49 protein-coding genes and 3 pseudogenes (1 of these 52 running past the window's edge) are annotated in these 55,808 nt (G+C 73.1%); 18 read left to right on the forward strand and 34 right to left on the reverse strand.

What is annotated here, in order from left to right; genetic code table 11:
• The first annotated feature begins 937 nt into the window (after positions 1-937).
• Positions 938-1,984 (forward strand): hypothetical protein, encoded by a 1,047-nt coding sequence (locus AB0N63_RS23340; RefSeq protein WP_365531070.1) that lies wholly within the window; start codon positions 938-940, stop codon positions 1,982-1,984.
• A gap of 134 nt (positions 1,985-2,118) precedes the next feature.
• Here the strand turns inward: AB0N63_RS23340 and AB0N63_RS23345 are convergent, their stop codons facing one another.
• Both AB0N63_RS23345 and AB0N63_RS23350 read right to left on the reverse strand, forming a co-directional pair.
• Positions 2,119-2,364, reverse strand: a complete 246-nt coding sequence (locus AB0N63_RS23345; RefSeq protein ID WP_365531307.1) for a helix-turn-helix transcriptional regulator — start codon at positions 2,362-2,364, stop codon at positions 2,119-2,121.
• Positions 2,337-2,854: pseudogene (locus AB0N63_RS23350) on the reverse strand (DUF2975 domain-containing protein). Before AB0N63_RS23350 ends, AB0N63_RS23345 begins: the two are co-directional and overlap by 28 nt.
• Before the next feature lie 86 nt (positions 2,855-2,940).
• Here AB0N63_RS23350 and AB0N63_RS23355 point away from each other — a divergent pair.
• Positions 2,941-3,141 (forward strand): annotated as a pseudogene (locus tag AB0N63_RS23355) (hypothetical protein); the annotation flags it as partial.
• Between the two features lie 133 nt (positions 3,142-3,274).
• Here the strand turns inward: AB0N63_RS23355 and AB0N63_RS23360 are convergent.
• Positions 3,275-4,108 (reverse strand): alpha/beta hydrolase, encoded by an 834-nt coding sequence (locus AB0N63_RS23360; RefSeq protein ID WP_365531072.1) that lies wholly within the window; start codon positions 4,106-4,108, stop codon positions 3,275-3,277.
• 177 nt (positions 4,109-4,285) lie between these two features.
• Positions 4,286-4,891 carry a class I SAM-dependent methyltransferase gene (locus AB0N63_RS23365; protein WP_365531074.1) on the reverse strand — a complete coding sequence of 202 codons (606 nt, stop codon included), beginning with the start codon at positions 4,889-4,891 and terminating at the stop codon, positions 4,286-4,288.
• 233 nt (positions 4,892-5,124) lie between these two features.
• On the opposite strand from AB0N63_RS23365, the gene AB0N63_RS23370 reads away from it, so the two are divergent.
• Complete coding sequence (locus AB0N63_RS23370) at positions 5,125-6,504, forward strand: histidine-type phosphatase (protein WP_365531076.1); 1,380 nt, start codon at positions 5,125-5,127, stop codon at positions 6,502-6,504.
• Between the two features lie 162 nt (positions 6,505-6,666).
• Positions 6,667-6,927 carry a hypothetical protein gene (locus tag AB0N63_RS23375; protein ID WP_365531078.1) on the forward strand — a complete coding sequence of 87 codons (261 nt, stop codon included), beginning with the start codon at positions 6,667-6,669 and terminating at the stop codon, positions 6,925-6,927.
• 138 nt (positions 6,928-7,065) lie between these two features.
• Here AB0N63_RS23375 and AB0N63_RS23380 read toward each other — a convergent pair whose 3' ends face one another.
• The 4 genes from AB0N63_RS23380 to AB0N63_RS23395 all read right to left on the reverse strand — a co-directional run bounded on the left by AB0N63_RS23380 (position 7,066) and on the right by AB0N63_RS23395 (position 12,002).
• Positions 7,066-8,298, reverse strand: coding sequence for a GNAT family N-acetyltransferase (locus AB0N63_RS23380; RefSeq protein ID WP_365531079.1), 1,233 nt, complete (start codon positions 8,296-8,298; stop codon positions 7,066-7,068).
• Between the two features lie 222 nt (positions 8,299-8,520).
• A complete protein-coding gene (locus AB0N63_RS23385; protein WP_365531081.1) occupies positions 8,521-10,101 on the reverse strand; it encodes a PE-PGRS family protein in 1,581 nt (526 codons plus the stop codon).
• A gap of 816 nt (positions 10,102-10,917) precedes the next feature.
• Positions 10,918-11,460, reverse strand: a complete 543-nt coding sequence (locus AB0N63_RS23390) for a GNAT family N-acetyltransferase (RefSeq protein WP_365531083.1) — start codon at positions 11,458-11,460, stop codon at positions 10,918-10,920.
• Between the two features lie 53 nt (positions 11,461-11,513).
• Positions 11,514-12,002, reverse strand: a complete 489-nt coding sequence (locus tag AB0N63_RS23395) for a MarR family winged helix-turn-helix transcriptional regulator (protein WP_365531085.1) — start codon at positions 12,000-12,002, stop codon at positions 11,514-11,516.
• Positions 12,003-12,065: 63 nt separating this feature from the next.
• Here AB0N63_RS23395 and AB0N63_RS23400 point away from each other — a divergent pair, with 63 nt between their 5' ends.
• Positions 12,066-12,815 carry an alpha/beta fold hydrolase gene (locus tag AB0N63_RS23400; RefSeq protein ID WP_365531086.1) on the forward strand — a complete coding sequence of 250 codons (750 nt, stop codon included), beginning with the start codon at positions 12,066-12,068 and terminating at the stop codon, positions 12,813-12,815.
• 64 nt (positions 12,816-12,879) lie between these two features.
• Here AB0N63_RS23400 and AB0N63_RS23405 read toward each other — a convergent pair whose 3' ends face one another.
• From AB0N63_RS23405 to AB0N63_RS23470, 14 genes are all read right to left on the reverse strand, one after another.
• Entirely contained in the window at positions 12,880-14,172 is a 1,293-nt protein-coding gene (locus tag AB0N63_RS23405) for a hypothetical protein (protein ID WP_365531088.1), read from the reverse strand.
• A 20-nt stretch (positions 14,173-14,192) separates the two neighbouring features.
• Complete coding sequence (locus AB0N63_RS23410) at positions 14,193-15,413, reverse strand: MFS transporter (protein ID WP_365531090.1); 1,221 nt, start codon at positions 15,411-15,413, stop codon at positions 14,193-14,195.
• Positions 15,414-15,492: 79 nt separating this feature from the next.
• Complete coding sequence (locus tag AB0N63_RS23415) at positions 15,493-16,758, reverse strand: radical SAM protein (RefSeq protein ID WP_365531092.1); 1,266 nt, start codon at positions 16,756-16,758, stop codon at positions 15,493-15,495.
• On the reverse strand, positions 16,755-17,876 hold the full coding sequence (locus AB0N63_RS23420; protein ID WP_365531094.1) for a Gfo/Idh/MocA family oxidoreductase: 1,122 nt from the start codon (positions 17,874-17,876) through the stop codon (positions 16,755-16,757). The genes AB0N63_RS23415 and AB0N63_RS23420 overlap by 4 nt, the downstream gene beginning before the upstream one ends.
• Positions 17,873-18,973 carry a Gfo/Idh/MocA family oxidoreductase gene (locus tag AB0N63_RS23425; protein ID WP_365531096.1) on the reverse strand — a complete coding sequence of 367 codons (1,101 nt, stop codon included), beginning with the start codon at positions 18,971-18,973 and terminating at the stop codon, positions 17,873-17,875. Before AB0N63_RS23425 ends, AB0N63_RS23420 begins: the two co-directional genes overlap by 4 nt.
• Positions 18,966-20,636 carry a hypothetical protein gene (locus AB0N63_RS23430; RefSeq protein ID WP_365531098.1) on the reverse strand — a complete coding sequence of 557 codons (1,671 nt, stop codon included), beginning with the start codon at positions 20,634-20,636 and terminating at the stop codon, positions 18,966-18,968. The genes AB0N63_RS23425 and AB0N63_RS23430 overlap by 8 nt, the downstream gene beginning before the upstream one ends.
• 754 nt (positions 20,637-21,390) lie before the next feature.
• The gene (locus tag AB0N63_RS23435; protein WP_365531100.1) at positions 21,391-22,428 is read right to left on the reverse strand and encodes a carbohydrate kinase; all 1,038 of its coding nucleotides are present in this window, start codon (positions 22,426-22,428) and stop codon (positions 21,391-21,393) included.
• Positions 22,425-23,414 (reverse strand): zinc-dependent alcohol dehydrogenase family protein, encoded by a 990-nt coding sequence (locus AB0N63_RS23440; protein WP_365531102.1) that lies wholly within the window; start codon positions 23,412-23,414, stop codon positions 22,425-22,427. The genes AB0N63_RS23435 and AB0N63_RS23440 overlap by 4 nt, the downstream gene beginning before the upstream one ends.
• Positions 23,411-24,292: a carbohydrate ABC transporter permease gene (locus AB0N63_RS23445; protein ID WP_365531104.1), complete on the reverse strand. Its 882-nt coding sequence runs from the start codon at positions 24,290-24,292 to the stop codon at positions 23,411-23,413. The genes AB0N63_RS23440 and AB0N63_RS23445 overlap by 4 nt, the downstream gene beginning before the upstream one ends.
• A complete protein-coding gene (locus AB0N63_RS23450) occupies positions 24,292-25,254 on the reverse strand; it encodes a sugar ABC transporter permease (RefSeq protein ID WP_365531106.1) in 963 nt (320 codons plus the stop codon). Before AB0N63_RS23450 ends, AB0N63_RS23445 begins: the two co-directional genes overlap by 1 nt.
• Before the next feature lie 79 nt (positions 25,255-25,333).
• A complete protein-coding gene (locus tag AB0N63_RS23455; RefSeq protein ID WP_365531108.1) occupies positions 25,334-26,698 on the reverse strand; it encodes a sugar ABC transporter substrate-binding protein in 1,365 nt (454 codons plus the stop codon).
• Positions 26,699-26,992: 294 nt separating this feature from the next.
• Positions 26,993-27,754, reverse strand: coding sequence for a DeoR/GlpR family DNA-binding transcription regulator (locus tag AB0N63_RS23460; RefSeq protein ID WP_365531110.1), 762 nt, complete (start codon positions 27,752-27,754; stop codon positions 26,993-26,995).
• A gap of 512 nt (positions 27,755-28,266) precedes the next feature.
• A complete protein-coding gene (locus tag AB0N63_RS23465) occupies positions 28,267-29,112 on the reverse strand; it encodes a DUF4097 family beta strand repeat-containing protein (RefSeq protein ID WP_365531112.1) in 846 nt (281 codons plus the stop codon).
• A 213-nt stretch (positions 29,113-29,325) separates the two neighbouring features.
• Positions 29,326-30,069, reverse strand: a complete 744-nt coding sequence (locus AB0N63_RS23470) for an alpha/beta hydrolase (RefSeq protein WP_365531114.1) — start codon at positions 30,067-30,069, stop codon at positions 29,326-29,328.
• A gap of 419 nt (positions 30,070-30,488) precedes the next feature.
• Between AB0N63_RS23470 and AB0N63_RS23475 the strand changes: the two genes are divergently transcribed.
• Positions 30,489-31,478, forward strand: a complete 990-nt coding sequence (locus AB0N63_RS23475; protein ID WP_365531116.1) for an aldo/keto reductase — start codon at positions 30,489-30,491, stop codon at positions 31,476-31,478.
• 55 nt (positions 31,479-31,533) lie between these two features.
• On the opposite strand, the gene AB0N63_RS23480 is transcribed toward AB0N63_RS23475, so the two are convergent.
• Both AB0N63_RS23480 and AB0N63_RS23485 read right to left on the reverse strand, forming a co-directional pair.
• The gene (locus AB0N63_RS23480) at positions 31,534-32,433 is read right to left on the reverse strand and encodes a hypothetical protein (RefSeq protein ID WP_365531118.1); all 900 of its coding nucleotides are present in this window, start codon (positions 32,431-32,433) and stop codon (positions 31,534-31,536) included.
• Positions 32,430-33,443, reverse strand: coding sequence for an SPFH domain-containing protein (locus AB0N63_RS23485; RefSeq protein WP_365531120.1), 1,014 nt, complete (start codon positions 33,441-33,443; stop codon positions 32,430-32,432). The genes AB0N63_RS23480 and AB0N63_RS23485 overlap by 4 nt, the downstream gene beginning before the upstream one ends.
• Positions 33,444-33,672: 229 nt before the next feature.
• Between AB0N63_RS23485 and AB0N63_RS23490 the strand changes: the two are divergent.
• A pseudogene (locus tag AB0N63_RS23490) lies at positions 33,673-33,876 on the forward strand (hypothetical protein); the annotation flags it as partial.
• 123 nt (positions 33,877-33,999) lie between these two features.
• On the opposite strand, the gene AB0N63_RS23495 reads toward AB0N63_RS23490, so the two are convergent.
• Entirely contained in the window at positions 34,000-34,668 is a 669-nt protein-coding gene (locus tag AB0N63_RS23495) for a YceI family protein (protein ID WP_365531122.1), read from the reverse strand.
• Positions 34,669-34,916: 248 nt separating this feature from the next.
• On the opposite strand from AB0N63_RS23495, the gene AB0N63_RS23500 reads away from it, so the two are divergent.
• Positions 34,917-35,465: a hypothetical protein gene (locus tag AB0N63_RS23500; protein WP_365531124.1), complete on the forward strand. Its 549-nt coding sequence runs from the start codon at positions 34,917-34,919 to the stop codon at positions 35,463-35,465.
• Positions 35,466-35,528: 63 nt separating this feature from the next.
• Here the strand turns inward: AB0N63_RS23500 and AB0N63_RS23505 are convergent, their stop codons facing one another.
• Entirely contained in the window at positions 35,529-36,050 is a 522-nt protein-coding gene (locus AB0N63_RS23505) for a DUF1203 domain-containing protein (RefSeq protein ID WP_365531126.1), read from the reverse strand.
• 187 nt (positions 36,051-36,237) lie between these two features.
• On the opposite strand from AB0N63_RS23505, the gene AB0N63_RS23510 reads away from it, so the two are divergent.
• Positions 36,238-36,798 carry a cysteine hydrolase gene (locus AB0N63_RS23510; RefSeq protein ID WP_365531128.1) on the forward strand — a complete coding sequence of 187 codons (561 nt, stop codon included), beginning with the start codon at positions 36,238-36,240 and terminating at the stop codon, positions 36,796-36,798.
• 975 nt (positions 36,799-37,773) lie between these two features.
• Entirely contained in the window at positions 37,774-38,817 is a 1,044-nt protein-coding gene (locus AB0N63_RS23515; protein ID WP_365531130.1) for a hypothetical protein, read from the forward strand.
• Between the two features lie 153 nt (positions 38,818-38,970).
• Here AB0N63_RS23515 and AB0N63_RS23520 read toward each other — a convergent pair whose 3' ends face one another.
• Complete coding sequence (locus AB0N63_RS23520) at positions 38,971-39,663, reverse strand: SDR family oxidoreductase (protein WP_365531132.1); 693 nt, start codon at positions 39,661-39,663, stop codon at positions 38,971-38,973.
• Positions 39,664-39,839: 176 nt separating this feature from the next.
• On the opposite strand from AB0N63_RS23520, the gene AB0N63_RS23525 reads away from it, so the two are divergent.
• Together AB0N63_RS23525 and AB0N63_RS23530 are read left to right on the forward strand one after the other, a co-directional pair.
• The gene (locus tag AB0N63_RS23525; protein WP_365531134.1) at positions 39,840-40,835 is read left to right on the forward strand and encodes a helix-turn-helix transcriptional regulator; all 996 of its coding nucleotides are present in this window, start codon (positions 39,840-39,842) and stop codon (positions 40,833-40,835) included.
• Positions 40,836-41,227: 392 nt separating this feature from the next.
• A complete protein-coding gene (locus tag AB0N63_RS23530; protein WP_365531135.1) occupies positions 41,228-43,084 on the forward strand; it encodes a M1 family aminopeptidase in 1,857 nt (618 codons plus the stop codon).
• Positions 43,085-43,153: 69 nt separating this feature from the next.
• On the opposite strand, the gene AB0N63_RS23535 is transcribed toward AB0N63_RS23530, so the two are convergent.
• Positions 43,154-44,017: a hypothetical protein gene (locus AB0N63_RS23535; RefSeq protein ID WP_365531137.1), complete on the reverse strand. Its 864-nt coding sequence runs from the start codon at positions 44,015-44,017 to the stop codon at positions 43,154-43,156.
• A gap of 135 nt (positions 44,018-44,152) precedes the next feature.
• On the opposite strand from AB0N63_RS23535, the gene AB0N63_RS23540 reads away from it, so the two are divergent.
• Positions 44,153-44,773 (forward strand): AAA family ATPase, encoded by a 621-nt coding sequence (locus AB0N63_RS23540; protein ID WP_365531139.1) that lies wholly within the window; start codon positions 44,153-44,155, stop codon positions 44,771-44,773.
• Here the strand turns inward: AB0N63_RS23540 and AB0N63_RS23545 are convergent.
• Both AB0N63_RS23545 and AB0N63_RS23550 read right to left on the reverse strand, forming a co-directional pair.
• Positions 44,707-44,994, reverse strand: coding sequence for a hypothetical protein (locus AB0N63_RS23545; protein ID WP_365531327.1), 288 nt, complete (start codon positions 44,992-44,994; stop codon positions 44,707-44,709). The genes AB0N63_RS23540 and AB0N63_RS23545 overlap by 67 nt on opposite strands.
• 53 nt (positions 44,995-45,047) lie before the next feature.
• Positions 45,048-45,941, reverse strand: coding sequence for an NADP-dependent oxidoreductase (locus AB0N63_RS23550; protein ID WP_365531141.1), 894 nt, complete (start codon positions 45,939-45,941; stop codon positions 45,048-45,050).
• A gap of 71 nt (positions 45,942-46,012) precedes the next feature.
• Between AB0N63_RS23550 and AB0N63_RS23555 the strand changes: the two genes are divergently transcribed.
• Together AB0N63_RS23555 and AB0N63_RS23560 are read left to right on the forward strand one after the other, a co-directional pair.
• A complete protein-coding gene (locus AB0N63_RS23555; RefSeq protein ID WP_365531143.1) occupies positions 46,013-46,597 on the forward strand; it encodes a helix-turn-helix domain-containing protein in 585 nt (194 codons plus the stop codon).
• Between the two features lie 702 nt (positions 46,598-47,299).
• Positions 47,300-48,133 carry a PIG-L family deacetylase gene (locus AB0N63_RS23560; RefSeq protein ID WP_365531145.1) on the forward strand — a complete coding sequence of 278 codons (834 nt, stop codon included), beginning with the start codon at positions 47,300-47,302 and terminating at the stop codon, positions 48,131-48,133.
• Between the two features lie 125 nt (positions 48,134-48,258).
• On the opposite strand, the gene AB0N63_RS23565 is transcribed toward AB0N63_RS23560, so the two are convergent.
• A complete protein-coding gene (locus tag AB0N63_RS23565) occupies positions 48,259-48,876 on the reverse strand; it encodes a TetR/AcrR family transcriptional regulator (protein WP_365531147.1) in 618 nt (205 codons plus the stop codon).
• Between the two features lie 109 nt (positions 48,877-48,985).
• Here AB0N63_RS23565 and AB0N63_RS23570 point away from each other — a divergent pair, with 109 nt between their 5' ends.
• Together AB0N63_RS23570 and AB0N63_RS23575 are read left to right on the forward strand one after the other, a co-directional pair.
• On the forward strand, positions 48,986-49,894 hold the full coding sequence (locus AB0N63_RS23570) for a carbon-nitrogen hydrolase family protein (protein WP_365531149.1): 909 nt from the start codon (positions 48,986-48,988) through the stop codon (positions 49,892-49,894).
• Positions 49,891-51,246: an APC family permease gene (locus tag AB0N63_RS23575; protein WP_365531150.1), complete on the forward strand. Its 1,356-nt coding sequence runs from the start codon at positions 49,891-49,893 to the stop codon at positions 51,244-51,246. The genes AB0N63_RS23570 and AB0N63_RS23575 overlap by 4 nt, the downstream gene beginning before the upstream one ends.
• A gap of 767 nt (positions 51,247-52,013) precedes the next feature.
• Here AB0N63_RS23575 and AB0N63_RS23580 read toward each other — a convergent pair.
• The 3 genes from AB0N63_RS23580 to AB0N63_RS23590 all read right to left on the reverse strand — a co-directional run bounded on the left by AB0N63_RS23580 (position 52,014) and on the right by AB0N63_RS23590 (position 55,136).
• On the reverse strand, positions 52,014-52,715 hold the full coding sequence (locus tag AB0N63_RS23580) for a gamma-glutamyl-gamma-aminobutyrate hydrolase family protein (protein ID WP_365531152.1): 702 nt from the start codon (positions 52,713-52,715) through the stop codon (positions 52,014-52,016).
• A gap of 37 nt (positions 52,716-52,752) precedes the next feature.
• Positions 52,753-54,240, reverse strand: a complete 1,488-nt coding sequence (gene eat, locus AB0N63_RS23585) for an ethanolamine permease (RefSeq protein ID WP_365531154.1) — start codon at positions 54,238-54,240, stop codon at positions 52,753-52,755.
• 152 nt (positions 54,241-54,392) lie between these two features.
• Positions 54,393-55,136: an FCD domain-containing protein gene (locus tag AB0N63_RS23590; protein ID WP_365531156.1), complete on the reverse strand. Its 744-nt coding sequence runs from the start codon at positions 55,134-55,136 to the stop codon at positions 54,393-54,395.
• Between the two features lie 119 nt (positions 55,137-55,255).
• On the opposite strand from AB0N63_RS23590, the gene AB0N63_RS23595 reads away from it, so the two are divergent.
• Positions 55,256-55,808 carry the 5' end (the start) of a glutamine synthetase family protein gene (locus tag AB0N63_RS23595; protein WP_365531158.1) on the forward strand. It continues 815 nt past the right edge of the window, so only the first 553 of its 1,368 coding nucleotides appear in the window; it begins with the start codon at positions 55,256-55,258; the stop codon falls past the right edge of the window.

Here is a 55,808-nt window from a genome sequence, read left to right on the forward strand (position 1 = left end):
GGCGTTGACTTTTGGCACGCTGTTGAGTTCTCAAGGAACGGACGCTTCCTTCGTACTCACCCTCTCGGGCTTTCCTCCGGGCGCTTCCCTTCGGTCTTGCGTTTCCGACTCTACCAGATCTTCCCGACCCGATTTCCTCGGCGCTTTCCAGGTTCCCGCTTCCGCGTTATCCTTTCCGGCGGTTCCGACTTTATCAGATCTTTTCTCGACCTGATCCCCGGTCAGCGGGGCCGTCTTCCCGGCCCGTTGGGCCGTTCCGACGAGTGAGACTTTAGCGGATTCCGTGTCCCCGAGCGAATCGGGGACTGCGTTCTCGCGAACGCGGATTCCTCATTCCGTGAATACACGCGCCCATGAACACGACGGCAGACGTATTGCACGACTGTCGCCGAAAAGGCCTGAGTACTTGCGGAATGGCTGCCCGGGGACCGACCGGAGTCGGGCTCTCACGTCGGACAACTCGAAGTACCTTACGGATCGCGGCGAGGTGTGTCAACCCCCCGCAGGGATCGTTGTGCGGCGGCGTGCTGCCGGGCGTCACGGGCAACTGGGCCGCCGGGCGCCGGGGCGAGGTCGTGCTCGGCGTTTTGGCCACCGCTCCGGGTCGATCGCCACCGCGGGCCGTCCGGCTGAACGGCACCTCAGTCGTCGGCGTGGTTCATCCCCGGCCGCGCGGCATGTGCGCCTGCTGTGAGTATGTGTAGGTACGCGTACTCATATCGCGCTAGCGCAGGTGCCCGCGCCTTCGGTGTCTGATACACCTGTCGCCGTTGTCATGTCTTCGCCGACCGGCGGGGGCGGAACCCGTGTACGCGGGCGGGCCAGGGGTGGGGACGAACCAATGACGTATCGGCGCGTGCTCGGACCGGCGCTCTTCGGATCGCTGTTGCTGGCTGGACTGCTCTGGTGGGCGGGTTCCGGCGCTCACGCACTCAGTTTGCCCGGCGCCACGCGGTTCTTCGGCCCCGACCAGGCGAACCGTCTGCTGGCGTGGACGACGCCGTGGTCGACGGACCTCCCGTCCTCGAACCGGTTCGCCGATCCCGCCGGCGCGGTCGGTCACGGCGTGGACTACGCGGCTCTGCGGCAGACCGCGATGCGGGTGCGGTACGCCGCGCTCGTCCTCCTCTTCCCGTGCGGCGCGCTGCCGCTGCTGCGCCGGCTCTCGGGCCGCGGCGCCGGGCGCGCGGCGCTCTGCGTGGCAACCCTGTGGGGATGGGGCGTCGTCGCGGCCATGCTCGCCGTCGCCGTCTCCGCGCCCTGGATGGTCGCTTCCGGCGGATCGGCGGCCTTCCGGCTGCTGCCCCACCTCGCAAGCTTCATGTCCCAGGGCCGCGAACTCCCGGTGGGCGCCGCCTTGGTGGCCGCGGCGGCGGCCACAGGTCTCATGGCACTACTGCGGCGCGAGGCGGCGTCGGAACCACGCCCCGCCGTGCCGGCCACGGCCACCGCGCGGTTCGCCGCGACCGCAGGTTCCGCCGTGGTCGCCTTCGCCCTCGTCGTGCTCTCCAACGACCGGGTGGCCGGGCACATCCAGACCGCGTTCGGAGGCGGCGGGCGGCTGTCCGAGCCCGGTGACCTGGTGCGGCAGTGGGTCCAGCTCAGTGCCTGGACCACGCCCACCGGCTCCGCCTTCGGGCACTGGCTGCTGTACCGGCTCGGCGATGTGGCGCTGCTCGTCGTGGTCTGGTGGGGGCTGCGGCTGCTGCTGGTCCGGCTCGACCGCGTGACCTACCCGGCCTGCGCGCTCGGCGGCGCCGCCCTCACCACCCTCGGCGTGGTGGTGGGCGAGCTCTGGACCTCGCTGCTCTCCTACCAGGGGAGTACCGCCGGGCCCCTGCTCTACTACGTCTCCATCGGTTCGGGTGTGTCCGCGGCGCTCGTCTTCGGCAGCCTCGCCGGCTGTGCCGGTGCGCTGACCGTACGGCTGCGCACCCGACCGCAACCGCCTGCGCCGGCCGCGGTGCAGGCCCAGCCCGTCTGACCGGTCCGGGTGGGTCCCGGGTCCGGTACCCGGGTACTGGTCCCGGCGACCTGCTGACTCGGGCTTCCGGGGTGGTGGACGGCCCGCGGCGCGTCCGGAGCCTCCACCGCTCCTGAACACCGTCTCGCCCGGGGTCAGTCGGCGGCGTCGGCGGGGCTGCTGTGGTCGACGGCCTCCTCGGCCTCCCAGCGCAGCAGGTCGCCCCGCTGGCACTCGAGCGCCTCGCAGAGCGCGGCGAGCGTCGCGAAGCGCACCGCCTTGGCGCGGCCGTTGTTGAGCACCGCGAGATTGGCCGAGGTGATCCCGACGCGTTCAGCGAGCTCACCGACGGACATCCTGCGTCTGGCCGGCATCACGTCGATGTCGACGGCGATCGGCAGCAGATCACCTCGTCCAGCTCGGCCCGCATCCGCGCCGCTTCGCCGTCGCGTGCGACGGCCTGGGCGAGCAGCGTCCGCAGTAGGAGCACGATGAGCGCGGCCCCCAGGACGGCCAGACCGATGCCGCCCATGATGGGGGTGACGCCCGGGTCGTCCCGCTGGCCGGGCGCGTTGACGGCCGTGACCGCCCACCACAGGAGGGCGGCGGCGACGATCGCGCCGATGACGCCGTCCACGTACCGGACGGCGGCGTGGGAGAACACGGTCACGCGCCGGACCATCGACGCCGGCCGCCATACGCGGGCCAGGGCGACCTGGACCGTCACCATCCCCAGGGTCGTGATCAGGGGCAGTGCGGTCAGCGGGAGCGTTCCGTCCACCGGGTCGCTCCCGCGGGCCAAGGACCACACCATCCCCGATGCGCGAACACGGTGCCGTGGAGCACGACCACGAGCACGGCGCGCAGCGCGCGCACTGTCAGCTTTCCCATCACTCGCCCTTCTCACGACCAGCGACAGAAACCTATCGACTTTCGATCGAGGGGGGCGAGGGCGGTCGCACCGGTGGGGGCCCGGTACGACTGTGGTCGGGCCCCTGTACCTGCCGCCCGTTCCCTCGACGGTCGGGTCCCTGGGCCGCACCGGGAGCCCGCACGTCGTCGCCGCGACCACTCTCGCCTTCCTCGACGCCATCCTGCGGCACTCATCCGGCGACCTGCCCCGCGCCCTGTCGGCCTACGGTGACCTCACCGTCCGCTCCCCGGGCGACAGATGCTGATCGGCGCGGAGGGCCCGGGCGATCCGGACGGTCAGGCCCGAGGCTGCGGGACGAGGTGTGGCTGAGCGAGGCGCGGTTCCCGTGGCCGGCGGACCGGCCGGTCCACTGGACGCGCCGGCGCAGGCCCTCCGGTTCAGTCCGTGGTCAGGAACGCGCGCAGGTCCGCGTTCAGCCGGTCGGCGTGGGTGGCGTACAGGCCGTGGCCGCCGTTGTCGTAGACCTTCAGGACGCTGTCGGGCAGGAGCGCGGCGCTGCGGCGGCCGGTCACCTCGATGGGGGCCGAGGTGTCGTGGGTGCCGTGCACGACGAGCACCGGAAGGTCGATGGCCGGCAGTTCGGCGGCCACGTGCACCTCGCGGACCACGGCGTTGACGGCGTCCGCGGCCCGGGCGGTGGAGGCCATGCAACAGTCGACGGCGTAGCGGAGGTAGGCCGGCGAGACCTCGTTGCCGGATGCGTGCAGGCCGAAGTACTCGTGGGCTCCGCCCTCGTAGAACGCCGCCCGGTCCCGGCGGATCACCTCGTGGGCGGCCCGCAGGGTCTCGAAGTCCACACCGTCCGGGTTGTCGGCCGAGCGGACCACGCCCGGTGCTATCCCGGCGACGAAGGCCGCCCGGCTCACCCGGTCGGTGCCGTGCCGGGTCAGACAGCGCACGATCTCCGCGCTGCCCAGCGAGTGGCCGACGAGTGCGACTTCCCGCAGGTCGAGGTGTTCCAGCAGCCCGTTCAGGTCGTCGGCCAGCGTGTCCAGGTCGAAACCGCCCCACACGTCCTCGGAACGGCCGTGCCCGCGCCGGTCCATGCCCACGCAGCGGTGTCCGCTCTCCGCCAGCGGCAGCATCTGGAACTCCCACATCTCGGTGCCGAAGTAGGCGCCGTGCACGAACACCACCACGGGGCCGTCGGCCGGTCCGTAGTCGGCGTAGTGCAGGCGGGCGCCGTCGACGGGGCTGGTGAAGTACGGCATGGAGACCTCCCGGGGTCCGGTGACGCGGCGCGTCGAGCGGGTACGTCGTCCATGGTTCCGGGGCGCGGGCCGCGGGTCGATTACCCGCCAGGTCATGCCGGAGCGGGGACGGTCGCCCACCGCCCGTGACGCGTCGGTCGCCCCTGCTCGGGGCCCGCTGCGGGCGTCCGCTCCGCCTCAGCGGCGGTGGACGCTGACGGCGTAGCCGCCGCCGTCGTACGGGTCGGCGTCCCAGGTGGCGAAGCGGTCGACGGGGGTGAGGCCGGCCGACGCGCAGCAGTCGTCGTACTCCCGCAGCGTGAGGCCGGGCGGCACGGGCAGGTGGGCCTCGTCCAGGCCGAAGCCGGCGACCAGCAGACCGCCCGGCCGCAGGGCCGCGGACAGGCGCGCGACCACCGCGGCCTCGGTGCCGGGGGCGAGCAGCGGGAAGATGTTGCCCGCCGCGACGACCAGGTCGAAGTCGCCGGGGATGCCGAGCCGGGCGGGATCGAGCTCCGCGAGATCGGCCTGGAACCAGGGCAGGTGCGGCGCCTGTTCGCGGGCCACGGCCAGCATCGACGCGTCCAGGTCGACCCCGACGCAGTCGTAGCCGAGTTCCGCGAGCCGGATCATGACCCGTCCGGTGCCGCATCCGGCGTCCAGCACGCGCGCCCCTGCCGGCGCCAGGGCCGTGCAGAACCGCGCCTCCCCGTGCACGTCCTTGCCTGTGCGGGCCAGGGCCTCGAACCGTGCGGCGTAGTCCTTCCCGCGCTTTCCCCCGGTCAACTGCGTCCAACGGCTCATGAGGCCCAGCGTAGGCCGACCGGTGGCCGCCGGAGGACGGGGCGGCCGAAGCGGCCGAACCGGCCGGACCACGCGCACCCCCCGGAACGGGGGAACCCGCCACTCACCGGGCGTTCGCCTCCGGCTCACTCGGACCACCGTGCGAGGTCGGCCGGGTGTTCCCCGGGGATGCGAGGTTGCGGAGCGCCGAAGCCGCCGACGGCGGTCGGGAGCGACGATCCGGGAGGCCCGTCTTGAAACGCACCACCCATCTGTTCACCGTCATGGCCGCCTCCCTGGCGCTCGGACTCGTGTTCGCCCCGGGGACCGCTTCCGCCCGGGACCGGCAGGACGCCGCGTCCGCCGGCCGGGATCTCTACGGTACGAAGGCCCCCTACGCACCGCGGGGGGCGCCGAGCCGGTACCAGCGAGCGCCGCGGGGCTTCGTGCCCGTCTTCACCCAAAGCGTCGCCCGTCATGGCTCCCGCGCCATGGCGGACAGCGAGGACGGCGACGCGGTGCTCGCCGTCCTGCGCAGAGCGCGGGCGAGCGACTCCCTCACCGCGCTCGGTGCGCGCCTCGGCCCGCAGGTGCGGTCGCTGCTGGCCGCCGCTTCCGCCCTCGGCTACGGGAACCTCTCGGAGCGCGGCGTGCGGGAACACCGGCAGATCGCGCTGCGCATGGAGCGGCGGCTCCCGTCGTTGTTCCGCACGATCGCCGCCGGACACGAGCCCGTGGTGGTGGAGACGTCGGGGGTGCCGCGCGCCGTGGCCAGCGCCGAGGCGTTCACCGGCGGTCTGGTGGCCGGCGAGCCCGGGCTGACCGGCCTGATCGAGGCCCCCGTCACCGACAAGGACCTGCTGTACTTCCACAAGCAGCCCCAGAACGCCGGCTACCGGGAGTATCTGGCGCACGACCCGGACCTCGCCGCGGTCCTCGCCGACATCGACGCCCGGCCCCGAACGGCCCGAACGGCCCGCCACGTGGCCACGCGTCTCTTCCGCCCCGACTTCGTCGCCACGCTGTCCCCCGCCGAGCAGATCTCGTTCGCCCGGTCGCTCCACCGGCTCTACAGCGCCGCGCCCGACCTGAGCGCGGAGGCGCCGGACGTCGATCTGCGCCCCTATCTGACTCCTCGGGACGCCCGGTGGTTCGCCTACCTCGTCGACGCCGAGGAGTTCTACGGCAAGGGACCCGCCTTCGCGGGCCGGACCATCACCTACGGCATGGCCGGTGTCCTCCTGGACGACCTCTTCGCCCAGGTCGAGGCCAAGGCCGGCGGCACCGGCGGCACCGGCGCGGTGCTCCGCTTCACCCACGCCGAGGAGATCGAACCGCTCGCCGCCCTGATGGGGCTGCCCGGCAGCACCGAGGCCGCCGCGCCGGACCGTCCGTACACCTACCGCGACAACCCGTGGCGCGGGGCCGAGGTCGCACCCATGGCCGCGAACATCCAGTGGGACCTGTACGCGAGCACACCCGCCTCGGGTCGGCCCGGGAAGCCGGCCACCTATCTGGTCCGCATGCTCTACGACGAGAAGGAGACCGCCTTCAAGCCCTCCTGCGAGCCGGTCGCGAAGGGCAGTTACTTCTACGCCCTCGATGAGCTGGAACGCTGCTTCGGCCGCGGGTGAGCGATGCGGCGGCCGCCGTCGGGCGAGGGCCTTCGGAAGCAGTTGCCTACTCCAAAACGGTACAGGCAGCCCTAAGCAGCATAAAAGCTGATGAAAGTGATCATACTTCCGGTGGCTGAAATCTTCGGCCGGCAAGCACATCTCTGTGAAAAGGGAGAGGCAATGCGCAAGTTCCAGAAGGCCGCTGTCGTCGTGGCCATGCTCGGCAGCGTCGGCTTCATCGGTGCCGGTGCGGCTCAGGCTCACGGCGGCGACGGCGGTGCGGCGTTCGACATCAAGCAGAGCCAGACCTGCACGGGTCAGGTCGACTCTCAGCAGGGCCTCATCAACGTCCAGGACCTGGGTGTCGCCGCCAACGTTCTGGGCATCGGCAACCCGGTCGGCAAGGTCACCTCGGTGGTCTGCCCCTCGTCCATCGGCTGAATCTGACGGGACGAACCGCAGAAGCCAGCGGTGTGGAGAACGGCCGAGCCCTCGCACAGCGGGGCGCGGCACCACACCGCTGCTTCTGGTGTGTGCGGGGCGGAACGCGTCCCGCGTGCGGGGCGAGCGGGCGCGTGGTCAGAACCAGTGCAGGCAGTGCGGGGCGCGGTCGCCCCGGAAGAGGGCGTCGGCCAGGGCTGCCGCGCCCGGGCGGTGGGCCCGGATGTGCCCGGCCCGCACGAGTGTGCTCGGGGCGGTGCCGCCGAGGTACACCGAGCCCAGGTCGCGCACGTCCAGGGACAGGTCGGGCTCCCGGTCCGTCGGGACGCAGTCGGCCTTGCCGTCCCGGACGCTCAGCAGATGGCGGCCGTGCTCGCCGAGGAACGGGTCCTCGACGTCCAGGACGAGTTCGCCGTCCGTGAACCAGCCGCGCGCGGTCAGCGCGCGCGGGACGTCCAGCAGCCGCACCCACAGCCAGTCCGTGTCGCCGCTCAGCTCGCCGGCGCGGAAGTCGGCGAGCTGCCAGCGCAGCGGGTGCTGGGGCGGGAAGTGCTGGAACACGACCTGGGTGACCAGGTCGTGGCCGAGCACGAACCGGGCCAGGGCCGTGAAGACGGCGTCGTCGGTGGTGATCGTCTCGTCGACCGTCAGGGTGCCGCCGTCGCCGAGCGAGTAGCTGGCGTAGCCGTCCGGGACGCCGTCGGCGTCCCGGTGGACGGCGATGTAGCGCGGTGCCGGGGATATCGGGGGCCGGCCCGCGCGCAGGGCCCACCAGCGGTGCGGCCGGGACAGCGCGCCGGGCTGGGCGCGGCGGTACCGGTCGTAGACCTCTTCCAGGATCTCGCCGCACTCGGTGCGCCGCAGCACCTCGACCGAGCCGTTGTCCTGGCCGGTCGCCGGCGGGTCGGCCGCTCCGCGCGCCCGGGGAAGGGCGAGGCCGGCCTTGTCGCGCCGCAACGTCAGCCGCTGCGTGTAGGTGGCCGGTCCGTAGCCGAATCTGCCGTAGATCGGGGCCTCCGAGGCCAGCAGCACGGAGAGGAACTCCCCGTGGGCGCGCAGTCCGGTGAGCTGATGGCGCATCATGGCGCTGAGCACGCCCCGGCGCCGGTGCGTGGGCAGGACGCCGACGGCCGTCACCCCGGCGGCCGGGACGAGGGTCCCACCGGGCAGGGTGAGCTCGAAGGCGTACGTGGCGGCGGTGCCGACGGGCCGCTCGTCGGCCGTCAGGGCGAGGACGCAGCGGTCCGCCTCGAGCGCCGACCACCAGAGCCCGCCGCCCTCGACCGGGCTCTCCGGGAAGCGCCCGAAGGCGGCGTGGACGGTGTCGACGAAGACGTCGAGGTCCTTGTCGGTCGTGGGACGGATCCGCATCGCTGCCGCTGCCTCCTCGTGCTGCCGGGCACCACGGCTCCGCTGCCCGGAGACAGTGCAACCTCACACCGTGGCCTGGTCAAATGAATTACGGCTCGGCTGCATCACGGCTCGGCGCGCGGCCGGTCATGGCACAGCCCGCTCCCGGTGCGGTGCCGGGCGTGAGCGCGGCGGTCCGAGCGGTCGGCGGCGCGGGTCTCCGGGACGGCCCGGCCGCTGCCGTCAGGGACCCGGCCGCCGCGGTCCGACAAGGCCCTGGTAGAGGGCCAGGCGTTCCTGGGACCCCTCCTCGGTCTCGGCCAGCGCGGCGTCCCACTCCTTCTTGATCTCGTCCAGGAAGGCGCGCCAGTCGCCACTGGCATGCTTCTGGCCCAACTCCCCCAGCTCGACCAGTCGTTCGTTCTTGCCCAGCCCGCCGGAGCCGACCTTGTCGCCCTTGTGGCCGTGCAGCACCGACTCCGGGTTGGCGGTGGCCTCGGTGGAGCGGAAGTCGTGCTGGTAGCCCACGGGGCTGACGGCGTGCGGTGCGAGGGTCTCGATGCCGATCTGGAGCGAACCGTCCTTCTTCGTGGTCGGCCGGTGGTGGACCAGCAGCATGTGGCCGTGCGACCCGTCCGGCAGCACCACGTCGCCGTTCCAGTCCCTGGAGCCGAGACCACCGCCGGAGATGTTCTGTCCCCACAGGTCCGGACGGTCGGCGCCGACGGACACCGCGTTGGTGAGCGACGCCAGCAGGCCGCCCTTCTCCTTGAACGTGCCCGGCTTGCCCTCCTTGTTGGGCCCGATGGAGGTGCGGTGCGTGGCGAAGCCCCGGTCGATCACGTCCCCCGCGCGGGTGTTCGTCCGGTCGTCCTGGGTCACCCCCAGGAACTGGGGCAGTGAGTAGGCCGGTGCGCTCGCGGAACTCAGCGCGGGGATGCGGATGTTGACCCGGCCGCCGTGGGCGAGGGCGCGGATGACGTCCTTCTCGTGGTCGGCCACGTGGGCGCCGGCCTCCGGGTCGTACAGCTTGAGGCCGTGCTGGAGGATGAGGAGCACTTTGGTGAGCATCTCGCGGGCCCGCATGTCCTGGCCCGCGAAGTCCACCGCGGTGCTCCCGTCCTTGCCCTTCGCGGGGGCGGTCCCGGGGATGCCGTCCGGGTGCAGGCGCTCGGGCGCGATCCCCGCCGGGTACAGGGTGTCGACGGCCGTCGCCCGGATCTGCTCGTCGCGCTCCCGCTCCAGGTCCCGCTTCTCCTCCGGCGAGGTGGCGGGCGCCTGGGTGAGCATGAACCGGCCGAGCGTGTAGTCCGGCGAGATCGGCGTGTCCCGGCCCGCCTCGCGTACGGCGGGGTGACCGGCGCGGACGGCGAGGGTGGCGGTGAGCACGCGTTTTCCCGAGGGAAGCCTGAGCCAGTCGTCGAAGCGTCCCCCGGTGTACTTCTCCGCCTGCTCGTAGGTGCCGATGCCCACCTCGTCGAGCCACTGCGCGTTCACCTCGGAGAGGTGCCTGATGTCGTCCAGCTCCTGGTCGTTGAACACCTCGCCGCGCATCACCCGCCGGTCCAGGGTCTTCCTGAGCCGGGCCGGCCCCTCTGCCATCCACTGCTCGGGCCACCAGGTGCCCGGCGCGAAGACGTTCTTCTTCATCCTGCTCTGGACCGTGTGCTGTTCGATCGACCGGCTCAGCCGGGCGATGGCCTCGGCGCCCTTGACCTGCCGGCCGGTCCGATCGGCGGTCGCGGTCTCCGGGCCGGCCACGGCCGCCGACGGGGTGGCCCCGTCGGCCACGCGCTGGAGATGCCGGACCCACGCGGTGTTCATGGTCGTCGGCGGCTGTGTCCGGCGCGTGGTGCCCGATGTCCGCTCGCCGGCCTTCGGGCGCTCCCGATCGACGGAGTGCACAGGCGGTCCTCTCTGGCGACTCGGCTTTCCTGCCCCCTCGTTGTAGGCGACGGCCGCGTGGCCGGGGAAGGCCCTAAGGGGCAGGATCCGGTGTCCCCGGAGCCTCATTCCCGGCGGCCGGCCCTCGTCCCAGCACGCGCAGCACGGCGGCGTTCCCGGCCGCGCCCTGGAGATGGGTGAGCCGGGCGGTCACGGAGACCTCCGGGGCGGACCGCGCGATCCTCCTGTGCGCACCCGGCCGTGTCCCGGTCCCGGCCGTCGGGCCCTCCATCGCCCCCACCCCCTCCGTACCGCCGTCGCAGGGCGTCACCGAGACCGTACGCCCGAACCCGCCGGCCGTCCGGCGGCAGGGCGGGAGCGCCTGCTGCCGGCAGCTGTCGCCCCCTGTGTCCCCCTCCGTCCGCTCCCGCGGCGAGTGCCGGCGGCCCGGAGTCCGGGTCGCGCGCCACCGTCGTGTCCGTGACCGGGTACGACGACCACCCGGGCCTGCGCGCGGTGACCGAGGTCCTGGCGCGCCCCGACGGCCATGTCGCCCGGGCCGCCCGCGCCACCGACCCGGAGGCCCGCCGCGCGCAGCGCCCGACGTCCCTCACGGCGTGGGCCGGACGCGCGTCATGGCGTTCCCCGGGCCGGCGGTGGGGCCCTGGCCGGCCGGCAGCCGACGGAAGACGCCCCCTCCCCGCAGGACTGTCGCCGCGTTCCGTCACGCCGCGCCCGCTGCGGGAGGTCCCGGCCTCAGACGCGGTCCAGGCCCCACGTCTGAAGGGTGTAGGGCCGCCCCTTCTCCTCGCCCGTGATCAGCGGCACGTCGAGGAGCCTGAAGCCCGCCTTGGTGGCGACGGCGACGCTGGCCGCGTTCTCCGCCTCCAGTTCCAGGATCACCTGCCGCGCGTCCAGTTCCTCGAAGGCGTACGCCGTCATGACGCGCACGGCCCGTACCGCGAGGCCCTGGCCCCGGTGCGCCGGGCCGATCGCGTAGCCGAGTTCCGTGCCCTCGGGCGCGCGCCGCAGCATCACCTCGCCGAGGGGTGCGCCGCCGTCGGCCGTGACGGCGAGCAGCAGGGCCGTGCCCTCCGCGCGCAGCCGGCGGTCCTTGTCCAGCCGGGCGCGGGCGGCCTCCTCGCCGAACGGGGAGACGACCGGGGTCCAGTAGGCGATGTCCGGGTGGTCGAACAGGGCCGGCATGGCCGGTACGTCCGTCTCCGTCCAGTCGCGCAGGACGATGCCCTCCCCCGTGAGCCGGACCCGCCGGGGGAAGGGGGACGTGGTGCCGCTCATCGTGAAGGACCTCCCTGGCCTGGTCGAGCGAGGCAGGATATCCGGGCGCGCGGTCAGGGAGTGCCGGTGCATTCCGGGACCCCGCCGTCACTTCCCGGGCGCCCCGGTCGCCGGGGTTCGGCGCCCGGCTTCGCGTCGCCGCCGATTTTCGTCAGCAGTCCCAGCAACGCCTCCCGTTCGGTCGCCGTGAGGGCCTCGAAGCACTCCGCGAGGACCGAGTCGGCGACCTCGTGGCCGGCCCTGAGGACTCGCTCCCCTTCGGGCGTGAGGTGGTGTTCGATGCGCCGGCCGTGTCCGGGGCGCCGGTCGACGAGTCGCTGGGCCACCAGTCGTCCGGCGAGCGTGCCGAAGGCCTGCTCGCTCTGGAACGTCGCCGCGGCCAGTTCCCGTGCGCTGGCGCCCGGCGTGCGGCTGATCGCGCGCAGCGCGTCCCACTGCGCGAGCGTGCTGCCGACGGAGGCGAGACGGCTGTCCAGCGCCCGGTGCTGACGGTACTGGACGGCCTTCACGGCCCTTCCGAGGATCTGCAGTTCGACGGCCATGCTCCCAGGCTAACATCCCGACTAAGCTTGCTTATATAAACATCCTTAGTTAGTGTCCTCGGCATGACACAGCCGACACTCACCGCTTCCGGCCCCGCCACCGGCCGCCCCGTCCTCGTCCTGCACGGAGGCGGCGGCCCGGCCACCGTCGCCGAGCACTTCTCCGCGACCGCCCGCGTCCTGCTCCCCACCCATCCGGGCTGGAACGGCACGCCCCGCCCCGACGGCTTCACGCGCGTCGCCGACCTGGCCGCCGCCTACCTCCGCCTCCTGCGCGACCACCGCCTGTCCGACGTCCTGGTCATCGGCTCCTCGCTCGGCGGCTGGATCGCCGCCGACCTGGCGACCGCCGACACCGAGGGGCTGATCAGCGGTATCGCCCTGATCAACGCGGTCGGCATCGAGGTCGAGGGCGCACCGGTGCGGGACTTCTTCGCCCTCGACGCGCGAGGCGTGGCCGAGTACGCGTACCACGACGCGGACCGCTTCTACGTCGACCCGGCGGCCGTCCCCGCCGGGCAACGCGCCCTCGTCCAGGCCAATATGGCCAGCCTGCGCCTCTATTCGGGCGGACCCGCCATGAGCGATCCCACCCTCCGCCCCCGCCTCGCGTCCGTCACCGTCCCCACGCTCGTGCTGTGGGGCGGGAGCGACCGCATCGTGACCCCGGCCTACGGCGAGCAGTACGCCGCGTCGTTCAAGGACGCCCGCTTCGAACTCATCGCGGAAGCAGGTCACTTGCCCCACCTCGAACAGCCGGAGCGCACCTTCGCCCTGCTCGACGACTTCGCCGCGCGCACCACGCGCCGCTAGGGTCTTTCGCCACAGGAACGGCGGCGCCGCTGGAACGGCACGGCGCGAACGGCGCCCGTCCCCGTCACCAGAACTGGCGGAGGTTGAAGCTTCTGAGGGAGACGTGGCTCGCCGGATCGGTCGAGCTTCTGGCGTACAGGAGCGGCATCGCGGTTCCGGCGGAGCCGTACGCGGCGTTCCACGCGAGCCACTGGTAGGCGTCCCAGCCCCGTTCCATGCCGATTCCCACGCCGTCCCCGCCCATGGTGGTGAGCGCCAGGCGGTGGTGGAAGGCGACGTCGTGACGGGCCCGGACCTCCAGCGACCGGCGCTGGTGGCGGTCGAACCAGTGGAGCGCCGACACGCCGCGTTCGCTGGGATGTTCCGAGTCCTTGTGGAGCCGGAGCAGCCGGTCGACGTCGAGCGGCGCGTCCCGCAGGAACCGCGCCATCTTCCCCTTCGCCTCCTCGACGGCCGTGTCCAGCGTCCCGCCGCGTCTCCACCTCGGATCGGCGGGGGCACCGGACCAGTCCGGGCCGAACACCTCTTCCATGTCCCGCTCGACCGCCTCGCTGAAGGGGTCGAGCGGAGTGAACCGGAACCGCGTCGCCGAGAGGGCGTCGTGGTGTGCCAGCACCGTCCTCATGTCGTCCGCGTGCTGGTCGAGGGTGCGGAGGAAGTGTTCCAGTCGCCCTTCGTTCGCGTAGTGCGTGAAGACGAGGGAGTTCACGGTGCTCGCCGCCCGGTCGGTCGCCGTCTGCTGGGAGACGCGGACCGTCCGCTCCACCGCCCGCGAGTTGTCCATCAGCGAGGCGACGAACGCCACCATGCGCTGTGCGCCCGTCGGGCTGACATGGTCGGGAAGGACCGGGTCGCGCACCCCGGCCCGGTGCGCGCACAGCCCGATCTCCACGTCGAGGGCGGCCCGTTCCCGCAGCAGGGCCGAGAGGAAGCGCGCGCCCTCCAGGTAGCGGTTGGCCTCCGGGTTGAACGCGCCGCTCCTTCGGCTGAAGCGGAAGCCGGCGATCACGGCGGGGACCAGCGCCAGCACGCGCGACACGGTGAGCGTGCTCCGATCGGTCCTCGGCAGCCGGTCCAGCAGCTCCCGCGCCGCGATGATCTCCTCCCGCAAGGCGATCTGGCCGCTGGCGGCGTAGATCACCGCACCGATGGCCGCCTCCCACCGGCGCGGCCGCTTGAGTGCCAGGGGGTGGATTCCCGCCATCTCGTCCGGGGAGGGCAGGGGGGCCTCGACGGCCTCCCTCTCCCTGCGCAGGCCGCACAGCGCCGCCATCTCCCGCACGTCGATCCTCGAGCCGTTGTACCGACTCAGCGTCTGCGACCTCGAGAAGTCCCAGAACGTCATCTCCTCGGCCATCCCTGGCACCTTTCCGTTCGTCAGTTCTCGCGCCGTTCGGGCCGTCCGCGCAGGACGAGGACGTACGCCCCCGCCGCCAGTGCGCCCACCGCCGCGCTCGCGCCCCACAGGGTGGCCGGGCCGACGGTCTCCAGGGCGTAGCCCGAGACCACCGGCGCGACGCACGCCGCAGCCGACCAGGCGAAGCTGTACATGCCCTGGTACCGCCCGTGCGCAGGGCCCGGCACCAGACCGGCCACGGCCGCCATGGCGGTCGGGGCCAGCAGGATCTCGCCGACCGTCCACACCACGACGGTCAGCGCGTACACGCCGACGGAGGCCGCCACGGCCGTCAGCCCCAGCCCCGCCCCCAGCAGCAGGGTCCCCACGGCCAGTGGGCCGGCCGGGCCGTGGCGTGCGAGGATCCGGCCCGCCGGGAGCTGCAACGCCACCACGAGAAGGCCGTTGAGGCTGATGACCAGGCCGTAGTCGCGTGCGCTCAGACCCGCCCGGGTCATGGTGAGCGGCAGCGCGGTGCTGACCTCCTGCATCAGCAGCCCGACCAGGAAGGTCACGGCCACAAAGGCCAGGAAGCGGCGCCGCCGCGCCCGTTCCCCCGCTGCCATGCCCGGGTCGGAGCGGTCCCCGGGCCGTGCCGGATCGGGCCGGGTCTCGGGCACGGTGCGGTGCACGGTCAGCGCGCACAGCACCGTGACGGCCGCCTCGCCGAGGAACAGCGGGGTGTAACCGTGCTGCGCCAGCACTCCGGCGAGCGCGGCGGACACCGCCACACCGATGTTGACGGCCCAGTAGACGAGGGAGAACGCCCTGACCCGCGCCCGCGCGGGGACCATGTCGGCCACCGCGGCCTGGACGACCGGCCGGGAGGCGTTGCCCGCCAGGCCGACCAGGCACGCGGTGACCGCGAGCGCCGCGCGCCCCTGGGTGAACGCCAGCGCGCCCGTGCCGGCGGCGCTCAGGAGCTGCGCGCCCAACAGGGTCGCCCGGCTGCCCACCCGGTCGGCGAGCAGCCCCCCGGCCACGGCGCCGACGGCCCCGCCGACGCCGTAGAGGGTGGTGACCAGACCGGCGAAGGACGCCGAGTGGCCCCGGTCGAGCGTCACGTACAGCGACAGGAACACGACGACGAAACCGCCGAGCCGGTTGACGAGCGTGGCGGTCCACAGCCACCAGAACGCGCGCGGCAGTACCGGCCGGGCGGCGGCCGCCGCGCGCGCCGCGCTCCGTGCGTCCGCGGTCACGGTACGACGGACCCCTGCCGCGGCGTCGCGGGCACGGTCGGGCGCACCTGGCCGTACCCGAGGTGGGGGTGCCCGGCGTTCATACGGCGGCCATCGCGTTGCCGATGTAGTTCGGCAGCCCTACGAGCCGCTGCCACAGGTCGTCGAGGCTGACCGGATAGCGCTCGCGGTAGCGCCGGGTCACCGCCTCCACCTCGGCCCACGTGGTCGGTTCGGCACCGCCGTTGTAGTCGGCGGCCAGTTCGTCGTAGAGCGGGGTGCCGGGGCGCAGGAAGAGCTGGTTGAGCCCGAAGTAGCCGGGCAGCGAGGCGGCCCAGTCGACCACTTCGCCGCTCAGGCAGGCCGGGTCGCCGGGCAGGCCCAGCAGGATGAAGGCGAACGGGGTGATCCCGGCCTTCGAGAGCCGGCGGATCGCCGCGTCGATCTTCTCCGCCGGGACGCGCTTGCCGACGCCGGTCTCGGCGACCGCCGGCGACTCGGCGCCCAGCCACATGCCGTTGCAGCCCGCGGCGGCCCACAGGTCCACGTCCTGGCGCAGGACCACCTCCGCCCGGCTCTGGCCGCTCCAGCCGACGCCGGCTCCGGTGAGGTGGGTGCACAGGTCCTTGTAGAAGGTCGGGTGCAGACCGAAGACGTAGTCGAGGAAGAACAGCGAGTCCACGCCGCGTCCGCGCATCGCGCCGATCTCCGCGAGGGTGCGGTCCACGGGCTGCGGGCGCATCCGCGTGCCGAACGGCAGATGGCAGAAGGTGCAGCCGTAGGTGCAGCCGCGCACGCCGAGCACCATGCCGCACGGCCCGCGCCTGACCCGCCCGCCGGTGAACGTCTCGGCCGTGTACGCGGTCAGGTCCAGCAGGTCGTAGGCGGGCAGGGGGGCGTCGTCGAAGACCAGCGGCGGGTACGTCCCGGTCAGCGGCAGCTCGCCCAGCACGGGTCTGCCGCTGAGCAGTTCGCGTACGCCGTGCACCGCCGCCGCGTCGGCCTCGCCGCGTGCCACGTGGTCCACGCCGAGTTCGCGGAGCGTGGCCGCGGGCAGTTGGGTGGCGTGCGGGCCGACGGCGAGGACGGCGGCCGTCGGCCAGGTCCGCCGGACCTCTTCCACGGCGGTGCGCACCGGGCCCAGATCGAGCGGGTAGCACTGGGCGCGGTCGGCGATGGCCGTCACGACGACGGCCACGTCGACCGGCCCGACGTGGGGCGCCTCGTCGCTCAGGCGGCGGTCCCAGACGGCGACGTCCGCCCCGTCCCGCCGCAGCAGGGCGGCCGCGTTGGCCACGTCCAGGGGGAGTTGCAGGAAGTCGCGTTCGAACTCGTCGGCGGCGACGACGAAGGTCACGGTGGTCATGCCGGCTCCGGGGTCATGGGGGCGGACGGATCGGGGGACGGCGCCGACGGCACCCGGGTGACGGCCCCGGTGCGCGCGGCCTCGTACACCGCGAGGACGGTCAGCAGGGCCCTGCGGCCCTCCTCGCCGTCGACGGCGGGCGGGCGGCCCTCGGCGATGGCGTCGCAGAAGTCGAGGAGTTGGTCGCCGTGCGGCGAGGGGAGCAGGCCGCTGGCGTCGCGCTGCTCGGCGGGGGCGGCCGGGCGGCGATCGGCCGCCTGGTTGCCCGCCCCGTAGGCGCCGTAGGCGGAGGTGTCGTCCTGCGGCCCGGCGGCGTGGAAGTAGGCGAGTTCGTCGTTGTCGATGACGGCGCTCCCCCGGTCGCCGTGCACCGCCACCCGTGTGGTGCGCCCCGGGTAGGCCGCGGTCGTCGCCAGCAGGGACGTCAGGGCGCCGCCGGCGTGCCGCAGGCTGGCGGTGACGACGTCCTCGACCTCGATGCCGCGGTGCCCCTTGAGGGCGGTGTGCGCGGCGACCTCGACGACCGGGCCCATCAGCCACTGGATGAGGTCGACCGCGTGCACGCCCTGGTTGAGCAGTGCGCCGCCGCCGTCCAGGGCCCGGCTGCCGCGCCAGTCGCCCGAGTCGTAGTACGACTGGCCGCGCCACAGGGGGACTTCCACGAGTCCGGACGTCGGTGTGCCCAGCTCCCCGGCGTCGAGGGCGGAGCGCAGCATCCGTGCGGCGGGGTCGAAGCGGCGCTGGCTGATGACGGCCAGGGCGCGTCCGGCCCGTCGTGCGCCGGCGATCAGCCGGTCCGCCGCGTGGGCGGTCACGTCGACGGGTTTCTCCACGACGATGTGCTTGCCCGCGGCGAGTGCCCGGAGTCCCAGTTCGGCGTGGAGGCCGCTGGGGGTGCACACGCTGATGACATCGATATCAGAGCGGTTGAGGAGGGCGGACACATCCGTCGCCTCGCTGCCCGTCTCCGTGGCCAGCCGGTGCGCGCGGCGGGGCGAGGGCGATGCGACGGCGACGAGCCGGGCCCGTGCGGCGAGCGGCGGGTAGGCGCTGAGCACCCGGGCGTGCAGGCCGCCGATCACTCCGCAGCCGATGACGCCGAAGCGGAGTCTGCTCATACGGCGCCTCCGCCGAGGTGCCCGGCCGCGGCGGCCGTCGCCCGGTCCCGCCCGAACCGGGCCGCGAGGGCGCTGATGCGGTGCACGGGCCGCAGGTCGACCGGGGGCAGGGGCTGGTCGCCGAGCAGCCGGGCGACCGCGGTGCGCAGGGCGTTGTCCATGGGCGAGTCGTTCACCAGCATCTCCTGGCAGCCGGTGGGCAGTTGAGCCGTCAGCCGGTGGGTGTTGGCGGGCAGTCGGCCGCCGTTCGGCAGGGCGACGGGGTCCATCTCGGCGGTGAACAGCGCGTTGCCCGCCTGGATCTGGGCGAGGCGTCGGCGGCCGCCGGTGGAGTGCCCGAAGGGGTGGGTCCAGTCGGGGGCGCCGATGTCCCCCGGCGGGTCGCCGACGACCGACGAGTACAGTTCCAGTTCGATGCCGTCGGCCGGTACGGCGCGTTCGCGGGCGGCCGTGACGAAGTAGTCGTCGTGGACGACGCCGCGTACGTCCTCCACGGGGCTCTCGACGTAGGCGCGGTAGGTGTCGGGCGGCAGCAGCCGGCTCGCCACGGCCAGCATGTGCGGCCATTCGTAGCCGAAGACGCCGTGGTCGCGGTCGACGAACCGGCCCGCCGCCATGTCGGCGCGCCGGTCCTTGCTGAAGGCCACGCGCACCGCCGTCACCGGCTGGTCGGGCACGTGCTGGCGCCGCAGGTCGTCCAGCAGGCGCAGCGCGTGGGCGTGCCGGTACTGGTTCATCACGACCACGCGCGCCTCGGGATGCCGCTCCAGCAGCTCCAGGAGGCGGGGCACGTCCTGGGCCCGGCAGGCGGGCTTCTCCATGATGACGCGGGCCCGCGGGTCGCGCTCCAGGACGTCGGCCAGGACGTCGACGTGGACCTGGGTGGGTGTGCACAGCGACCACAGGTCCACGGGGCCCGGCACGTCCCGCACGGTGGGGCTGTGCTCGACGGGGCGCAGGCGGTGGGCGCCGGCGGGCGCGGCGGTCAGTGCCGGGTCCACGGTGCACACGCGCAGGCCGGCGGCTTCCAGCAGGCGGTGGTGCAGCCGGCCGGCCACCCCGCAGCCGACGACGCACACACGGGGCAGGTCATTCATGCGCGTCCCCACCGTCCTCGGCGCCCGCTCCGGCCGGCCCGGCCGTGTCGGCGAGATACGTGTCGTAGTAGGCGTCGTACAGTCCGGCGTCGCGCACCACGTCGTCCACGACCCCGAGGTGGATGCCGGGCGTGAGGGTCGGGGCGGAGCGGCACAGGTGTTTGGCGGCGATCAGGGTCGCGGCGCGGTAGGCGTCGTAGCCCCGGTTGGGTATGCCCTCGTACGTGTAGAGGTTCAGCGACCGGCCGTCGCCGAGAAGGACGGCCGAGCGTCCCCCGGACAGGGTGTGGCGGACGCCCACGCCGGGGACGTCCGACCTCTTCGTCGCGACGCGGCCCTCGCTCAGCAGGCTGAAGTCGCGGGTGGCGAAGCCGGCCAGGAGCACGCCGTCGGGCAGCAGGGCCAGGTCGGCTTCGGTGAACGCGTCCTCGCCGGTGGTGCCGACGATCAGGAAGGGGCGGGTGCGCCGCAGCGCCTCATGGGCCGAACGGCCGGTGTCGAAGCCCTCCTCGGCGGCGCGGACGAGGGCGAGTGTGTCGGTGTCCACGACGGTGACGCGGCACCCGGTCGCGCGCAGCGCCCTGGCGACGCGGGCGCCGAGGGTGCCGAAGCCCAGGGACAGCACGCGTCGTCCGACGAACTTCTCCCCAGGCACGATGGCGCGCAGCCGCCGGACGCAGGAGTCGGCGATCTCGTTGTAGGCCAGGTGCGTCTTGACCTGGGAGCGCGCCATGTTGAGGACGGGCAGGCGTATGTCGGCTGCCGCCGAGATGCGTTTGAGGCCGCTGACAGTCAACTCCAGTGCGGCGTCTGGCTGTTCGGTGACCAGGCGGTCGCGTGCGGAGCCGAGGGCGATGATGCCGCCGTCGTCGACCATGAGCACGCGCCGTCCCTCGGCGTGTGCCGCCCGGACGAACGCGTCGACGTCGGCGCCCACGTCGCGTGCCCGGCGGACCTCGTCGTCGGTGGCGGAGCCGTTCACCACGGAGTTGTCGAGGGTGGCGCTGCGGTAGCCCCGGGACAGGAACCAGCCGTGCACGCGATCCCTGCGTAAGGTCTTGTCGCCCTTGTCCAGGGCGTAGATCCACCGCGGTGAGAACCCGGCGCGTTCGGCGGCCAGCAGGAAGCCGACGCTGTTCTCCACGTAGTGGTCACGGAAGATCAGGGCCCAGTCGGCGAGGGCGCCGTCCTCGGTGGCGTAGCGGCGCAGCAGCGGCATCGCCTCCCACAGCGTCGCGACCTCGGCCGCGCTGAAGGCGGCGCCCTCGCTGCGCAGGGCGTCGGCCAGCGCCCGGGCGAGCGCGGCCGGCCCCGGATCGTCCGGCCGGACGCCTTCGGTCAGCACGGCGGCGCGCCAGCGCGGGGTGGGCGGGTCGCTGTGCTCCAGCGAGTGCGGCGCGGAGTCCGGCTCGGGTGTGAACTGCACGGTGACGTAGCCGGCGCCGGTGTCCACGGTGTGCGCGTAGCCGCCGTCGTCGAGGGCGGCCACCTCGTGGCCGTGCGGGCGCGGTTGCGCCGGGTCCGGCCATCGCCTCAGGCGCAGGCGCAGCAGGACCTCCGGGGGCCAGTGGCCGCTGATCACGGTGTGGAGCCGTGCGGTGGCGCCGGCCCGGGGCAGTTCGTCGCCGTTCGGGGAAGTGCCCATCAGGGCGTTGAGCGTCATGTGCACACTCCTTCGTCACCCGCTTCCGGGTATGCGGAATGGCGGGTGTCATCATTGGGTGACTGATATGACGGCGAAATGAATTCCTCCGGCGGGGCCGTCTGTACACGACCTCGCCGGGCAGTGGCCGACCCCACGGCCCGAAATTCACAGGTGGACGCGGAGCGCTGTCGGATTCCTTCCTTCTGCCTGGAATCGCCTCCCAGGCAGAACGGGACGACGGGCGGGCGAGAAAGACGGTTCGCCCGTACGGCCACTTTTTCGGGACCGGGTGGATCACAAGGCGTGATCCGCACTGCATGGTCTATAGACCCGGCGCGAGCCGTGTCAACCACAGGTCTGCACCGATCCCGCGTTCGTTTGGTGAAGGCAATTCAGACATGTCCTGATGTAAGAGGCCACCTGATCCCGCATTTCACCGCGTCGAAGGAACGAAGTACTCCGATCCATGGAATGGCCGGTTCTCATTCGCCTTGGCCTATTCCGGTCCCGCACGTGTCACCGCATTGCGGCTCCGGCCTTGCGGACAAACCGTCCGAGGGACGCACGGAAAGCCGGGCCGCCGATGCGCCGGGTGTTCCCGGAGCGATGCGGCGAACCCGGCGGAGTCAATATTCCAGAAAACAGTCGGAAACGATGTCCAAAACAGCGGAGGGCGCCGTCCCCCGCGGCGGCGAGCCGTCCGCCCCGCACCGGAGCAAGGCGGACGGCCGTCGCCCTCACACCGGTGCGGGGGGGCGGACGGCCGTCGGGCTCACACCGTCAGGTCCGCTGCCGTGGGCGGGTCCGCTCCTTCGCGCGCGCAGGTGAGCGCTGCCGTCCGGGCGGCCGTCGCCAGTGCCTCGGCGAGCACCGCGGGCAGCCGGTCGGTGTCCGTCGCCGCGCGCAGTGCCGCGCGGGCCGTCCGGGCCTCGTCCCCCGGACCGCCTCCCAGCAGTCCGGCGTGCAGCATCCGGCTGGTGAGGCCGGCCATGAACGCGTCGCCCGCCCCGACGGTGTCCCGCACCCGGACCGCCACCGGCGCGATGTCCTCGCTGCCGTGCCGCCACCACGCGCGGGCGCCGTTCGCTCCCCGGGTGAGGACGACCAGGGCCGGGCCGCCGCGTGCCCAGCGGGCCGCCGTCCGGTCGGGGCTCACGCCCGGGTGGAGCCAGGCCAGGTCCTCCTCGCTCGCCTTCACCACGTCGCAGGCGGCGACGAGTTGCTCCACCCGTTCCCGCACCCGCTCCGCGGAGCCGAGCAGCGCGGGTCGCAGGTTGGGGTCGTAGGAGAGGGTGGCCGAGGGCCGCAGGGCGTGCACCGTGCGGGCGACCTGGTCGGCTCCCGGGGCCAGGGAGGTGGCGATGGAGCCGGTGTGGACGTGTGCCGGCGGGCCGTCGCGCAGCGCTTCCTCGACTGCCGGCGGCAGCGCCCAGGTGATGTCGAAGGTGTACTGCGCGGCGCCCTCGGCGTCGAGGACGGCGGTCGCCGTGGACGTGGGGGCGTCGGCCACCGAGCCCGGCGCCAGCTCGACCCCGCTGTCCTCCAGGTGCTCGCGCACCAGGACGCCGAAGTCGTCGTCGCCCACGCGGGTGGCGAGCCGGACCGGATGGCCGAGTCTGGCCAGCCCCAGCGCCACGTTGGCGGGGCTCCCGCCGGGGTGGCTGCGGCGCGGGCCGTCGGGCCCGGCGATGACGTCCACCAGCGCCTCCCCGACGACCAGCGCCGGGGGCCCGGCGAGCGCCGTGTCCCCGCCGCCGGACGCCGGCTCGGCGCGGACCCGGGTGCGCCCGGACTCGACGGCACCGGTCACGGCCGTACCTGGATCTTCCGGCCCTTCCCGGCCTGGAACTGCCGCAGGGCCTCGGCGTAGTCCGCCAGCGGCAGCCGGTCGCTGATGAAGACGTCCGGGTCGAGCACTCCGCCGGCGAACAGTTCGGCGGCGCGTTCGTAGCTGTGCAGGACCGCCATCGAGCCGGTGATGGTGATCTCCTCGTTGTAGATCCGGTACGGGTCGATGGTGGCCCGGGTCGCGTAGTCGGCGACGCCGAACTGCAGATACGTGCCTCCCTTGCCGACCCGGCCGAGGGCGTCCTGGATGGCCTGGGCGTTGCCGGTGGCGTCGATGACCACCTCCCAGCCGCGGGGGCGCTCCAGGGCGTCGGCGGAGGTCACCGCGTTGCTGCACCCGAGGGTGCGGGCGGTGGCGAGCCGGTCCTCGTTGAGGTCGACCATGTCGACCGTGGCAGCGCCGGTGCGCTTGGCGAGTTCCAGCATCATCAGGCCCATGGTGCCCGAGCCGTAGATCAGCACATGGCTCGCCAGCGTGCTCCGCAGGATGTCGTAGCCGCGCACCGCGCAGGACAGCGGCTCGATCAGGGCGGCGTCCTCGGTGCGCACGTGCTCGGGGAGCTTGACGCAGTTGGCGGCGGGGGCGACCGCGTACTCGGCCGCGCCGCCGGGGACGGTGACGCCGATGGCGTTCCAGCGCTCACACATGTTTCCGCGCCCGATACGGCAGTAGTGGCACTCGTGACAGTGCAGGGAAGGGTCGACGGCGACCCGGTCGCCGACGGCGAGGCCGCTGACCCCGGCGCCGAGTGCGACGATCTCGCCGGCGAACTCGTGGCCCGGGACGATGGGCAGGGTGGGCGCGAACTCGCCCTGGAGGATGTGGAGATCGGTGCCGCACAGGCCGCAGGCGGAGACCTCGACCACGACCTGACCGGGGCCGGGCGCGGGGTCGTCGACGGTCTCGACGCCGACCTGGCCGGGCGAACTGATGACGGCGGCTTTCACTTGACGGCTCCAAGGGACAGGCCCTGGACGAGTTTGTCCTGGGCGGCGAATCCGGCGATGAGCACCGGCAGGGAGACACACACGGCGGCGGCGCACACCTTGGCCAGGAAGAGGCCCTGGCTGGTGACGAAGCCGGTGAGGAACACGGGTGCGGTGCCGGCGACGACGCCGGTGAGCACCCGGGCGAAGAGCAGTTCGTTCCAGCTGAAGATGAAGCAGATCAGCGAGGTGGCGGCGACGCCGGGGGCGACGACCGGCGCGACGATCCGGGTCAGGACGGTGGGCAGTCCGGCGCCGTCGAGGGAGGCCGCCTCCAGGATCTCCACGGGGACCTCGGCGAGGAAGGAGCGCATCATCCACACCGCGATCGGCAGGTTCATCGAGGTGTAGAGGACGACCAGCAGCGCGACGTTGTCGAGCAGGCCGCTGTTCTTGGCGATCAGGTAGACCGGAAGGAGTCCGGCGACCGCGGGCAGCATCTTGGTGGACAGGAAGAAGAACATGGCGTCCGTCCACTTGCGCACGGGCTTGATGGACAGCGCGTAGGCGGCGGGGATGGACAGCACCAGCACCAGCAGCGTCGAAAGGACGCTGGCGGAGAGGGAGTTGATCAGCGGCGGCCAGGGCGAGACGCCGGTGCTCGCGCCGAAGAACTCGCGGTAGCCCTGGAGGGTGAGCGGCGCCGTGAGGCTCGGCGGGTTGGTCGCGGCGTCGGACTCGCCGTGCAGCGAGGTGAGGAACATCCAGGCGACCGGGAGGAAGAACACGACTCCGCAGAGCCAGGCCAGCAGGCCGAGCGCGCCGCGCCGGCGGCGGGCCGCGGCGCCGGCGGCGGCGCGGGCGCCGCCCGTGGCGCGGGGGGCGAGGGTCGCGGCCATCAGCGGGTCTCCTCTCGCAGCAGCGTCGAGACCGTCCTGAGCGCGAAGCTGCCGACGAGCAGGGAGCACAGCACGACGAGGACGCCCTCGGCGGAGGCCTGCCCGTAGTCGTGCGCCTGGTAGAAGGTCTCGTAGACGGTGTAGGGCAGGTTGGCGGTCCCCAGGCCGCCGCCGGTGAGCGTGAAGACGGCGTCGAAGTTCTGCACCACGTAGATGCTGCCGAGCAGCGCGGCCAGCTCCAGGTAGCGGCGCAGGTGCGGGAAGGTGAGGTAACGGAACACCTGCCAGGTGCTCGCGCCGTCCACGCGGGCCGCCTCGACCGCGTCCATGGGGCGGCTCTGGAGTCCGGCCAGCAGGATCAGCATCATGAACGGCGTCCACTGCCAGATCAGCGACGCCTCCACGGACATCAGCGGCAGCGAGGACAGCCAGTCGGGCTGCGGTGGGTCGTCGCTGCCGAACAGACTCCACAGCCAGGTCAGCGAGCCGTTGATCAGCCCGTAGGTGGCGTTGTACAGCGCGTGCTTCCACAGCAGCGCGGAGGCCACGGGCACGACGAGGAACGGCGTGATCAGCAGGGTGCGGACGACGCCGCGGCCGCGGAAGCGGCGGTCGAGCAGCAGGGCCAGGCCCAGGCCCAGCACCAGGCTGACCAGGACCACGGTCACCGTGAGCGTGACGGTCGTCAGCAGGGCGGAGCGCAGCTTCGGGTCGGTGACGGCCTCCTTGTAGTTCTCCAGGCCCGCGAAGGCACGGTCGTCGGGGGCGAGGGCGTTCCAGCGCATGAACGAGACCGCCAGGGTGCCGACGAAGGGCAGCTGGGTGACCACGATCATGAAGACCAGAGCCGGCAGGAGCGGGGCGCGCCGGGCCCATGCTCCGCGGGCCCGCTGAGGGGGTTTGGCCCGTTCCGCGGTGCGCGGCGTGCGGGCACGCCTGGTGAGGGTGTGTGTGAGGGTCATCGTGTGTCTCCGCTGTGCTCCCGTCCCCGGTCCCGCGAGGGCGGGGAGGGGAGGGGAACGTCGGGTGGATCGGGAGGGATCACTTGTCCGCGTACTTGGCGGCGACCTTCTCGGCGAGCGCCTGACTGGTCTTCAGCGCCTGCTCGACACCGGTCTTGCCGGCGATGGCGGCGCTGATCTGCTGGGACACCTCGGTGCCCAGGTCGGTGAACTCGGGGATGCCGACGAACTGGATGCCGGGGGCGGGCCGGGGCTGCACACCCGGGTTGCCGGGGTCGGCCGACTTCAGGGCGTCGGCGGTGGCCCCGGCGAAGGCGGACGCCGCGGCGACGTACTGCGGGTTGGTGTAGGTGGAGCCGCGCTTGCCCGCCGGGACACGGGACCAGCCGAGCTTCTGGCCGACCAGTTCCTCGTACTGCTTGCTGGAGGCCCACGAGATGAACTTCCAGGCGTCGTCCTTGTTCTTGCTCGCCTTCTGGAGGCCCCAGGCCCAGGTGTAGAGCCAGCCGGAGCTCTTGGTGCGGTCGACCGGCGCGGGCGCGTAGCCCATCTTCCCGGCCACCGGCGAGCCGCCGGCTTCGAGCGATCCGGCGGCGGAGGTCGCGTCGTACCACATGGCGACCTTGCCCTGCTCCATGTTGTTGAGGCACTCGGCGAACCCGGACTGCGGGGCGCCCTTCTCGCCGTGGGCGCGTACGAGGTCGACGTAGAACTTGGTCGCCTTGGTGAAGGCGGGGCTGTCGACCTGGGCCTTCCAGTCCTTGTCGAACCAGGTGCCGCCCATGGTGTTGACCACGGTGGTCAACGGGGCCATCACCTCGCCCCAGCCGGGCAGTCCGCGCAGGCAGATGCCCTTCATCCCCGGCTCGGCGCCGTCCGCCTGGGCGGCCAGGTCGGCCACCTGCCGCCAGGTGGGGTGGGCCGGCATGGTCAGCCCCTTCTTCTGGAACACGTCCTTGCGGTACATCAGGAAGGAGGACTCGCCGTAGAACGGCTCGGCGTACACCTGGCCGGACACCGTCAGGGACTCGCGCAGGGCGGGCAGGATGTCGCTCTGCTCGAAGGCGGTGTCCTTCTTCGCGTAGTCGCCGAGCGGGGCGAGCCAGCCGTTCTTGGCGTAGATCGGCGTCTCGTAGTTGCTGATCGTGGCCACGTCGTACTGGCCGGCCTGGCTGGAGAAGTCCTGGCTGATCTTGTCGCGGACGTCGTTCTCCGGGAGCACCGTGAAGTTGACCTTGATGCCGGTCTCCTTGGTGAAGTGGTCAGCGGTCAGCTTCTGGAGGTCCGACATCTGCGGGTTGTTCACCATCAGTACGTTGATGGAGTGCGCGCCGGAGCCGCCTCCCGCGCCACCGGCGCCCGCGCACGCCGTGAGCAGTGCGCCGCACACGGCCAGCGCGCACAGCGGCACTGCCTTCCGTGGACCGGTCGGTCGTGAAGTCATGATCGTCCCTTTCGTGAACTGGGGGGTACGGGCAGCGAAGTGCAAGGGGAACGTGGGATCGGTCAGACGCTCTGTGTCCCGGCGGTGCGGGCGTGGCGGTGCCGCCGGTACGGCTTCGGCGGAGCCGTCCCCCTCGACGGGGCGGCCCCAGTGGGGTCCGGACCCGGTGGCGGCTCAGGTCCGGTGGTCTTGGGGCGGGTCCCGGCGGGTCAGGTCCCGGCGGGTCAGGTCCATCGGTGGGGCAAGTCCGTCGGCGGGTCGGTCCGTCAACGGGTCGGCCCCTGGTGGGCGGGGTCAGACCCGGTGGACCCGGGGTCCCATCAGTGAGTAGCGGTGCGCCTCGGCGCTGGACAGTCCGGTGTCGGTGACGATGGCCTCGAAGTCGCCCACCTCCGCGAAGCGGCAGAAGCTGCTCGCTCCGAACTTGCTGTGATGCCCCATGAACACGCGCCGGCGCGACACGGCCAGCGCCTTGGCCTTGACGTCGGCCACCACCGGATCGGGAGTGGTCAGGCCCAGTTCGCGGGAGATCCCGTTCGAGCCGATGAAGGCCAGGTCGATCACGAACTGGCCGAGCATGGCGCAGGCCCAGGAACCCACCGTGGCCAGGGTCCGGGCCCGGACCCGGCCGCCGAGGAGCAGGACGGTGGTCTGCGGGGAGTCCACGATCGCGGCCGCGGTGGACAGGGACGCGGTGACCACGGTCAGGGGCCGGTCACCGGGCAGGAGCGCGGCGAGGAGCTGGGGGGTGTAGCCCTCGTCCACGAACACGGTCTCCGCGTCGCCGAGCAGCTTGACCGCCTCCGCGGCGATCCGGCGCTTGTCCTTGACGTGCAGGGTCTCGCGTTCGGTGAGGCCCGTCTCGAAACCCGCGCCCTCGACGGGGTAGGCGCCGCCGTAGGTACGGCGGAGCAGTCCCCTGCGTTCGAGGACACCGAGGTCGCGCCGGATGGTCTCCGGCGCGACGGCCAGGTCGGCGGCCATGCTGGTGACCTCGACGCGTCCCTGATGACGCGCGAGCGCGAGGATCCGGCTCTGACGCTCCGCGGCGTTCATCGCATGCACCTCGCCTTCTGTACGACCGGTCCGGGCACGGCGCGCCCGGTCTTGACGCACATTTATACCAACGGCTTTTCGGCACGACCGGGCCCAGAGCGGGCTCTAAGCTGCCCGGTGTCGCCCGAAGTGGCGATACGAAGCAGCAGGTCACCGCACATGCGGCGCACTTTGTCCCCTTACTGGTGCCCGCGTGGACCGCTCTCCCTGCCCGGTTCGGGCGGTCGGCGAAACCGGCCGTCCGACCGGATCAGCATGTGTGCGCCGCGGTGACCACCGGGGCGAGGGGGTCCGGTCTGCCTGATCGGTCCGCCGAGCGGCGGACGCATGGCCCGGGAGGCGAGGGCGCCGGTGGGGCCCGGGCACAGCCGCAGCTTCCCGGCGGACCCCTTGCGGGCGATCAGGTCGGCGCGCCCGTCGCCGTGTCCCCCGCTCCGACCGGGGCGTTCATGCTGCTCCAGTCGCCGCTGCTCGAGAGCGTGCGCGCCCGAGGCCGCCCGCGCCGGTGCCGCTCACCCCCGGTGGGCCTCGGCGTCGCCGTTGACGGTGCGCAGGGTCAGCCGGTGCCGTCGGTCCGCGGCGCCGGCGGCCGGAACGTCCACGACGGAGCGGCCGTTGACGGTGCTCGCGTCGGTCGCGTACGGCGGGGCGTCCACCGGGAGGGTCACGCGGACGGAGCCGTTGCGGCTCACCCCGTCGAGCGTGTCGGGCGAGGTCGTGCACAGCAGTTCGACGTCGCCGTTGACCGTCTCGGCGTCCACGCCACGGGCCTCGATGCCGGTCGCGCGGACGGAGCCGTTACGGGTCACGAGGTGCTGGTGGGCGTCCTTCGTGCCCGAGTCCTGCACGGTGACGTCGCCGTCGACGGTGCTCAGGCTCAGCGCGCCCTGTACATCGCTCACGTCGATCCCGGCGTTGCGGGCCCGCACGGTGAGCGTGACACCGGCGGGCACGTGGACGAGCGGCATCCCGCCGCAGTTGTCCCTGGCCCGGTCGTCGCCCTCGTCGCAGGGCAGGTCGAGGGTGCGGGTGTCTCCTGCGCCGTCCCAGCGGGCGAGCGTCGTGTCGTCCACCGTCACAGTGCCGTCCTCCGTCCCGACGACCCGTACGCCGCCCTGGGTGGTGATGACGAGGCGGCTGCCGTCCGCGAGCGCGGCCCTCTCGAACGTCCCTCCGCGTCCGCCGTGGACGGCCCCGGGCAGCGGCCGGTCGTCGCCCTGGCCGCAGGCCGTCAGCGCGAGCAGCGGAAGCAGCGCGCACCCGATCCGGGCCGCGCACCCGATCCGGGCCGGGCGGCCGCCGTGACGGGACTCCCGCCCCCGGTTCGGGCGGCTCGGTGTGCTCCACGATGACGTCATGGGGTGCGTATGCCCGGGAGGGCGGCGTTCACCTCCGGTGGCGTGGAAGGGCTGTCCCGCACCACGGGACCACAGGCCGGACCGGGGAGGAACGCCCTGGCGAGGAGGGCCGGGGCCTGTCCTCGGCGGGCGGCGTCCCGGCCGACGCCGCCCGCCGCCCACCCCGGCCCGGCCTCGCTCTAGGACCTCAGGACCTCAGGTGCCGGGCGGACTTCAGGACTTCAGGTGCCGGGCGAAGAACCCGGCCGCGGCGTCGCCCTCGAACTGCGGGACACCGGTGTGGCCGCCCATGTTGGCGTGCAGCGTCTTCTCCTCGGAGCCGAAGGCGTCGAACAGGTCCAGGGCCGCCTGCCGGTCGTTGCCTTCGTCGTCCCACTGCAACAGGACGTGCAGCGGAACGGTGACCCGGCGGGCCTCCTCGACCAGGGCGGCGGGCACGAGACTCCCGGCGAACAGAACGGCGGCCTTGATGCGCGGCTCGACCAGCGCGAGCCGGATGCCGATGGAGATCACTCCCCCCGAGTACCCGACCGGACCGCCGATCTCGGGCAGGGACAGGAGGGCGTCCAGGGCGGCCCGCCACTCCGGGACCGACTTCTCCACGAGCGGGAGGACGAGGGCGTCGACGATGTCGTCGTCGACCGGCCGGCCTGCCTGCATCGCCCGGCGCAGCTCGGCGCGGGCCTGCTCCAGGGCGGGCCAACGGGGGCGGTCACCGCTCCCGGGGAGCTCGATGGTGGCCGCGGCGAAGCCGTCCGCCGCGGCGTGCCGGGCGCGTTGTGCCAGCCGGGGGTACATCGTGCCCAGTCCGAGCGGGGGGTGGCCGAGAAGGATCAACGGCGCCGGTGCGGACGCGGATGCGGGCGGGGGCGTCCACAGGATGCCGGGGACCTCGCCGAGGAGGAAAGCGCGCTCGATGACGCCGTCGTCGAGGCGCTGTTCGGAAGTGACCTGCATGGTCGTGCCTTTCGGGAGTGCACGTGAACGGCGCTCCCGGACGACCTATCGCCCGACCGTGTCCCCGGAGGGGAGCACCCATGTCGATACTGCGTTCACGGGTACCACCTCCTCGATCTCTCGCACGGCCCACGGAAACGTAGCAGTGACCGCCGTGGCCCGGCAAACGGTTTCACCGCACGGGCTGCGCGGCCCGACACCGCGGACACCCCGCGGCCCGACACCGCGGACACCCCGGCGCGCGTCGGGGCGGCTTGACTTCGAGCGCACTCCAGCTCGTAGCGTCGTGAAGGTCCGGCGCGCGGGGGCCTTGTACCGGGGCGCCTGTCACGGGATGCCGAGAGGCGGAAACCGTCGCTAGATGGAAGAAGGCCCTCGCGCCGGACGGACGACGATCGGGAATGCGGGAAAGGACCCTCATGCAGGAGCGCAGTCTGCGGGACCTCCAGGTATCGGCCATCGGGCTCGGGTGCATGGGGATGTCCGCCTTCTACGGCACCACCGACCGGGACGAGGGCATCGCGACCATCCGGCGAGCCCTCGAACTCGGGATCACGTTCCTCGACACCGCCCAGATGTACGGCCCGCTCACCAACGAGTCGCTGGTCGGCGAGGCGATCCGGGGGCATCGTGACGAGTACGTGGTCGCCACCAAGTTCAACTACCGGATGGACGACGCCGTACCGGGCGACATGAGCACCATCGGCCGCCAGGACGGTTCGGCCGAGCACGTGCGCAGTTCCGTGCACGGCTCGCTGGAGCGGCTGGGCACCGACCACATCGACCTGTACTACCAGCACCGGGTCGACCCGAACGTGCCCATCGAGGAGACGGTCGGCGCGCTCGGCGAGCTGGTCGCCGAGGGCAAGGTGCGGCACATCGGGCTGAGCGAGGCGAGTGCGGAGACGATCCGGCGGGCGCACGCCGTGCACCCGGTCACCGCCGTGCAGAGCGAGTACTCGCTGTGGTCGCGGGACGTGGAGGCCGAGGTGCTGCCGGCCTGCCGCGAGCTGGGCATCGGGTTCGTGCCGTACTCGCCGCTGGGCCGCGGCTTCCTGGCGGGCCGCTTCACCTCCCCGGACGAGCTGGACGAGAACGACTTCCGCCGCAACAACCCGCGCTTCACGGACGCCAACCTGGAGGCGAACCTGCGGCTGGCGGCGAAGGTCAAGGAGATCGCAGCCGAGAAGGACGTCACCCCGGCCCAGCTCGCGATCGCCTGGGTGCTGGCGCAGGGCGAGGACCTGGTGCCGATCCCGGGCACCAAGCGCCGCACCTACCTGGAGCAGAACGCCGCCGCGGTCGACATCGAGCTGACCAAGGACGACCTGGCCCGTATCGACGCGGAGCTGCCGCAGGCGGCGGGCGAGCGGTACGACGAGGCGGGGATGCGGTCGGTCAACCGCTGAGTTCCGGACCCGCGCGGTCGGCCTCGGGCCGGGGCGCGACCGGCCCGGACGAGGCTCACGTCACCAGGCGCAGGGCCGTCGACGCGATGCCCAGCCGTACGCTCTGGCCCCAGGTCAGGTCCAGGGCGTCGGTCTCCACTCCGTCGCCGAAGACCACGATCCGGTCCGACTCCACGGTCAGCCGCAGCGCCTGTCCCCGCCCCAGCTCGCCGCCGACCCTCGACGTGCCGGTCGCGGGCGACGGCCAGGCCTCGCGCACGAACCACACGAGCCGCGGGTCGCACGGCCCGGGCAGGGGTGCGGTGCCGCCGCGCTCCAGCCACAGGGAGCGGAGCCAGCCGGTGGCGCCCGTGCCGGTGCCGACCAGCACGCCGGAGGACGCCTGGAGTTCGCCTGGATCCGTCTCGCCGTCGGGACCCAGGCGGTAGCGGGTCGTCTGGTGGCCGGCCGCGCCGAGGTAGATCTCGTTCAGGGCGAGGAGGCGCTGGGTGTCGTCGGCGACGGCCTCGACCATGGTCAGTTCCTCCACCCGGTCCCCGGCGGCGGTCACGGACCGCAGCAGGGCGGCCGTGTCGGCGCAGCGGTGCCGGACCAGGACGCCCGGGTTGCGCCCCGGATCGGTGTCGACGCCCACCACGGGCTGCCCGGAGAGGTACTTCGCGGTGTTGGCGACCAGGCCGTCCTGGCCGACCACGACCACGACGTCCTCCGGCGCGAACAGGAAGCGGTCCAGGTCCGCCCGTTCCACCTGGCAGCTGCGCCAGGTGAGCGGCACCGCCGCCGCCACGTCCCGCAGCGCCCGGCGGGTGCGCTCGTGACGGCGGACCACCTCGTCGATCGGGCGGCCCCGGCTGGAGAGGAAGAACGCGGCCTGTCCGTGCGTCCCGTGCCGGGCGAGCAGTTCCTCGTACTCGGTCCTGCGGTGCACCAGCACCGCCCGCGGGGCCAGGCTCACGCGCCGGCCCCGCCGTCCGGACGGCCGAGCCTGGCCAGGAGCCCGGTGAGGACGTCGGGGGTGAGCGTCACGCTGTCGATCCGCGGCAGGTTCTCCGCCAGCCGGGTCGCCGCCAGGGCGTGCAGGGTGGCCGGGTCGACCTCGCCGTGCACCCGCAGCCAGGCTGCCTGGGCCTCGGCGCGCGCCGTGCCGGTCTCGCGCGTCGCCTCGGCGTCCGCGCGGGCCAGGCGGACCTTGCGGGCGGCCTCGGCCTCGGCCCGTACGCCGTCGGCCGCCGCCTTCTCCTCGGCCTCGCGGCGTGTGTTGGTGCCGCGCTGCTCGACCAACTGCTCCTCGCGCCGGGCCAGTTCGATCTGGCTGGCCAACTCGTTCTCGGCGATGGCGCGTTCGCGCTCGACGGCGACGGCCCGCCGTTCGTAGGTGGCCCGGTCGGCCTCCTGCTGGATCTGCTCGCGGGCCGGGGTGCGCAGGGCGCGCTCCACCTCGGCCTCGGGACGGATCGCCACGACACGCACGGCCACCACGTCGATGCCCGTGGCGGGGAGCCGGGGTTCGGCCTCCAGGCCGTCGGCGACCCGTTCCCGGACGGAGGCGACGCCGTCCACGAGGGCGACGGCGAGGGGGGTGCGGGCCAGGACGTCCAGCGCGTGCTGCTGCGCGGTCTCGGTCAGGAGGGTGGCGATCTGCTCCAGGGGCGCTCCGCGCCAGTTCCCGCGGTCCGGGTCGACGGAGAAGTCGAGCCGGTCGGCCGCCTTGGCCGGGTCGCTGATCCGGTACGTGACGGTGGCCTGCACCGTGACGTCCTGGAAGTCCGCCGTACGGGCGTGGAAGGCCATGGCCAACTCCCGGTCGTCGACCGGCACTTCGGAGAGCGCCGCGGACAGCGACCGGTACCAGAAGCTGAGCCCCGGGCCGTTGTGGGCGAGCCGGCCGCGCTTGTGGTGACGGATGTGGGCGGTGGGCGCGGAGCGCAGATGGCGCCAGCCGAAGCGGCGGGTGATGTCGGCCATGGTGGTCCCCCTTCATTTCGTCAGTACGACGATAATGGCGACCCCGGATATCGTCAACGGGACGATAAAAGGAGGGTGACCGACCTCCCGACTCCCACGACCGCCGGGGGCGATGGACGGGGCGAAGGCCTGGCGGGGTCTGGTTGTCGCCGCGCGTCAGCCGCCCGTTGCACTGGTGCCCGGACCAAGGGCCGGAAGAAGACGGGGACTTGGGAACGCACGGGTCGGGGCGGCGCTGGAGAAGGCCGTCGGCGTGGGCCGGTGGGGCCGGCCGATGCCCGCCGGGACGGCCCAGGGCATCGCGGTCCACAGCGAGTACGGGGGCGCGACCGCGGTGCTCGTGGAGATCGACTGCCGGCCCGGGACCGTGAGCCGCGAGGTGCCCGACGCGGTCACCGGGCCGCGGGCGACCAAGGTGGTGATCACCGTGGACGTACCACCGCATCCGTGAGGCGATCAGGCCGGGCGCCGCCCGCATGTGACGCACCGCCGCACCCCGCCGGCCGGGGCCCCCGCACCCGGCGGTCGGGCGCCGCACGTGGACGCGAGTGAGGTCCTACGGGCGGCGGATGGCGGCGATGTCGAACTGGAGGCGGACCTTCTCGCTCACCATGGCCCCGCCCTGGGCGAGTCTGGCGTTGTAGGTGAGGCCCCAGTCGGAGCGGTTGATCGTGGTGGTGCCGTCGAAGCCGGCCCGTTCGTAGCCGAACGGGTCGGTGACATGGCCGATGTAGGTCAGCTCCAGGAGGACGGGACGGGTGACGTCCTTGATGGTGAGGTCGCCGCTCATGTGGTAGACGTCCTGGTCCGCCAGGCGCACGGCGGTGCTGGTGAACGTCATCCGGGGGTGGCGCGCGGCGTCGAGGAAGTCACGGCCGACCAGGTGCGCGTCGCGCTGCTCGACGCCGGTGTCGACGCTGGCGGTGTGCAGGGTGATCTCCGCGCGGGAGCGGGACGGGTCGCGGCCGTCGAAGTACAGGCGGCTCTCGTACTCCAGGAAGGCGCCGCGCACGGTCGTCACCATGGCGTGCCGCACGGAGAAGCCGATCCTGCTGTGGGCGGGATCGATCATCCACTCTCCGGTCAGCCCCGCCAGGGACGCGTCGGGAGGCAGGGCGGTGGCGGCGGTCCCCGGCGCGGCGGCGCGTGTCACGCCCTGGGACGCCTCCCGGGTGGCGGGGGCCGTCGCGTGTCGGATTGCGGAGCTGCGGCCGAAAAGGTTCATGGAGCACGTAGGTATGCCAGGGCGAACGCCGCCGCAAGGCCTGGTCGCGGAATCCACCGCTTCCCCGGCAGACCTTCACAGACGTGCGCTCCGTACCTCCGCGGGCCGGCGCCGGCCTCCGCAGGCCCGTCCGTCAGTCCTCCGCGGGCCTGCCCCTCGGACCCCCATGGGCGGCGCGGGCGCCCGGACGGCCCACGGAGACGGCCCGTGGACGGGCGGTCGCGGCCTCGCCGGGTGAAGCTGGGAACGTGAGCAACGCTGGCAAGCATCCGGTGAGCGCCGACCAGATCTCCGCGGCGCTGGCAGCCCTGGCGGCCGAACCCGCGGCGGAGCCGGGCGGAGGTCCCGGCGACGGGCCGCGGGAGGAGGAGCGGCTGCGGCTGCTCGGCGCTCTGCTCGCCAGGACGGAGCTGCTGATCACGGCGGCGACCCGGCTGAGCGAGGAGGGGGAGGTCGAGGACGTCCTGGAGACGGTGCAGGGCTGGGTCGAGGCGGTGGGGCCGGACCCCGGCGTCGCGGTCAATGTCCTGACGAACAGGCTGCAGCGGACCGCGCTTCAGGTGTCCGAACCCCGGGTGGAGGAGCTGCCCCCGGGCCGGGAGGCCGCCTTCGCCGCCGTGATGACCGCGGTGTACGCGCTCGGCGCCCAGTTGCACGCCGACCGCGACGACGCGGAGGGCACCCGGCACGCCCTGAGCGGGGCCGAGGAAGCCCTCATCGACATCCTTCAGGGCATGCACGACCTGCGCGTCGCCATCGGCGACACGGCCGGGCAGGAGGACGGGCCGGGCGACTGATCGGGCGGCGCGGCCGTCCGGTTCCGGGCGCCCGGATGTCCCCGCGGCGGCGGGGCGCCGCCGTCACGGCCGCCGTACCTCGAAGTGGAAGCAGCCGTACTCCACGGCCCGTACGTGCACCAGCGCCACCTCCGGGAAGGCGAACGCCTCGTCGAGGGCCTGTTCGAACCCGGCGTCGGCGTCCTCGGGGATCTCGAAGAGGCGGCCCCCGACGATGTGCCCCCGCGCGTCGTAGCGGCGGAGGGTGCGCAGCGCTCCCGGCCGGCCGAACGGAAAGGTCCCGGCGGGGGCCGCCGGCCCTTCGCAGGGATCGGCGTGGATGAACACCGGCCCCGTCTCGTCGTACGCTCCGGGCTGGGCGCCGGTCGCCGCCGCCCAGCGCCGCAGCGGCGCGTAGGAGACGAGGGCGACCCGCTCACCGGGCTCGATGCCGCGCAGACAGCAGCGCAGCGGGCTGCCCACGCAGGCGAGAGGGACGCCGTCCTCACGGGCGGTGTACGGCTGGAGGGGCCGCCCGGCGTCGTCGGTGCCGCGCAGCTCCCGCAGCGCGGCGGAGGGGATGGGGAGGGGCGTGTGTCCGGTCATGGCTCCCAGCGTCGTCGGCCGGTCCGGCGGGTGCTGGCGGATTCCGGACGCGGAGCCCGGAGCACGCGACCCCGGGGTGCCCGACCGCTCCGTACACTCCCGGAACCCCGGCCACTCCGCGCACACTGAGCACCCGAACGGCCCGGCCACCCGGCCGCCCCGAACCGATCCCACTTCTGGAGACCGTATGAGCAACGCCCTCCTCGTGATGGACGTCCAGCGCGCCGTCGTGGACCTCGCCGACGACGGCTCCGGCTATCTGCCGCGCCTGCGCAGGGCCATCGACGGGGCACGAGCGGCGGGCATCCCCGTCGTCCACGTCGTGATCGCCCTGCGCCCGGGTTTCCCGGAAGTCGGCGAACGCAACAGGGCGCTCACCGCGGTCGCGCGGGCCGGGCTCCATGTCGAGGGCGACCCGGGCACCGAGATCCACCCCGAGGTGGCGCCCCTGCCGGGCGAGGTGGTGGTCACCAAGAGGCGGGCGAGCGCCTTTTCGGGCAGCGATCTCGACGTGGTGCTCAGGGCGCGCGGCATCGACAGCCTGGTGCTCACCGGGATCGCCACCAGCGCGGTGGTGCTGCACACCCTGTGCCAGGCCAACGACCTGGACTTCGGCCTCACCGTCCTCTCCGACGCCTGCCTGGACCTCGATCCCGAGGTGCACCGCTTCCTCACCGAGCGGCTGTTCCCGCAGTGGGCGGACGTCGTGACGGTCGACGACTGGCTCGGCACCGTCGAGGCCGGGTGACGGGCGACCCTTCGGGATGAGCCGCGCCGGACGGGGAACGCGGAGGAGCCGGCTGTTCCTCGCCACCGGCATCGGCGTCGCGGCGGCGGCCTGAGCACCCGGCGACCTCGACACCCAGCGGCCTGAGTACCTGTTGAGTACGCACGCTCATGCGGTACGGCCCCGCGCGGGCCACACTCCGGAGCATGACACACGCTCCGTCACCGGCCGAGGAGCTGCGGCTCATCGATGCCGAGCTGTGGCGACTGGACGCCCGCCGGGCCCGACTGTGGGCTCGCCGGGCCTGGTTGGTCGCCCAGTTGCCCGCGTCGGCGCAGCCGGGTCCCGTGCCGCCGGTGCCGCGCGTGCCGCCCGCGAGGCCCACGCCCCCGCGCTCCGAGACCGACGCGCCGCGCGTGCAGAACGTGCTGCTGCTCCTGGGCGGCCTGTTGCTGGCCATCGCGGCGGTGGCGTTCACGCTGGTCGGCTGGGGGCAGTTGGGGATTACCGGGCGGTCGCTGGTGCTGGGCGTGGCCACGGTGGCCGCCCTGGCCGCTCCGCTGCCGCTGCTGGGGCGCGGACTGCGTTCGACGGCCGAGGCGGTGGCCGGGCTCGCGCTGGCGCTCACGGTGCTCGACGCCTATGCGGTGCGCGCGGTCGCCCTGACCGCAGTGGACGGCACGGCGTACGCGGCCGGGGCGGCGGCGGTGCTGGCGGCCGTGTGGACGGGGTACGGGCTGCTGCCGCGCGCGACGGCACTGCGGCTGCCGCTTCCGGCCGCGCTGGCCGTGGCTCAACTGCCCCTGCTGCTGGGTGCCGTGGCCGCCGACACGGGGCGGTACGGGATCACCGCGGCGCTGCTCGTGACCGCCGCGTGCGACACGGCGGTGGCCCTGCGCGTTCCCGGCGCGGTGCTGCGGATCAGTGCCGCGGTCGGCGCGTACGGCACGGGGGCGTCGGGCGTTCTGGGCGCGGTCCGGCTGTCGTGGACGGCCGGTGGTCCGGGCGACGGCGTCCGCGGCCGCGCTGCTGCTGCTCGCGGCCGGGACGGCGCTGGTGGCGGTTCGGCGGGCCGGTGGCGAGGGTCACGCCGTGGGGCTGTCCGTCGGGGTCGGTCTGCTCGCCGTCGTCGCGCTGGGCGGCATCGTCCGCCCGACGCTGCCGGCCGTCTGGCTGGTGCCCGTGCATCTCGCCGTCGGGATCGCCCTGTCGGTGGTGGCGGGCGCGCGTGCGGCTCGGATGTCCGAGCCGGTGCGGCGCGGTCTCGTCCTCGCTTCCGCCGCCGTGCAGGGCCTGGCGGTGTTGTGGGCGCTGCCGTTGCTCGCCGTGGTGCTGCTGGGGCCGGCCGGCTGGGTGTCGCGGGTCTGGTCGGGGACGCCGGGCGGTGCGCGGGAGGCCGTGACGGCCGGTTCGCCGTGGCTGCCGCAGTCGCAGACGGCGCCGCTGGTCCTGGCCGCCGTCGCCGCCGTCCTCGCGTGCGCTGTCCGCGCCGCGGCATGGCGAGCCAGGGCCCTGACGGGCGTGCTGGTGCTCGGCTGGTCCGCGCTCATGGTCGTTCCGGCGGCGCTGGACCTGCCTTACCCCGCGGCGCTGATGGTGGAGGGGCTGGTGACGGCGGGCCTGCTCGCGACGGCGGCCCGGTCGCGGACGGCGCGGAGCGTCACCGCTGCGCTCCCGGCGTCGGTGCTCGCCCTCGTCACCTCCGTCTCGCTGGCGTTCCTCTCACTGCCGGCGCGGTCCGTGACGCTGGGGGTGCTCACCGCTCTGACGGCGTTCTTCGCGGTGGGGTCGCTCAGGCGGCGCCTGGCCGTGCTCACGGCTCCCGCCGCGCTCGTCCACGGCACCGCGCTGGCGTGCGCGGTGGGCGCTGCGGCAGGCTGGGCACCGCAGCACACGGCGCTGCTCGTGCTGGTGGTCCCGGCCGCGGCGGCGCTGCTCGCGCCAACTGCTCCCGCAGCGCCCCGACCACCCGCCGGCACACCTCACCGCTCCACGCGCCGATGGGCTGGGCGGCCAGCTCCTCTGGCGCGTACTCCTTGAGCGTCACGCTCGCACACCTCCCGTGAGCGATCACCAGAACACGATCACCGTAGAACCTCAGGCCCACTTGACCTCAAAGGACTTCTGGCTACCGGTTCACGACATCACCGACATGGCCATGGCGACTGCCCTGAAGAGAGCGACCCGGCATGGTCACACGGGCTGGCCCATGGGCCGGATGGTCAGGGTGTTGAGGTCGACGCCCGCGGGCTGGTCCAGCGCGAAGCAGACGGCCTCGGCGACGGGCTGGGGAGGCAGGGCGAAGGGGGGAACGCCGGTGCCCTGCCAGAAGGGTGTGTCGATCATGCCGGGGTTGACCAGGGTGACACCGATGCCGCGGGACGTGGCGTGCAGGCGCAGGTTCTCGGCGAGTCCGGTGACAGCCCACTTGGTGGCCGAGTAGAGATTTGCGGGAGAGTTCTTCAGCCCGGCGACACTGCCGAGGAGCACCAGCCGTCCGCCAGTGGCCTCCAGGTGGGGCAGGGCGGCGTGGGCCAGCAGGGCGGGGCCGAGGACGTTGGTGAGGACCATGGGTGACCACAGTGCCGGGTCGCCGGCCCCGATGGAGTCACCGGACATGAATCCGGCGTTGGCCACCGCCGCGTCAAGGGCGCCGAAATGCTCCACGGTGCGGGTCACGACCGACTCGGTGGCCTGCCAGTCCGCCGCGTCCGCGGCCAGACCCAGCAGCCGGTCGGGGTGGCCGGTCCCGTCGAGGAACGCCTTGAGTTTGCTCTCGTCGCGGCCGGTGACCGCCACGCGGTGGCCGCGGTCGAGGAGCAACCGCGCGGTGTGGGCGCCGATACCGCTGGTGGCGCCGGTGATCAGTACGGTCTTGCTGGCCATGGTCATGCTCCTGAGACGGGGATGGAGTGCGGCGGACGGCGGCCCGCGACGAAGGAATGCCGTTCAAGTCCGCCGACCTCACGAAACCGGCGCCGTCAGCGGCGGGCAAGGCCGCGTTCATGGGGGGTACAGACACAACCTCTCTCCGCCGGCCGGACCATGGGTACCGTTGGCGGATGGAACCTTCGCCCGGAGACCGCACCGGGAGTCACACGGACAACCGCTCGGACATCCGCGGCTTCCTCATCAGCCGACGCGCCAGGCTCGTCCCGGAGCGGGTCGGGCTGCCCACCGGCCGACGCCGCCGGGTTCCGGGACTACGGCGCGAGGAGGTCGCGGCCCTCGCCGGTGTGAGCACCGAGTGGTACACACGGCTGGAGAAGGGCCACATCGGCGGCGTTTCCGAGGAGGTGCTGGAAGCGGTCGCGCAGGCATTGCTCCTCGACGAGGACGAGCGCACCTACCTGCTCGAACTGGCCAGAGCGGCTCGCCCCGCCCGCCGCAGGCCGCACCGCCGCAAGGACGTCGAGATCCCGTCTCCCGTCCAGTGGATGGTGGACTCCATGACGATGGCCCCCGCCTTCGTCCGCACCGGCCGTCTGGACATCGTCGCGAGCAACGCGCTGTGCAGGGCCCTGTACGCGCCGATGTTCGACAGCGGCACCACGAGCGACCGCGGCTGCGCCAGTTTCCCCCGTTACTTCTTCCTCGACCCCGGCTCCCGCGACTTCTTCGTCGACTGGGAGGAAGGCGCCAGGGCCACGGTCGCGGTGCTCCGCGCCGAAGCCGGACGCGAACCCCACGACCGGGCCCTGCGGGAGCTCGTGGGCGAACTGTCCACGCTCAGCCATGACTTCCGCACCATGTGGGCCAGTCACGACGTGCGGATCCGTCACGAAGGCGTCAAGCGGCTGGACCATCCCGAAGTCGGCCGTGTGGAGATGACCTTCCGCTCCCTGGACCTGCCCCTGCCCCAACGGGCCGTCCACGACCTGATCATCTACACGGCCGAGCCGGGCACCCCCTCGCAGGAGCGCCTCGGACTCCTCGCCGGTCGGACAGCGCCGCAGACCCCGCCGACGCAGAAGACCCCACCGGCGGAGCGCGGTTCGGACCTGGAAACGCCGGGGAGGGCAGAACGTCCGGCGCGTGGTCGGGATCGAGCCCTGTGACCGTCACCGAGAAGAGCGGCGCCGGAGCACCAAGAGGTCTGCCCAGGAGCTCTTCGTGCGCTCGTCCGCCCGCCGGTCTCCCCCGTCCCCGCGCGTCTTCAGGCACGCTCCGACGCCGCTGAAGGTGCAGGCGGCGGGGTCCTGAGCCGTCCGCACGGAGCGCTTCGCCGAGGCGTCGCCCCGTCCGGCCGCCGGACCACCGGGACGGGCCTGGCATGTATGCGTCAGATCTGTCACTCTTTGGCAGGCGTCGCCCCGGCCCCGGCGGGGCGCGACCGGCATGTCGAACACCGCACCGCGCAAGCCCCGTTCACGGCCGCCCCGGCGCACCCCAGCCGGTCCGGCGGTCCTCGAGTCGGCCGGGATCCCGGCCGCCGCAGAAGGAGTAGCGTGTGAGACCGACCCCCCACAAGGCCCTCGGCATCGGCGTCCTCACCGTCGTCGCCGCGGCCGCCCTGGTGCTCCCCGGCACCTCCGCCGCCGCCCGCCCGGCCGCGGCCCCCGCCGCCTGCACACCGGCCCAGGCCGTCGTCAACGGCGGTTTCGAGAGCGGCACTTCCCCGTGGACCCAGTCCGCGTCGAGTGTGATCACCAGCCGCTCCGGGCAGACCGCGCACGGCGGCAGCGCCTACGCGTGGCTGGCCGGAACCGGCGGCACCCGCACCGACACCCTGACCCAGAGCGTCACGATCCCCTCCGGGTGCTCCACCGCGACCCTGAGCTACTGGCTGCACGTCGACACCGCCGAGACGACCTCCTCCACGGCCTACGACAAGCTGACCGTGAAGCTCGGCAGCAGCACGCTGGCCACCTACTCGAACCTGGACAAGAACACCGGCTACGTGCAGAAGACGGTCGACGTGTCCTCGTACGCCGGGCAGACCGTGAACCTGTCCTTCACCGGCGCCGAGGACTCCAGCCTCCAGACCGGCTTCGTCCTCGACGACATCGCCCTGGACACCTCAGGCGGCGGCACCACCCCGCCCGGCGACTCCACCCGGACGCCGGCCGCGCCGGCGTACACCGTCAGCCTCAGCAGCGACAGCGCCGGCACCACCTGGAACGGCCACGAGAGCGTCACCTTCACCAACGCCTCCGCCACCGCGCTCAGCGAGGTCTACCTGCGGCTGTGGGACAACTACCACGGCAGCTGCGACGCGATGCCGATCAAGGTCGGCAACGTCACGGGCGGCACCGCCGGCGCCCTGTCCGTGGCCTGCACCGCCCTGAAGGTCGATCTGCCCGCCCCGCTCGCCCAGGGCCAGAGCGCCACCGTCGGCTTCGACCTCGGCATCACCGTGCCCAGCGGCGCCGACCGGTTCGGCCACGACGGCGCGTTCAGCTTCATCGGCAACGCCCTGCCGGTGCTCGCGGTGCGCGACAGCGCCGGCTGGCACCTGGACCCGTACACCGACAACGGCGAGTCCTTCTACTCCCTGGCCGCCGACTTCAAGGTGACCCTCGACCACCCCAGCGGCCTGCTCGTCCCGGCCACCGGCACCTCCACCGACACCCCCGGCTCCAGCGGCCGCACGGTGACCACCGCCACCGCCTCCAAGGTCCGCGACTTCGCATGGGCCGCCGGTCCGTTCAGCAAGATCTCCGGCACCTCGCCCGGCGGCGTCGCGGTCAACGTGTACTCCGTCTCCGGCATCAGCGCGGCCAGCGCCCAGTCCATGCTGAGCACCGCCAGGAGCGCGGTCGACGCCCACGCCTCCCGCTTCGGCGCCTATCCCTACGGCGAGTTGGACGCCGTCATCGACAACAACTACTGGTTCGGCGGCATGGAGTACCCCGGCTTCGTCCTCGACCTGGTCAGCACCACGGCGCTCACCCACGAGATCGGCCACCAGTGGTGGTACGGCATCGTCGGCGACGACGAGTACAACAGCCCCTGGCTGGACGAGTCGTTCACCGACTACGCCACCGACCTCGCCCAGGGCAAGACCGGCGCCAACTGCTGGAACAGCGTCTCGTGGGCCTCCAGCGCGGAGAAGATCAGCAACTCGATGGCGTACTGGGACACGCACTCCTCGCGCTACTCCACCGTCGTCTACGGCTACGGCAAGTGCGCCCTGCACGACCTGCGCCGGCTCATCGGCGACAGCGCGATGACGAAGCTGCTCAAGGACTACGCCACCGCGCACTGGTACGGCGTGTCGACCACGGCCGAGTTCAAGGCGGCGGCCCAGGCCGCCACCAGTACGGACCTCACCTCGTTCTGGACCCAGCACCGCATCGACGGCTGACCGGCCCGGCTGCCGCCACCCGGGCGCTCAGGTCCGGTCGGCGGCAGCATCGTCGGGCGGCCCGCCGCGCTACGGGGGCGGTGGGCCGCCCGGCTCCGGGCCGGAGGGCCGCCCGAACACGGCGGTGGCGTCCGCTTCGTACGGCAGGGCGGACACCACGTCGGCGTATCCCCGCTCCAGCGCCCGCAGTCGGCGTGCGAGGTGCGGTCCCCGCGGGCGCGCGGCCAGCCGGGCCGTCCGTTCCTCGTGCGCCTCCGTGATCTGCCGGGCGGTGGCCTGCCAGGCGGCGTCGTCCGGCAGGCGGACCAGTTCCACGCAGGCCGGTCGCAGGCCCTCGGCCAGCGCGGCCACGGCCCGGTCGTGGCCGTCCAGGAGCAGCCAGCCGTCCAGGAAGGACACCCACCACAGCAGGACCGGGGCGAGGGTGCCCTCACGGGCGTGCTTGCGGTACGCCTTCACGCGCGGGGCGTCCGGCGCCGGGAGCGGGCGCAGCGGCAGGACGCCGTGCCAGCCGCCCCCGCAGAGCAGTTCGAGGGTGGCGTCCGGCCAGTCCCGGACGAGGTCACTGTCCCAGATGCCCGGGGCGAAGACGGTGCGCGGGGTCAGCCGCCAGCGTCCCCGGTGCAGCGGGCCCAGCCCGGTGTCCTCCAGCCACAGCGCGTACCGGTGCGGCCAGCGGGTCCCGGCCCGCATCGCCGCGGCGGTCGGCGGCGGCAGCGGGGAGCGGTGGCCGGGCAGGCGGCGCAGGCGCAGGTCGCGGCAGCAACCCTCGCCTTCCGACCGGGCCTCGATCAGCGGCCGTTCGCCCTGCCGCAAGGTCCACCGGCGGTCCGAGACCCGTTCGAAGCGCAGTGGGGGCGGCCCCGGCCCGTCGTCCGGCACGGTCAGGAGGACACCGCCTCCCGGCAGGTCTTCCCTCGTCGCCCTGGTCACGGGGTCAGTGTCAGCACACGAGACCCTTCCCCGGCAAGGGACTACTCCGCCGCCACCGCACCCGCTCGTCCGGTCGTCCGCGCGGGAGCCGGAATCCGGGCGCGGCGCTCCGGCCGGTCATGGCAGGGTGGCGGCATGCATCCGTCGATCTTCGAGCCGAACTCTCCCGGGTCCGGCCAGGTGATCGTGGTGACGGGGCCGCCCGGGGCCGGCAAGAGCACCGTGGCGGCGCTGCTCGCCGAGCGCCTGTCCCCCAGCGTGCACCTGCACAGCGATGATTTCTGGCACTTCATCAAGCGGGGCCGGATCGCGCCGTACCTGCCCGAGGCGCACCGGCAGAACCAGGTGGTCCTGCGCGTGCTGGTCTCAGCGGCGTTCGGCTACGCCGACGGCGGCTACCACGTGGTGTTCGACGGCGTCGTCGGCCCCTGGTTCCTCGGCCTCTTCCGGGACGCGGCCGAGGACCGCGCCGTGCCGCTGAGCTACGTCGTCCTGCGGCCGGATCAGCGCACCACGCTGAGGCGAGCGGCCGCCCGAACCGGTGACGCCCTGACCGACCCGGAACCGATCCGGTCGATGTACGGCCAGTTCGGCGACCTGGGCGGCTACGAGGCCCACGTGCTGGACTCCACCGGTCTGACCGCCGAAGCGACCGCCGACCGCGTCCTGGACGGCCTCGCGGGCGACGCCTACCTCCTCGCACCCGAGGACGGAGTGACCGACGCCGGAGCCGACGACCCGGTCCACGACTCCTGACGGCAGCCGTCAGCCCTCTCGGGGATGCGGATCGCCGGGACCGCCATGTCGTCGTGGCCGTCGCCGGGGTGCCGGTCGGCGAGGAGGTGATCGGTCGCGAGGCCGGCGGCTCCGGCCGGCGCGCGCACGACCTCCTCGTCCTCGTCGTCGAAGGGGCGGCCGTCCACCCGCTCGGAGAGGCAGAGATCGCCGTAGGTCTCGCCGCGCACGGTGATCGCCACGCCGAGCAGAGTGGGGGCACTGGGGAGACCGCTGAACGCCGCCCCCACGGGCCTCAGACGACCAGGACCCGCCGTCCGCGGGTGTGACCGGCCCGGCTGTCGATGTGCGCTGCCGCCGCCTCGGCGAGCGGGTACGCCTTCTCGACCGGGATGTGCAGCTTCCCCGCCGAGATGAGGCGGACGGCCTCGGCGAGCGCGTCGGGCATGCTGCCGGCCACGCCGGAGAAGCGGACACCCAGCCGGGGCGCGTCGAGATCGGCGATGGAGACCACCTTCCGCGGGTCTCCGGTCAGCTCGACCAGCTCGCGGATCACGCCCGAGCCGGCCAGGTCGAGCGCCGCGTCGACGCGGCCGAGTCGCCGCACCCGCTCCACCCAGCCGTCGCCGTACGTCGTGGCGAGGGCGCCCAGGCCGCGCAGATAGTCCTGGTTCGCGGTGCCGCCCGTGCCGATCACGGTGATGCCGCGGTCGCGGGCGATCTGCAGCACCGCCGATCCGACGCCCCCGGACGCGCCACTGACCAGCAGCGTCTGCCCGGGCCGCACACCGCACTCCCGGATGACACGCAGCGCGGTCTCCACCACGGACGGGTAGCCGGCCGCCTCCTCGAACGACAGACCTTCGGGCATGCGGGCCCAGGCCCACAGCACGGCGTACTCGGCATACGTGCTCGAACCCTCGCCGAACACGCGATCGCCCACCTCGATCCCTTCGACGCCCTCCCCGACCTCGTCCACCACCCCTGCGGCGTCCAGCCCGACTCCGGAGGGCAACTCGATCGGATGGGCGCCGAGGACCTGGCCTTCCCGGATCCTCCAGTCGACGGGGTTCACACCCGCGGCCCGTACGGCCACGCGGATCCGGCCGGGGCCGGCATGGGGCTCCCCGGCATCCATGAGGCGCAGGACGTCCGGACCGCCGAACTCGGCGAAGCTCACCTTTTTCATGCCGCCGACCGTACCACTAACGGTTAGTGTTTTGGAACCGTTGTTATTTGCCACCTGATAGTCTTCAGCGCATGACCGTGCCCACCGGACGCCGGGAGCGCAAGAAGGCCGCCACCCGCCAGAAGATCGCCGACACCGCCCTGCGCCTCTTCCTGGACCGCGGATACGACGCGGTCGGCATCCGCGAGGTGGCCGCCGAGGCCGATGTCGCCGTCACCACGGTCTTCTCCCACTTCGCCTCGAAGGAGGCCCTGGTCTTCGAACGGGACCAGGACTTCGAGCAGCGCCTCACGCGGGCGGTCACGGACCGGGCGCCGGACGAACCCCTCCTCCCCGCACTGCGCCGCGAGGTCGAGGTCCTGGTGCGGCACTGCGCGGCGGACGGCGCGGACCCGGTCTGGCGCATGATCGACGCGTCGCCCGCGCTGCGGCAGTACGAGGAGTCGATGCGGCTGCGTCACGCGGAGTCGCTGGCCGCGGCCATCGCCGCGGACCCCGGCCGGGACCGGACCGCGACGGCGTGCAGGACGATCGCGAGGTTCGTGATCGACGCCTACGCGCTGGCCCGGGAGGCGGCCGACCCGGAGGCCGCCCTGGACGAGATCTTCGCGATGGTCGAAGCGGCCTGGGCCGCCACCACCGCCACCCGCCCCTGAGGAGACCTCACCGGCACGAGCAGGACCTCGCTCGGCGGTGTCCGGCGGTGTGACGCCGAGTCGCCCGGTTCACTCCTCGAGTTGCCGACCGGCCTCCGGCGCCGGCAGGACACCCGCGGCACCGCGCCCCGCGGCGACCGAGGCGCTGCGTTCGCCGGGGCGGTACACGCCGTCCGCGACCGGCGGTCAGCGTGACCAGCGTGCGGCCGACGAGTCCTCCGGGCTCCGGTGCGAGGTGCTCGGACGACTGGCCGACCAGGGCACGACCGGATTCGGCGTCCATGTCGCCGGCGTCCCCTTCGGCCGCGTCCGGCGCACGGGCGACTCCTTCGCCTGGGAGCCGGTGGCCTGGGACCTCCGCCGCCCGGCACACCGCTGCTCCTCCCCGGCCGGCGGACCGAAACGAGCCGACGCGGGCCTGAACGAGCCGTATGCGCGGCCGATCGCCGTTGCGCGAACCGGCTCTGACGGACTTTCGGCGAGCCGCAGGAATACCCTGTCCGGCCGGCGCTGTTGCACCGGCCGACAGACCGGCGCCGTGGGGACGGAGAACGCAGAGACATCGACACGCCGTCTCGACGTCGTCCGAATCCCGCAGGTCCGCGGTGCGCCGGTCATCCGACATCTGGTATCGAGGGGTGGCCGCTCACACGTCCGCGCCGGCCCGGACCCCAACCCTTTTCCCCACAGGAGGACCCCCTCATGAACGACCGGCCCCTGACCCTCATGGCCGTACACGCCCACCCCGACGACGAGGCCACCGGAACGGGGGGCGTTCTGGCGCGCTACGCGGCGGAGGGAGTGCGCACGGTCCTCGTGACCTGTACCGACGGCGGTTGCGGCGACGGACCGGGGGGCGTGAAGCCGGGCGATCCCGGGCACGATCCGGCGGCCGTCGCCGCGATGCGCCGTCAGGAGCTCGCCGCGAGCTGCGAGGTGCTGAAGATCAGTCACCTGGAGACGCTGGACTACGCCGACTCCGGGATGATAGGCTGGCCGAACAACGACGCCCCCGGCGCCTTCTGGCGCACCCCCGTGGAGGAGGGCGCCGCCCGGCTCGCCGACCTCATGCGGCACTACCGCCCCGATGTCGTCGTGACCTACGACGAGAACGGCTTCTACGGCCACCCCGACCACATCCAGGCCAACCGCATCACGACGGCGGCGCTGAAGATGACCGGTCTGACGCCGAAGGTGTACTGGACGACGGCGCCCCGCTCGATGATGCGGCGTTTCGGGGAGGTCATGCGCGAGTTCGGTGCGGACCTGCCGGAGCCGGACCCCGCCGAGGCCGCCGCGATGGCGGAGATCGGGCTGCCCGACGAGGAGATCACCACCTGGGTGGACACCACCGCGTTCGGCGGGCAGAAGTTCGACGCGCTGGCCGCGCACGCGAGCCAGAGCGAGAACATCTTCTTCCTCAAGATGGGCCGGGAGAGGTTCACCGAGCTGATGGGCGTGGAGACGTTCGTACGCGTCCAGGACACCACGGGTGCGGCCGTGCCCGAGAAGGACCTCTTCGCCGGCCTGCGCTGATCCGCCCGCCTGCCCGTCCCTCGGGACGGGTTCGCCGGGGCGCGGCGCGCGCGGCGTCGCGGCCCCGGCCACCGGCGACCGGTCCTCGGCAGGCCGCGCCCTCCCCGAAGCCCGACGGCGGGTCCTCAGCCGGCCGCGCCCTCCCCGAAGGCGGGGTTGCCGGTCACCAGGCGGGCGTGGGCGAGCAGGCGCGCCTCGATCCGGGCCGCCGTCGTGGTGCTCACCAGCAGGTCCATGGCGTAGCCGTCCTCGAGCGCGACGAAGGACCGGCCCACGTCCCAGGCGTCCGCGACGAGCTGGAACTCGCCGCGGTCCCGGCCGTGTTCGAGGACCTGCCGGTACAGGTCGGTCTGCTGCTCGAAGAAGAGCCGGTGCGCCTGGGCGGCCGCGTCGTTGCGCAGGGCGAGGGGGAAGAGTTCGAACAGCAGTCGGGTGCTCTCCTCGCCCTCCCCCGGCCAGGGCACCCCGCTGCGGATGCAGGCCCGCAGTTGCTCCACCGGCCCCTCCGCCGCCGCGATCGCCTCCCTGCGGGTGCCGAAGTAGGTCGCGGCGCCGTGCTCGAACACCGCCGAGAAGAGTTCTTGCAGGTCGGGATAGTAGTAGAGCACCGAGGCCGGGGTGACCCCCGCCTCCGCGGCCACATCCCTCAGCTTGACCGTCGTCGCTCCGGCACGGACGACGGCCCGCCCGGCGGCGTCGATCAGCTGGGCGCGCCGTTCCACCTGGTTCCTCGGTCGGGGCATGGTCCACATGCTCGCACACGCGTTTTTCCCTGCCTCCGACCCATTGACCCTCTCCGGATTCGTTAACTAAATTTCGTTTAACTAATCCGACCCACACACCTGGTGCTCCATGTCGCGTCCCCTCCCCCTCGTCCTCGCCCAGGCCGCCCGGCGCCCCGCCGACGACCTGGACGGCTTCGCCGCCGACGTCGCCCGGCGCGTCCAGGGCCTGCCCGCGCAGCCCCTGGTCGTCTATCCCGAGCTGCACCTCGGCGGCGGGCCGGGCGGCTCCGACCTGTCCCCCGCGGAACTGCCGGAGGCCACCGCCGAACCGCTCGACGGCCCCCGTGACACCGCCCTCGCCCGGATCGCCGCCGACCTCGGCGTGTGGCTGGCCCCGGGCAGCTTCTTCGAACGCGGCGCCGACGGCCGTATCCACAACACCGCCGCGGTGTACTCGCCGGGCGGCGAGCGCGTCGCCTCCTACCGGAAGATCTTCCCCTGGCGGCCGTACGAGACCGCGGTCCCCGGCGGCGAGTTCGTCGTGTTCGACCTGCCCGGCACCGGCCGCGTGGGCCTGTCGATCTGCTACGACGCCTGGTTCCCGGAGACCAGCCGCCACCTGGCCTGGATGGGCGCCGAGCTGGTGCTCAACTTCGTGCAGACCGGAACCAGCGACCGGGCCCAGGAGATCGTCCTCGCCCGGGCCAACTCCATCGTCAACCAGGTGTTCACCGCCAGCGTCAACTGCGCCGCCCCGGTGGGCGCCGGGCGCAGCCTGCTGGTCGACCCCTCCGGCCAGGTACGCTCGCAGTCCCCGGCCGACGGCGACACCACCCTCACCGACGTGATCGACCTGGACGAGGTGAGCAACGTCCGGCGGTTCGGCACCGCCGCCCTGAACCGCCCCTGGGAGCAGTTCCGGCCGGACGACCGGCCCCTGGACCTGCCCCTCTACCAGGGGCGCATCGACCCCGCCACCTGGCGCGGCCGCACCCGCACCGGCTCCGGCCCCGTCCCCGCGGAGAGCACCCCATGACCGATCAGCCCACCCGGATGAGAGGCGACCTCGGTCTCCTGTCCATCGTCCTGTTCGGCCTCGCCTACATGGCCCCGGCCGTCGTCACCTCCACCTTCGGCGTCATCGCCGTCACCAGCCGGGGCACCGCCCCCACCGCCTACCTGGTGGCCACGGGCGCCATGCTGCTGTCCGGTCTGAGCTACGCCAAGATGGCCCGGATCATCCCGTCCTCGGGTTCCGTGTACACCTACGCGCGGCGCATGCTCGACTCCCGCGTCGGTTTCCTGGCCGGCTGGGCGATGCTCCTGGACTACCTCTTCCTGCCGATGGTCGCCTTCCTGGTGCAGGCGATCTATCTGCACGCCCAGTACCCGTCGGTGCCGGAGTGGCTCTGGCTGGTGATCAACATCGTGCTCGCCACGGCGGTCAACGTCATCGGCCTCAAGGTGGCCGACAAGGTCAACAAGACCCTGCTGATCGCCGTCACCGGCTGTCTGCTCGTCCTCCTGGTGCTCTGCGTCCGCTACGGCCTCGGCCACGGCGGCGGCGCGGCGGCCGGACACGCCCTCTGGAACAGCTCCGCCAGTGTCTCCGCGGTCACCGCGGCGGCGGCCGTGGCGGCCTACGCCTTCCTCGGCTTCGACGCCGTCAGCACGCTCAGCGAGGAGGCGAAGGACCCGCGGCGCACCATCCCGCGCGGCATCGTCCTCACCGTGCTGGCGGGCGGCGTGATCTTCGTGGCGCTCTCCTTCGTGATGCAGTGGGCACACCCCGGGGGCGCCTTCGCGGACGAGTCCTCGGCCGGATACGCGGTCTCCACTCTCGTCGGCGGCAAGAACTTCGCGGACGTCGCGAACATCGTCTCCATGCTCGGCGGGTTCGCCTCGTGCGTGGCCATCCAGGCCAGCACCAGCCGGCTGATGTTCGTCATGGGCCGCGACAACGTCCTTCCCCGCCCCGTCTTCGGCCGCCTGCACGCCAAGCTGCTCACTCCGGTGCCGAACGTGCTGATCGTGGGCGCGGTCGCCCTGCTGGCGACGAGGCTGACGCTGGCCGACGCCACCTCCTTCATCAACTTCGGCGCCTTCCTCGGCTTCACCCTGGTCAACGTGTGCGTCATCGCCCACGCCGTACGCCAGTGGCGCTCCGCGAGCCGTCCCCCGCTGTTCGGTTTCCTGGTCCTGCCGCTGGCCGGGGCCGCCGTGGACGTCTATCTGATCACCCAGCTGGGTACCACCGCGACCCGGCTGGGACTGGCCTGGCTCGTCCTCGGCGTCGTCTACCTGGCCGTCCTCACCAAGGGCTTCCGCCGCCCCGCGCCCGAACTCAGCCTCGGCGACAAGGAGCCGACGGCGGCCGCCGTCCCGTAGAGCGCGCCGGGAGCCGGACGGCCTGCGGGCAAGACCCACCGGGTCCCCCGCCCGCCCGCCGGAGTACGTCCTCCGTACTGGTCGCCGTTCGTGTCCGTCCAGGAGCCGGGGGGAAACAGGGAGGTGAGGCGGATGACCGCGCTCAGCGTCCGGGTCCCCCTCACGCCCCGGGCCGTGGCCTGATCCCGTCCTGCCCGCCCGTACCGGGAGCGTGACCGGGCGGGCGTGCCCCGCGAACACCGCTCCCGGAACGGATCGTCGTTCGTCAACAGGGCCGGGACGTCGCCGACGCGGCAGCGGGTCGGCAGTGCGTGGCCGACGACGTCGCCGTCCTCGTCCGCCGAGACGACGCAGAGGCCGTCGATGCAGGCGTCCGCGTCGGCGCCCGGCGCGCTGGGCGCCGTGCGCCGTACGGCCCGAGCGGCGGCGCCGGCCGGCCGTGACGGCGGCGTGCATCGGCGGGCGGCGTTCGCGCTGAGCCGCCGCCTCGCGAATCGCGGGGGCCCGAAGGCTGTGGAACGATGACCGGGAGAGACCCATGTGTGTCGCACACGTATGTCTCACACGTGTGCCTCATCGGGAGGTTGGCATGTCCTCGAAGCGACGCCGCAAGAAGAAGGCCCGCCGCAACCACCAGGCGAACCACGGTCGTCGGCCCCAGTGCTGAACACGCCGTTCCGGAGGCGGACTCGACCGGTCAGCCGTCGCGTGTCGGCGTCGTGCCCAGTGACCTCCGGGGCGACCCGTCGCCGCCTCCGGACGACCCCTCATCCGGCGGCGGCCGTGAGGGCCGCGAACACGCGCAGGTCCTCACCGGCCTCCGGATGCCACTGCACGGCCAGGGTGAAGGCCCCGGCCGTCGGCAGTTCGACGGCCTCCACCGTGCCGTCCTCGGCGTGCGCGCCCGCCACCAGTCCGGCGCCGAGGCGGTCCACCGCCTGGTGGTGGTAGGTGGATACGGTCACCTCCTCGGGCAGTGCCGCGGCCAGCAGGGTGCCGGGCACGGGCTTCACCGTGTGCCGGGCGAACCGTCCGGGCGGGCCGCAGTGACCGCCGTGCCCCACCTGGTCGGGCAGGTGCTGAACGAGTGTGCCGCCGAGGACGACGTTCAGCAGCTGCATGCCCCGGCAGATGCCGAGCAGCGGCCGGCCCGCCGCCAGTGCCGCCTCGATGAGGGCCGACTCCCAGGCGTCGCGCACCGGGTGGGCCGGTCCGGTCCTCGGGTGGCGCTCGGCTCCGTACCGGGCGGGGTCCACGTCCGGGCCGCCCGAGACGACGAGTCCGTCGAGCCGGGACACCACCGCTTCGGCGGCGTCGGGCGCGTCCGGCGGCAGCAGCGCCGCCAGGCCGCCGGCCCGCTGGACGAGCCGTTGGTAACCGGCCGGCAGCAGGGCGGCCGGCTGGTCCCACACCCCCCATCGCACGGAGTTCTCCAGATAGGTGCTGATGCCGATGAGCGGCTTGGACACGGCTGCTCCGTTCACGGTTCGCTGTCGGTGTGTCCGGTCAGTCCCGTTCGAGTTCGGCCTCGGCGGCGGCCAGGGCGGCGAACTCCTCCTCGGGCGCGGCGGCGACCAGGCGGTGACGGCTGTAGCAGGCGAAGTAGGCGAGGGCGACGACGTAGACGCCGAGCGCGATCAGCGCCGCCTCCTTGTCGACGAGGAAGGTGGCGACGAGCGCCGCGCAGGCGAGCACCAGCGCGACCGTGGAGGTCACGACGCCGCCCGGTGTGCGGTACGGCCGCGGCAGACCGGGTTCCCGGCGGCGCAGCACGATGTGGGACAGGGCCATCAGCGCGTAGGAGATGGTCGCGCCGAACACCGCGACGTTGAGCATCCGCGCGCCGTCGCCCGTTGCCGCGGCCAGGGCGAAGCCGAGCGCGCCCGGTACCAGCAGACCGAGGTAGGGGGCCTTGCGGCGGCTGGTCAGGGACAGGAAGCGGGGCAGGTAGCCGGCCCGGGACAGGGCGAAGAGCTGACGCGATCCGGCGTAGATGAGGGAGAAGAAGGAGGCGACGAGTCCCGCCAGGCCCGCGTAGTTCACGAAGCGGCTCAGCGGGGTCGGCCCGCCCGTCCCTTCGAGCGCCGCCACCAGCGGGTTGCCCGCGCTCTGCACCGCGGCCGAGCCGTGCGCGCCGGTGGCGGCCAGGAAGGTGAGCAGCGCGAGGACGAGCAGGATGCCGATGGACAGCGCCATCGCCTTCGGCAGTGACCGCACCGGGTCCCTGGTCTCCTCGGCGGCCAGCGGCACTCCTTCGACGCCGAGGAAGAACCACATGCCGAAGGGGAAGGCGGACCAGATGCCGAGGATGCCGAACGGCAGCCACGAGCTCGCGCCGAAGGCCGAGTGGTCGACGGGGATGTCGTCGAGCCGGCCGGCGTCGAAGTCGCCGGCGGCGCCGACCGCGAAGACGATCAGCGCGGCGACCGCGATGCCGGTGACGACGAAGCTGAAGCGCAGCGCCTCGCCGACGCCCCACAGGTGGATGCCGATGAAGACGACGAAACAGGCGAGGTAGACGGGCCGCCCGGACTCCAGGCCGAACAGGTGCAGCGACTCGACGTAGTCGCCGATGAAGATGGAGATGGCGGCGGGGGCGAGGATGTACTCGATGAGGATCGCGGTGCCGGTGAGGAAGCCGCCCCAGGTGCCGAGCGCCCGGCGGGCGAAGCCGTAGCCGCCGCCGGCCGTCGGCAGGATCGCGGCCATCTCGGCCTGGGAGAAGACCAGGCAGGTGTACATCAGGCCCATCAGGACGGCGGCGACGGCGAGGCCGCCGAAGCCCGCCTCGGCCAGGCCGAAGTTCCAGCCGGCGTAGTCGCCGGAGACGACATAGGCCACGCCGAGGCCGGTCAGCAGCAGCCAGCCGGCGCTGCCCCGGTTCAGGGTCCGCCGCTCCAGATAGGCGTCGCCGCCCGGGGACGGGGTCGTGGCGGAGCCGCCCGGCGGCGCCGCGGGAGGTGTGGGCATGCGCGAGTCGGTGCCGTCGGCCATCAGTCGCTCCTGCCTCGATCCAAAGGTCGGGTGCCAAACCTTTGCGGTTCCTACCGGCCGGACGCAAGACCCCCGGTGTCAACGATCGGTCAACTCGCCGGCGGAAATCGAGGATCGGGTCGACCCGTCTGCCCGGGGCGGAGTCGGCCGCCTCACGACAGGAAGCCCCGCAACAGCGCCGCCGTGCCGGCGCAGTGCTCGCGCATGACCTCCCGCGCGCCGTCCGCGTCGCCCTCCAGGACCGCCTCGACCAGCGCCTCGTGCTGGCGCTGCGAGTGCTCCAGGTTGCGCACCAGCAGCGGAATGCAGTCCAGCAGGTCGTTCACGGTCGCCCGGACCGCCGCGTACTGGCCGGCGAGCGTCGGGGAGCCGCACAGTTCCGCGAGGGTCAGGTGCAGCATCGTGTCCAGGCGGCGGTACTCGGCCAGCGGCGCGTCCTGCGTCGCCGTCAGCGCGGCGCGCAGCCGCCGCGCCGCCCCGTCGCCGAGGGGGCGCGCCGCGCACAGTCCGGCCGCGCCCACCTCCAGCACCTCGCGGAAGAGCAGCACGTCCTCGACATCGGTCCCGGCCACGCGCCGGCGCAGCTCGTCCTCGTCGTCGCCCGCGGCCGGCCCCGGGCGCCGCAGGACGAACGTGCCGCCGTACCGGCCGCGCCGGCTCTCCACGATCCCCTGGTCCTGGAGGGCTTTGAGCACCTCGCGCAGCGTCACCCGGCTGACCCCGAGCCGGTCCGCCAGGTCCCGCTCCGCCGGCAGCCGCTCCCCGTACGGCACCAGGCCCAGGCGGATGACCTGGAGTATCTGCTCCATCGCCTCCTCGAAGCCGTTGCCCGCCCGCACCGGCCGGAGCACTGGCGCCAGCCGGTCCGCCGCGGCGCATTCACGAAGCTCACCCATCGGGCCCCCTTCCCATGAAAAGGTTCTTGCGCATACCTTATGGCCCATCCGGTGCGGCACACCCGGGAGAGAGCCCCGCTGATCTCCCGGACCGACGACTGACGCCAGGAGGCGCTCCTGTGGCTGACCGTACGCCCCCGCTCTCCGTGGACGAGCTGACGAAGCTGGTCGATGCCGGGGAGATCGACACCATCGTCCTCGCCTTCACCGATATGCAGGGAAGACTCCAGGGCAAGCGGTTCGCCGCCCGTTTCTTCCTGGACGAGGTCCTGGAGCACGGCACCGAGGGCTGCAACTACCTCCTCGCCGTCGACACCGACATGAACACCGTCGGCGGCTACGCCATGTCGTCCTGGGAACGCGGCTACGGCGACTTCGCCCTGCACGGCGACACCGCCACCCTGCGCCGCACCCCCTGGGACGCCGGTACCGCACTCCTCCTCGCCGACCTGGCCTGGCACGACGGCGCTCCGGTCGCCGCCTCGCCGCGCCAGGTCCTGCGCCGCCAGCTCGACCGGCTCGCCGAGCACGGCTGGACCGCGTACGCCGGCACGGAACTGGAGTTCATGGTCTTCAAGGACACCTACGAGGACGCCTGGGCGCGCGGCTACCGCGACCTGCGCCCCGCCAACCAGTACAACGTCGACTACTCCATCCTCGGGACGGGCCGGG

The organism is Streptomyces sp. NPDC093260 (genome assembly GCF_040683715.1).
Lineage (GTDB): Bacteria > Actinomycetota > Actinomycetes > Streptomycetales > Streptomycetaceae > Streptomyces > Streptomyces sennicomposti.

What these genes read in the sequence shown, in the direction of transcription:
- eat (WP_365531154.1), bottom strand. Translation starts at nt 54,240, where the DNA reads ATGGCCGACGGCACCGACTCGCGCATGCCCACACCTCCCGCGGCGCCG.
- AB0N63_RS23375 (WP_365531078.1), top strand. Translation starts at nt 6,667, where the DNA reads ATGCGCAAGTTCCAGAAGGCCGCTGTCGTCGTGGCCATGCTCGGCAGC.
- AB0N63_RS23390 (WP_365531083.1), bottom strand. Translation starts at nt 11,460, where the DNA reads ATGAGCGGCACCACGTCCCCCTTCCCCCGGCGGGTCCGGCTCACGGGG.
- AB0N63_RS23495 (WP_365531122.1), bottom strand. Translation starts at nt 34,668, where the DNA reads ATGAACCTTTTCGGCCGCAGCTCCGCAATCCGACACGCGACGGCCCCC.
- AB0N63_RS23385 (WP_365531081.1), bottom strand. Translation starts at nt 10,101, where the DNA reads ATGAACACCGCGTGGGTCCGGCATCTCCAGCGCGTGGCCGACGGGGCC.
- AB0N63_RS23360 (WP_365531072.1), bottom strand. Translation starts at nt 4,108, where the DNA reads ATGCCGTACTTCACCAGCCCCGTCGACGGCGCCCGCCTGCACTACGCC.
- AB0N63_RS23460 (WP_365531110.1), bottom strand. Translation starts at nt 27,754, where the DNA reads ATGAACGCCGCGGAGCGTCAGAGCCGGATCCTCGCGCTCGCGCGTCAT.
- AB0N63_RS23365 (WP_365531074.1), bottom strand. Translation starts at nt 4,891, where the DNA reads ATGAGCCGTTGGACGCAGTTGACCGGGGGAAAGCGCGGGAAGGACTAC.
- AB0N63_RS23380 (WP_365531079.1), bottom strand. Translation starts at nt 8,298, where the DNA reads ATGCGGATCCGTCCCACGACCGACAAGGACCTCGACGTCTTCGTCGAC.
- AB0N63_RS23415 (WP_365531092.1), bottom strand. Translation starts at nt 16,758, where the DNA reads ATGACCACCGTGACCTTCGTCGTCGCCGCCGACGAGTTCGAACGCGAC.
- AB0N63_RS23420 (WP_365531094.1), bottom strand. Translation starts at nt 17,876, where the DNA reads ATGAGCAGACTCCGCTTCGGCGTCATCGGCTGCGGAGTGATCGGCGGC.
- AB0N63_RS23485 (WP_365531120.1), bottom strand. Translation starts at nt 33,443, where the DNA reads ATGGCCGACATCACCCGCCGCTTCGGCTGGCGCCATCTGCGCTCCGCG.
- AB0N63_RS23455 (WP_365531108.1), bottom strand. Translation starts at nt 26,698, where the DNA reads ATGACTTCACGACCGACCGGTCCACGGAAGGCAGTGCCGCTGTGCGCG.
- AB0N63_RS23520 (WP_365531132.1), bottom strand. Translation starts at nt 39,663, where the DNA reads ATGGCCAGCAAGACCGTACTGATCACCGGCGCCACCAGCGGTATCGGC.
- AB0N63_RS23525 (WP_365531134.1), top strand. Translation starts at nt 39,840, where the DNA reads ATGGAACCTTCGCCCGGAGACCGCACCGGGAGTCACACGGACAACCGC.
- AB0N63_RS23430 (WP_365531098.1), bottom strand. Translation starts at nt 20,636, where the DNA reads ATGACGCTCAACGCCCTGATGGGCACTTCCCCGAACGGCGACGAACTG.
- AB0N63_RS23400 (WP_365531086.1), top strand. Translation starts at nt 12,066, where the DNA reads ATGACACAGCCGACACTCACCGCTTCCGGCCCCGCCACCGGCCGCCCC.
- AB0N63_RS23395 (WP_365531085.1), bottom strand. Translation starts at nt 12,002, where the DNA reads ATGGCCGTCGAACTGCAGATCCTCGGAAGGGCCGTGAAGGCCGTCCAG.
- AB0N63_RS23445 (WP_365531104.1), bottom strand. Translation starts at nt 24,292, where the DNA reads ATGGCCGCGACCCTCGCCCCCCGCGCCACGGGCGGCGCCCGCGCCGCC.
- AB0N63_RS23450 (WP_365531106.1), bottom strand. Translation starts at nt 25,254, where the DNA reads ATGACCCTCACACACACCCTCACCAGGCGTGCCCGCACGCCGCGCACC.
- AB0N63_RS23475 (WP_365531116.1), top strand. Translation starts at nt 30,489, where the DNA reads ATGCAGGAGCGCAGTCTGCGGGACCTCCAGGTATCGGCCATCGGGCTC.
- AB0N63_RS23540 (WP_365531139.1), top strand. Translation starts at nt 44,153, where the DNA reads ATGCATCCGTCGATCTTCGAGCCGAACTCTCCCGGGTCCGGCCAGGTG.
- AB0N63_RS23565 (WP_365531147.1), bottom strand. Translation starts at nt 48,876, where the DNA reads ATGCCCCGACCGAGGAACCAGGTGGAACGGCGCGCCCAGCTGATCGAC.
- AB0N63_RS23560 (WP_365531145.1), top strand. Translation starts at nt 47,300, where the DNA reads ATGAACGACCGGCCCCTGACCCTCATGGCCGTACACGCCCACCCCGAC.
- AB0N63_RS23590 (WP_365531156.1), bottom strand. Translation starts at nt 55,136, where the DNA reads ATGGGTGAGCTTCGTGAATGCGCCGCGGCGGACCGGCTGGCGCCAGTG.
- AB0N63_RS23470 (WP_365531114.1), bottom strand. Translation starts at nt 30,069, where the DNA reads ATGCAGGTCACTTCCGAACAGCGCCTCGACGACGGCGTCATCGAGCGC.
- AB0N63_RS23510 (WP_365531128.1), top strand. Translation starts at nt 36,238, where the DNA reads ATGAGCAACGCCCTCCTCGTGATGGACGTCCAGCGCGCCGTCGTGGAC.
- AB0N63_RS23425 (WP_365531096.1), bottom strand. Translation starts at nt 18,973, where the DNA reads ATGAATGACCTGCCCCGTGTGTGCGTCGTCGGCTGCGGGGTGGCCGGC.
- AB0N63_RS23550 (WP_365531141.1), bottom strand. Translation starts at nt 45,941, where the DNA reads ATGAAAAAGGTGAGCTTCGCCGAGTTCGGCGGTCCGGACGTCCTGCGC.
- AB0N63_RS23405 (WP_365531088.1), bottom strand. Translation starts at nt 14,172, where the DNA reads ATGGCCGAGGAGATGACGTTCTGGGACTTCTCGAGGTCGCAGACGCTG.
- AB0N63_RS23505 (WP_365531126.1), bottom strand. Translation starts at nt 36,050, where the DNA reads ATGACCGGACACACGCCCCTCCCCATCCCCTCCGCCGCGCTGCGGGAG.
- AB0N63_RS23555 (WP_365531143.1), top strand. Translation starts at nt 46,013, where the DNA reads ATGACCGTGCCCACCGGACGCCGGGAGCGCAAGAAGGCCGCCACCCGC.
- AB0N63_RS23570 (WP_365531149.1), top strand. Translation starts at nt 48,986, where the DNA reads ATGTCGCGTCCCCTCCCCCTCGTCCTCGCCCAGGCCGCCCGGCGCCCC.
- AB0N63_RS23465 (WP_365531112.1), bottom strand. Translation starts at nt 29,112, where the DNA reads ATGACGTCATCGTGGAGCACACCGAGCCGCCCGAACCGGGGGCGGGAG.
- AB0N63_RS23575 (WP_365531150.1), top strand. Translation starts at nt 49,891, where the DNA reads ATGACCGATCAGCCCACCCGGATGAGAGGCGACCTCGGTCTCCTGTCC.